We start from the raw sequence: 57671 nt of genomic DNA, 5'->3' as shown, positions 1-57671 counted from the left end.
GCTGAAAACCAGGTTGTCATAACCAGCATAATGGCAAGCGCCATTAAACCCAGTACTTTCCAGCGACGGCTATCAGGCTGCATATTAGGGAATTAATCCTTTAAGCTCTGCGGTGTAAGTTGTGGCTTTACCTTCAAGGCAGACCTCGCCTTTTTGATTGCTAATCACGGTTTTCAAAACGCAAATGGGTTTATCGGGCCGAACTTCCAGTATTTCTACGGTAGCGGTGATTGTGTCATCTAAATACACTGGTTTGGAAAAATTCCAGTCCACGTTTAAAAACACACTGCCCGGCCCGGGTAATTGCTCAGCCACAACGGCGTTAAGCAAACCACTGGTTACGCCACCCTGTACGATCACGCCACCAAAGCGAGAGGCTTTAGCTAGCTCAGGGTTCGTGTGCAAAGGCTGACGATCTCCGGTTAGGGCGCTAAACAGTTCAATATCCGACTGTTGCATCGTCTTGACCGCTTCAGCTTTCTGCCCTACCTCAGGCATGCCATGTAAGGTGGCTGTCCACCCATTAACTGCATCGCTCATGAACCTCTCCTTTCTAGTAATACGGCAAACCCTTGTCCACCGCCCCCGCACATCGCGGCTATCCCAAATCGTTTTTTGTTGCGCTCCAAAGCACGAGCCAATGTCAACAGCAAGCGAAAACCGCTGCCTCCCAAGGGATGCCCAATGGCAATCGCCCCACCGTTGACGTTCACCTTATCCAGCGGAAGACTCAGTTTGCGTGCACTGGCCAGGGCCACCGACGCAAAGGCTTCGTTGATTTCAAACAAATCAATGTCGTCGACGCTAAGCCCGGTCTTCTTTAATACAGCAGAAATAGCATCGGCAGGACGAAGGTGCAGACTGGTGTCCGGGCCAGCCGTCTGTGCCGTCTCGACGACATAGGCAAGCGGAGTTCGCTCATGGCGTCGGGCATACTCAGCCGACGCCACCACCCCAATGGCGGCACCGTCACTCATTTGTGATGAATTCCCGGCGGTCAAGCTGCCGTCAGTGGAGAAAGCGGGTTTCAAGCGCTGCAGCCCTTCGAGACTGCTATTTCTCCTGACACCCTCATCGCTTTCCAGCTCGTAAACCTCGGGATTCAGGTAAATTTCGTCACCGAAAAACCCGCTGTCTTGCGCAGCCGCTGCACGCTGATGCGATTGCAGCGCAAAGGCGTCCTGATCATCGCGGCTGATATTCAGTTTGGCATTCAGCTCGTCAGACAAGGGGCCCATGCCCGCGTCTTGAATGCCGCACCACAGGCCGTCGCTTTGCGTGGTATCAATCAGGTTAACGGGTTTTAGCCCGGCAACACCCTCACGCAAAACGGCGGCATGACGTCCGCGACTCATCGAATCGCCACCGCCCACGACATAAAGCTCGCCCTCGCCGCACTGAATACGCCGCTTGGCATCAGCCACCGATGCCAATCCCGCCAGGCATACGTTGTTAAGCGTGATTGCTGGCACGCTAAGACTGACGCCGCCCTCCGCGGCTGCCAGACGAGCGGGATTCTGTCCCAGTCCGCCCTGTAACACCTGGCCCAGAATTACACCATCGCAGTGCTCTACGTCAGGATTGCGGCCGATCAAGGCCTTAATCAATGCGGCATTCAGTGTGCGGCTTTCAATGGGTGCCAAGGCCCCTTTGAAGCGGCCAAAGGGGGTCCGTAAACCGTCTAGCAAGACGACATCATTGTTCATGCTGCGCCTCCGTTCTGTTAGTGTCACGTAAATTAAAAACCGGCAGCAAAAAATCATTCTGCTGCTTCCAGGCCAACTCCACGAGCGCCCCGACCGGGACCCGGTGGCCTTCAGGGCCATACACATTGCTTAATAAGCGAACGCCTTCCTCAAGATCGATCAGCGCTACGTAATAAGGCGTTTCTGCCTGAAATGAAGGATGCCCGGCACGATGGACTTCCACAATAGACGCTACCTTGCCGCGCCCCGCGCTTTCAAAGGTCGTCAGATCTTCGTTCCAGCAATGAGGACAATGGCGTCGAGGATAAAAAATCGTCGCCTGACACGCCGTGCACCGCTGCAACTCAAGCACCTGCTCAGCGGCCCTGGCCCAGAAAGACGCGGTCACCGGGGTAACGGTAGGATTAGGTTTGGCTAGGATTTTCGTCATGGCTCAAGCCTCCCGATGTAGAACCAGCGCCGTGGCTTCGCTAAGGGTGGCGCCGTTTCCGGTCACCAGCCCCCACGCCGCGTTTGGTACTTGACGGCCTTCAGCCTGCTGCCGAAGTTGCCGCACTGTTTCAACAATATGCGACATACCTCCCGCGAGATCGGCCTGGCCAAAGGAGAGCTGCCCCCGTGTGTATTAATAGGCAAATCGCCATTCCATCGGGTGTCGTGCTCGGCCAGCCAGGGCCCGCCCTGCCCCGGAGCACAAAAGCCCGCATCTTCGAGCGTGATGGGCAACATAATGCTGTAGCAATCGTAAAGTGACAACGTGTCCATTTTTGTACGGTCCACTCCAGCCTGCTTGAAGGCTCCGGAAATCGCCGCCTTTAATGGCCCGCTGGTGAGTGATGGAGCCTGAGACATGGCCCGGTGCGTGATTTTCTCACCGGCGCCGGCAATGCGAATGATGGCGTCAGACCTTTCCCGTGCCTGTTTCGCGCTGGTCACAATAAAGGCTGCGCCGCCCGCACATGGCATCACGATGTCGAAAAGCCTGAAAGGACTGACTACCATCGGAGACGCCAGCACTTCCTCGACGGTGATCCGGCGATCACGGAAAAAGCATCCGGATGCTGTTGCGCATTATCGCGCTGCATGACCACGGCCCTGGCCAGTTGCTCGGAAGTGGTTCCGTATTCGTGCATATGCCGTGCAGCCAGCAAGGCATAGCTGATGTTGGCACCCGAGGCTCCGAAAGGCACGTCGAACTCGCGAATGGGGTTACGATTCGGCGATCGGGGCTGGGTTTCTTCACGTGTATTAGCGAGTACACACAACGCCGTCGTACACATGCCTGCAGAAATTGCGGCAGCAGCGCGCCATGCCATACCAATGGCGGTGGCCCCTCCGAGGTCAACCAGACTTGCCACTGCAGGCTGAATACCCAGATATTCGGCAACCGTCGCCGGCACATGCTGAGGGGTTTCCCCACCTGCACGCCCACGAACAAGCCATCGATAGCACCGGGTTCCATCTGAGCGTCGCGCAACGCCGCAATCGACACTTTCGCAATTAAGCCCAGTGTGGTTTCGTCCACCGATTGGCGACGTGGCGCCAATTCGGCTACTCCAACAATGGCGGCGTCGATACTCATGTCCTGGCCTCGTTGCTTAACTGCTCTTCCACACTGCTTTTAATGGAGTCCAGCGCATTGGGATTCGACAGCGAACCCACATTGGTGACCGCTTTGCCCATCAATTTCTGCAACACGGCTTTTTCGACTTTCTTCCCGCTTAGCGTGTAGGGAATGTCTTCAACGGCAACAATACGACGGGGCACATGGCGCGGCGATCCCTTGTGACGCAGCTCATGCACAATGCGCTTGCGCAGATTCTCGTCAAGGGTGGCAGAGCCCGCACACACCACAAAAAGCCAGATCTCCATATCGCCCTGCACGGGGTAGCCCACCACCAGCGAATCCTGAATTTCTTCCATTCCTTCAAGAATACGGTAGATCTCGCCTGTGCCGATACGAACGCCACCCGGCTTCAAGGTGGTGTCGGTACGCCCCGAAATCACCACACCGCCACTGGGGCGAATCTCGGCCAGGTCGCCGTGGACCCAAATTCCCGGAATCTCGGCAAAATACTCGTCGTAGAAACGCGCGTCACCGTTTTCACCCCAAAAGGTCAAAGGCATCGAAGGGAAAGGCTCGGTACACACGAGGTCCCCTTTTTTACCGACCACGCTGACCTTGCGATCATCCAGCACTTGTACAGCCATACCCAAGGCAGGCCCCTGGATCTCGCCGGCGCGCACAGGGCGTGAGGGGTTGCCCATCACAAAACACCCCAGAATTTCGGTACCGCCAGAAATCGAGGCCACGCATAAGTCATCATTAACGTGGTTGTAGATCCAGGCAAAGTTCTCCGGGGTTAAGGGCGCGCCTGCCGACATCACCATGCGCAGCGAGTCAAAGCCATGCGTTTTGGACGGCGAACGACCGGCCTCTTCAAGCAACGCCAGGTATTTGGGACTGGTGCCAAAATGGCTCACGTTCAGGGTAGAAGTCTGCTCCCAAAGAATGTCGTAATTCAAGCCGGACGCGGTTTTAGGAATAGCCGCACCGTCATACAAGACGATGGATGCGCCCGACGCCATGGAAAGCACCAGCCAGTGATACATCATCCATGCAGTATTGGTGTAGTACAGCATGCGATCGCCTGCCCGCACATCGCAATGCAGGGCATGTTCTTTTTTAAGATTAATTAAAATCCCACCGCTACGGTGCACAATGCATTTAGGCAGGCCCGTGGTGCCTGAGGTGTACACAATAAAAGCAGGATGGTCGAATGGGAAGCGCTCGAACGAAGGTTCAAGCGCCTCATTTTCCAGCATCTGAGCATAGTTGTGCACTGGCAGGCCACTCAGGCTTTCAGGAGCATTCCCCACAATAATCAAGGACTCGACGCTAGGTGTAATCGCCAGCACATCGGCGATTTTTGCCAACGTATCGTGCTGCACGCCGTTATACAAATAGTCAGAGCAGGCAATAAACAGTTTGGGCGTGACCTGCCCAAAACGATCGGTAATACCGGTTACCCCGAACTCAGGCGAGCATGACGACCAGATAGCGCCCAGCGACGTCACCGCCAGCATGGACACCAGGGCTTCGACCTTGTTTGGCAGCAATCCCACCACGCGATCTTGAGGGCTAATGCCTAAATTTTTGAGGCTGGCCTGCAACTGCGCCACTTGCCGGCGAATTTGCGAGCGCGTGTACGAAGCCTGCACCCCGTACTCATTGGTTTCTATGACCAATACCTCATCAGCCTCTCCGGCCAGCATATTTTCGGCCAGATTTAGCTTCATGCCGTTAAAGAAACGTGCCTCGGCCATGGACGAACCTGCCTCCACGGCCTGCTTCCAGCTACCTTCGTAGATCAGCCCCGAGAACTCAATGAAGTTCTCCCAGAAGGCCGGCATTTCCGCAATAGAGTATCGGTGCAGGTCGCTATAACTTTGCGAGGGCACATTAACCCGTTCGGCAAACTTGTGAATCTGCGTGCCTGTGATTTGATCGGCCGTGGGTGTCCACAGAATCGGTGCTTGATTATCGTTATGCATAATTGCTCCTCCTAAAACAGGTAGGGAAAGAGGCCAAGGCCCAGATTGAAGATGATGAAGGCAACGATCATCATGACTGCGGTGTAGCCCAGGATGTCACGAGCCTTAAGCGCAGCAATACCCAATAGCGGTAGCATCCACATTGGCTGAATGCCATTAGTGAGCTGATCCCCGTAGGAATACGCCATGACGATCAGGCTTATATCCACATCTAGTTTCTGGGCGGCATCGACCAGAATTGGCCCCTGTACTGCCCATTGTCCGCCAGCTGAAGGAATTGCCAGATTAATTAATGCTGCACTGTAAAAGGACGTAAGGGGCAGCGTGTACTGGTTCGAAACTGAAATCAGCAAATTAGCAAAGGTTTCAACGAGGCCCGATTTAGCCATCATGCCCATGATGCCGGCATAGAACGGAAACTGAAGCACAATCTGCCCGCAGGCGGTAATGCCTTCGTCAATTGCCTTTACGTAGGCAATTGGCGTTTTATAGGTAGCCATTCCGATGATCATCAAGCTGAAGTTGATGAGGTTCAGGTTAAGGTCGAAACCGCGTGTCATGAAGTGATAAACGATGTAAATCAAACCACCTAGCACAATGATGTAAGACAGCAACCTTGATTCCTCAAGCTTTTCTGCGAGAGTTTTGGGCTCGTTGCCATGAGCAGGCGCTTCGGCCTCGATAACAGGGGTTCTATCCGGAATTTCCTCAACGTCCGCGCTGTCAGGGTGCATCGCTCGATAAACAAGCGGAATACACACCGTAAAGAGAGCAAGGGTAATCAGGCTGGGTATGGCAAAAATGGTCTCGGTTACCGGAATTAAACCGATAGCGTCATACAGAAAATGCCCTTCGGTGTTAACCAGCAACGGAGCCGAGGCCGAAAAACCGTTATTGAACATAATCAGGGCAGTAAAACCCGCCGCAGCAGCAAGCGGATAATGCACTTTGATTTGCCGGCGCTTCGCCTGGTAGCAAACCTCTTTGGCCGCAATCGCCCCCACAATCAGCCCCAGTCCCCAGCTAAGGTAACCAAAACCAATCGCCAGCAAGGTGATCAGCATAATGGCCTGGCCCGGCGAGTTGGGCAGGGTTGCAGCCTTAACAATAATGCGGCGTACGGGTGGCGACGAGGCGAGCACATAGCCAAACAACAGAATGGCAACCATCTGCATTGAAAAGTTAAGCAGATCCCAGAAACCTAGGTACCAATAAGACACCATATCCATGGCAGACGATGGTGTTGCGGTTATCCCTACTACGAAAATAAAAAGGGTGATCAGTATGGCGAACACAAAAGGGTTCGGCACATACTTTCTGGAAAACCTGGCGCAAAATGCGCCTGCTGCTTTCAACATAGTTGTCTCCTATTATTGGCACATCGGTTTTGATTGTTATTGCCTTAAGGCTTCGAATGTCGAGCTTCGATAAAAGTATAAGTATCTTGTACCGACCGGTCAATAGGTGTTTATCAATGTCGATCGATCGGTACAATAGAGGCTTAATATAATAATTAAGCACTTGTGCTCGACTTGAGAAGCAGACATCCATGCCAAATACATCCAGCTCCTTAGCTAAAAACAAACAGCATACGACTCTAGACACCGGTGGCAGCGATGCTCAGGCAACCAAAGAGCGAATCTACAAAATCGCCGCTGAGCTGTTTGCCCAAAAAGGCTTCCATGCCACGGGGATGAGCGACCTGGAACAGGCTATAGGACTGGGAAGGGGCGCACTGTACTATCACATCGGCAGCAAAGAAGAGCTGCTCTTCAATGTCACCTCGCGCTATTTAATTGAGCTGAATAAAGTCGCCGATGGCATCATCCACAATGGCAAAAGCGCTGAAGAAAAGCTGCGTGACTTCTCTAAGGTCGTCATGCGTACCATTAGTGACGACCTCGCAGAGCTTACTGTCTGCTTCAGGGAAACGCATTCCATTGTGGGCAACAGACGAGCTGAATTGCTAGAGCTGCATAAAAATTACGAGCAGCACTGGCGGACGCTCTTACAGGGGCTGCATGATGAAAAAGGCTTAACCACCATGAACCCACTGATGGTCAAGGCGGTGCTCGGAATGCATCACTACAGTTACCTATGGCTGCGGCCTGGAGCCCCCGACTCAATAGATAAAATTGCCGACTATTTCTCGGACTTTGTAATGAACCAGGTGAATTCAGAGGTAGAAGCGCAGAAGGCAGCTGGCGGTTAAAGCCCTCTCTGAGCGTCAACTGGCTTCGCCTTTTGTAGTAAGTATGCAATATTGATGCGCTACGATATCAGGTTATTCTGAAACCGGACGTTTTAAGTAATGGCACGTACTAAGCAAACGAAATAACGTTTTATAACGTTAATTGTTTCAGTTAAATTCCAAGTGCTACACTTAGTACCGTTTTTAAAAACCCGAGTTACAAAAGGCTTGTACATTGACTCAGCATCCAGATGAAATTGACGTAGTCCAGTTGCTTAAGCAGTTGTGGAATTCAAAAATTACCATTGTTGCAATAACCGCTTTATTTATGGTCGCTGCTGCCGTTTATCTGGCTGTAGTAAAGCCCACCTATCAAAGCCAGGCAGTGCTGGTACCGGCGACACCTGCAGCCATACAAAGCTATCGCCTGGTAGTGCGTATGGCAGATCCCAACATCCTGATTTCTGAAGAAAACGCAAAACAAAAAGAAATCCTGGTTAAATCATTGCTTTCTGATATTAATGTAGACGGCGCTTATAGCGCATTTCAGCGTACGCTTACGTCACAAAGCTTAAAACAAGACTTTTTTGTAAATAATTATCTTTCTCATTATCGGGCTAATGCCACTGCATTAGAACAAGAAAGACTATTTGCGCGTTTCACCGAACAATTAAATATTAATTTACCGCGCAAGCCAGAAGAGTTCGAAACCATCATCACCCTTAAGCTTGAAGACCCCGCTCTATCAGCCAGATGGCTAAATAAATATATAGAGCAGGCACTGGTCCTGTCGCAAGCCGAATTGCTAAATAACCTGAAAGTACAGCGCGATGAACAAATTCGTGCCATCGAATCGCGTATCGCGGTGTTGCGAACTCAGGCGAAAATAGAAAATGACAACCAGATCAGCCGCGTCCGAGATGCGCTAAGCATCGCCGATAGCATCCAGTTAGAACAATCGCCCAGCTCCGGAAACCTGATCACCTCGTACACCGGCGAAACCATGTACTTGCGGGGCTCAAATGCCCTGAAGGCCGAACTGAACATACTGGAAGGACGTCAAAACTTCGATCCCTATATTGACGATTTGCCTTTGTTGCAGCGTCAGCTAGACAACATACTGCTAACCGTCATTCCCGGTCCGGAGTTTAAAACGGCGGTGGTGGATCAGGCAGCCATGGTTCCCTTCGCGCCTACCGCTCCCAAAAAGCATTGGTACTGGCCGTGGCGCTGGTGCTGGGCTTCATGGCCTCCTGTATGCTGGTGCTTTTAAGGGCCGCATTGCGTTCGCAGTAAGCGGGGACACCGTCGCCGCCTTGTCCTCCTCGGTGCGAGCTTAGCGTTGAGCGGTGCTGCGCACTGCCCTTGAACAGTGAGCACAGCAGGCGTTCGCGAACTTGCGCTACGCGCTTCGGACAACGCTCTCTTTTTCCCTGCTGCGCTCACTGTTCGCGGCGCTCCCCGATGCGCTCGCACCGAGGAGGACAAGGCGACGGTAGGGCAAGCTCGAATCTGTGAACTCGGCCAGCTGCGCCAACCGGCGCTCAAGACGGGAAACACTCACTTCAAGCGGCCTGATAAAAACTGGGTTAAGCGCTGGCTTTGGGGGTTGCTAAGCACCTCGGTTGGGTCGCCCTCTTCCTCGACGAGACCTTGATGCAAAAACACCAGATGATTAGAAACGTTGCGAGCGAACTCCATTTCGTGGGTAACTACGATCATGGTGCGTCCTTCTTCGGCCAAGGCTTGCATAACCCGCAATACCTCCCCCACCAGCTCGGGGTCTAAAGCTGACGTCGGCTCGTCGAAAAGCAAGACCTCGGGCTCAAGCGCCAAGGCACGGGCAATCGCTACCCGTTGCTGCTGGCCACCTGATAGCTGAGATGGAAACTTGCTTTCTACCTGCTCATCCAGTCCGACTTTTTTAAGTAAACACGTGCTCGTTCCTGGGCTTCGCTTTTGGAAAGCTTCAGCACATGAATTAACGGCGAGCAAATGTTCTCAAGTGCCGTCATGTGTGACCACAGATTAAAATGCTGAAAAACCATTCCCAGACGCGACCTGAAGCGCTGCAATTGTTTTCTGCAGGTAGCAGTCAACTCGTTGCGGTTGCGTTTACACGGACTGAGACTTAGGTTTTCGTCGCCTAGGCTAATAGAGCCCGAACTGGGTTGTTCGAGTAAATTAATACAACGCAGAAATGTGCTTTTACCTGAACCGCTTGACCCAATAACGCTAATAACGTCACCCTTATTGGCAGTGAGCGACACCCCACGCAGCACATCGTTGTTGCCATAGCTTTTATGAATATTCGTAACGCTTAAATTATGCATGTTTATTCCTTAGCGCGTCGCAGGGCGCAAGAACACCAAAGAACGGCGCTCGATTCGACGGAAACTGACCACCAGAATAGTGGCAATAATGGCGTAAATGGCACCTGCAATCCCGAATGAAGTAAAGGGAGCAAAGGTCTCACTGTTTACGTCTCGGGCTATTTTCAATAGCTCGGGCACAGTAGCTGTAAAGGCAATAGAGGTGCTATGCAGCAGCAAAATAACTTCGTTGCTGTAATAAGGCAGCGCTCGCTTCAGCGCAGAAGGCAAAATAACCTGCGTGTACAGCTTATAGGGCGAGTAACCATAAGCACGTGCCGCCTCGATTTCTTCGGCGGGAATGGACCGTATCGATCCTGCCAGCACTTCAGTCAGATAGGCGCAGCAGTTCACGCTAAAGGCAAGAATTACACAGTTCAGACCACTGCGAAAGAAGTCAGACAAGAAATCGGAAGAACGTACAAAACCCAAACTGAAGAAGCCGGTATATACCAGCAACAACTGCACATACAAAGGCGTTCCTCTAAACACAAAGGTATAGGCCTTAACCATGCCGCTAAGCACCCGGTTAGAGGACACGCGCAAAATGGCCAAAGGGATCGACAGCAGCATACCGATGGTCATGGAGAGCACCAATATCCATAAGGTCATCATCAGGCCGCTAAGATGAAAACCATCGGCGTAGCCCAGGTACTCGGGGCCATACTGCTTAATAATATCCATCATAGCCGTACCCCTTTGGTGCCCCGATTGACGCGCTTGTTAATCATGGATAAGGCAGCCAGCGCCACACAGGTAAAGGCTAAATACACTCCAGCCGCAACCAGATTAAAAAAGAAGAGCTGCTGAGTCGAACGCCCGGCCTGCTGCGTAATACTAATAATATCGACCAGACCAATAATCGATACCAGTGCGGTCGACTTGATAACCACCTGAATATTATTGCTATAGCCCGGAATCGCGTAACGAAGCATTTGAGGAAATGTGATTCTCCAGAATACCGACCACGGACTCATGCCTGTGGATAAACCGGCTTCCGCCTGGCCTGAAGGAATCGCGCCGAGTGCACCCCTGAAGGTTTCGGTCATGTAGGCGCCGTGAATAAAGGCCAGAGTGATAACCCCTGCCGTAAAGGCGTCTATTTCAACGCGCTGAATATTCAATAGGCTACAAAGATAATTGACCAGCATTTGCAGGTTGTAAAACACCAGCAGCATAATGACCAAATCAGGAACGCCGCGGTTTAAGGTGGTGTAGAGGTCTGCCGCGGCACGAACCAGGCGTAGATGAGAGCCTTTTAATAACGCTCCCACAATGCCTACAAAGGTCGATAGCAAAATGGCGCATAGTGCCAAAGCCGCGGTGATGGACACCCCTTTTAGTATCAGAGGGAGATAGCCGTGCAACATAAGGCTGTCCTGTTAGTCTGTAATAGGAGCAAGTAAACCGTACTTACTGTAGCGCCCTAAAATCTCGTCATATAACCCACTGGCCCGGATGGATGCCACTGCCTGATTGATTTTCTCCAGGCGTTCGGTATCGTCTTTACGTATTCCTATGCCTGCGCCCACACCAAACACTTCAACGTCCACGATGGGCTCGCCCGTTAAATGGAAGTCTGCCCCATCCGGTGTCTCAAAAAGACTTCTGCCGAGGCCGCGTTTTGCAGCGTGCCGTCGATACGTCCGAGCGCTAGATCTTGCTTGGCCAGATCATCGTTTTGATAGCTGACCAGATTAATGCCCTTGTTGCGCCAGTGCTTGTTGGCATAAGCTGCCTGCGATGTCCCCTGCACGATACCGATATGTTTTCCCTTCAGTGCTTCTGCATTGGTCTCGAAATCATTCTTTTTCTGCGTCATGATGCGAGAGGCTGTTGAATAAAGCGGAGTGGAAAAACTCACCTGCTTAGATCGTTGTTCGGTAATCGTAAAACCCGACAAAATACCGTCAATTTTTTTAGCGTTCAGAGCTGGAATTGCACCGTCGAAATTAATAATCTGCCAGTCACAGGTGGTTTTTAGTTCAGCGCAAATCGCCTCCCCCATTTCAATATCAAAGCCGGCCAACTGCCCGCTGGGATCTCGCGATTCAAATGGCGGAAACGTAGGATCGACGCCAAAACGAATAGGGGGTTCGGCTGCAAAAGCGGTGCTGCCCAATACCGAAAGCACGGCTGCTACAACTGCATTCTTAAGCTTCACTTTGTCTCCTTGTTTCTATTTATGTATTGGTTTACAGTGTAAATTGCTAGTATGTATAGACAATTGGGGTAAGCCCTAAACCCCCTCTAAAACCAGAAAACGGAGACAAAATGGATACTTTTTTAATGCAGGAAGCCCCCTCTTATACTGCCTATCGAGAGCGCTTTCTGGACACCGTCAAACAGCGCGGAGGAGTCCTCAGTCACTATGAACATCCTTTAAAAGGCCGGGACGGCGAAACCTTATACACAGATGTAGCGCAATTCGGCAATCCTGAAGCAAAAAAGTGGCTGATTATTATTTCGGGGACACATGGCGTAGAGGGCTATTACGGCTCGATGTGCCAGAACTTATACTTGCAACAGTTGAACCCAAACGACCTGGAAAATGACACCGCGTTGCTGTTCATTCATCTGATCAATCCTTGGGGTACATCGTGGCAGCGGCGGGTTAACGAAGATAACGTAGACCTGAACCGCAACTTTGTGAATTTCGAAAACGAACTCCCCGAAAATTCAGTCTACAAGCGAGTCAGCTCACTGTTTGGCCGTTCTGCCTTGAATTCAGAAAAGCGGGCCGAGGCCAGAACTATCTGGGACAGGGCCGAAGAAGAACTAGGCCGTGCTTCATTGCAAAGCCAGGTACAGGCCGGACAGCACCACGACCCCGATGGCATTTTTTTTGCGGGACAGCACTCCACGTGGTCGAATGTCACACTACACAGAATTTTCGAGTCGCTGCCTGAGTCGTGTACAGACGCTATCTGCATGGACTTGCACACCGGCGCAGGCGAATTCGGCCACCCGATGCTGATGGCCATCTCAGACCGCCACTACCCCGGCATCGACGACGCCAAAGAGCTCTTTGGCCCATGGTTATATGTGGTCTACACCGCCATGGGCAACACGAGTGCAACAGGGGTTTCAGCTTCGACCGATGGCTACACTTCCAAGGCTTTGGTCAATATGATGGAAGACAAACGCTTCATGCAGCTAGTGATTGAATGCGGCACCTACACCCATCATCTGGTAGAGCACCCGGTCATGGCTGATCATTATTTGCATCTAAGGGGGGACGATCCCCAGGGGCTGAGCGAAGCAGGAAAAGAAGCTAAGCAGCAACTGCTAGAACACTTTTTCCACATGATCAAGACTGGCGCGAAACCGCCTGGGTACGTACCAAGCAGATATTCGATCGGGCGCTCACCAGCCTAAGCAGCAGAAAAGTCCGCGAGAAAGCTGACAGTAACGCAATTTAAGAACTGTGCATTGCTCGAACTGATCTGATACTACTGTTTAATCTACGTAGGAACAGGCCCATGTGGCCTGTTTTTTTCATATTGAGACGGAAAGCGCCTCAATAGGGGCGTCTTCTTGTCCTTCTCCGCACTCGCTTAGCGTTGAGCGGTGCTGCGCACTGCCCTTGAACAGTGAGTAAAGCAGGCGTTCGCGAACTTGCGCTGCGCGCTTCGGACAGCGCTCACTTTTTTCCTGCTTTACTCACTGTTCGCGGCGCTCCCCGATGCGCTCGCACGGAGAAGGACAAGAAGACGCGGTCTCAGCGTACTGCGGCACACTGCGAAAGCATTCAAGGATTTTCAATTAAAAGTTCTTTCAACAAATGCTGACAGGCCCATTTCCTCTGAAAATCAGGCACCCACCTCAAAATAATGAGGCAACGTCAACGGGCAATTTGCACGCATGACTCTTGCTTCAGCCATCAACCATCAAAACTTTGCCCACAAAGGCTCTCAACAAATCACCTCCCTAAACCATTGGCTCATAAGGATTTTTAAAAACAAAATCTTTTTGGGCTAAAGTTTGCTTGGCGCCTCAAATAAAGGGAAAACCCTAGTAACGAAAGGCTAAAAAACAAAACTACAATGCAATCCACACTACGAACTAATTGACCATACTGTGGACAGCCTAATGACAGATACTACAACCGAGCACAATCCGCTTACTCCTTACCAATATCCCAACCCCAAAGAGGCGTCGCCTGAAATCGTGATTCCCAATGCGATTCCGGAAGATGAGCGCGTTTGGGTGCCTCAGGCCGAGAACGTCTGGTTCCGCCCCTCTGTCTGAACGCCAGCCAAGGCTACTGGACGAATTTACTGCGCGTCAGAAAAACCGGCGTGCTGAGCCGTCACCGTCACCCGCAAGCCGTACACGGCTTTGTACTGAAAGGCCGCTGGCGCTACCTGGAACACGACTGGGAAGCAACTGAAGGCAGCTACGTCTACGAGCCTCCAGGCGAAACACACACGCTATACGTGCCTGAAGATGTAGAGGAAATGATCACCTACTTCACCGTAAACGGCTTGATGTACTACACCGACCCTTGGGGCAAAGGTACTGGCTTTGAGGACGTGTTCACCAAAATCGACATGTGCCGTGCGCATTACACCGCCGTCGGTTTGGGCGAAGACTACGTTGATCAGTTCATCCGATAATGAGCAGCGCCTTTCCTGTGCAATACGATTTTTCTGATCAGGTCGCCGTCGTTACGGGCGCCAGTGCAGGCATCGGCTTCGCCATTGCAGAACGCCTGAGAGCCTGTGGCGCTATCGTGTCCAATTGGGATTTAGCTCCGGATGGCAACGACCCACTGGCCTGTCAGGTAGATGTGACGGATGCAGCAGCGCTGGAAGCGGCTGCTGCAGACCTGCACCAGAAAACCGGTCGCATCGATATGCTGATCAATAATGCCGGTTTTGCAGGCCCTACGACTGAACTGTGGCGCTATTGCCCGGACACCTGGCAGAAAATCATTGATGTGAACCTCGTCGGCGTTTTCAACGTATGCCGGGCAATCACACCTTATATGCACGAGGCCAAGCAAGGCAGAATCGTCAACATTTCCTCACTCGCCGGAAAAGAAGGCACACCCAATGCCTCGGCTTACAGCGCTGCCAAAGCGGGTGTGCTGGCCTTGACCAAGTCACTGGGCAAAGAGCTGGCCAGCAGCAATGTGCTGGTAAATGCGATTGCGCCGGCTGCAGTCGAGACGGAATTGCTGAAACAAATGTCGCCAAGCCATGTGCAAACCATGATCGACAAAAGCCCCATGAAACGATTGGGCTCGGTTGCTGAAGTCGCTGAAATGACAGCGTGGCTCTGCTCCGCAGCCTGCTCGTTTAATACGGGTGCCGTTTTTGACCTTTCAGGCGGAAGAGCCACTTACTAGTGCTCGTCATTCCCCCCGATGACCGCTATTTCCAGCCGTTCATCGGGGTTACGACCTCCAGGAGACATATCTCATGAAAAAAGTCTGTTTTAATTGCTGCTGCCGTCGCACTTAGCAGTACCGCTGTTTCTACCACTGCCTTGGCCGCGTACCCCGAACGCCCTATTCAGCTTATCGTGCCCTGGTCTGCAGGCGGCGGTACTGATGCCGTCGCCCGTTTCGTGGCCTCTGGCCTGGAAAAAGAGCTGGGCAAACCCGTCAACGTGATCAACCGCGCGGGTGCAGGCGGGGTTATTGGCCACACTGCCATTAGCCGTGCCAAAGCCGATGGCTACACCATTGGTCTGGCCACCGCCGAACTGGCTTCTTACCACTGGATGAAAACGTCGCCGGTTTCGTACAAAGACATGACACCCATTGCGCAAGTCAACTTCGACGCAGCGGCGATCACCATTAGTGCAAAAAGCGAGTGGGACTCTGTACCTGCTATGTTCGATGACATCCGCAACAACCCTGTAGGCACCTACAAGCTGTCGGGTATCCCTGCGGGTGCTGCCTATCACCTGGCCTTGGCTCAGGCATTGAACATTAACGACGTAGATCCTAAAAACGTCGTTGTCGTGCCAAGCCAGGGTGCAGCTCCCGGTTTCCAGGAGCTGGTTGCAGGTGGTGTGCAGATCGTAGCCTCGTCGGTTCCCGAAGGCAAAACCATGCGTGATGCCGGCCTGGTTAAAACCATTGCCGTCATGACCGAAGAGCGCTCCAGCGCATACCCGGATATTCCGACTATAGGCGAAGCCACAGGCCGCCCTCTGGATGCAGGTACCTGGCGTGGTCTGGTCGGCCCTAAAGGCATGCCTGACGAAGCAGTACAGGCTATTTCCGCAGCGGCTAAAAAAGTCACAGAATCCGACGAGTTTCTGGAATTCATGGCACGTACCGGCTTTGGCGTGAAATGGAGCAGCCCTGAAGACTTTGGCGCCATGATGGCCAAATCTGATGAGCTGAGCGGTGAACTCATCGAGAAGCTTGGCTTGGCCAACTAAACGATATTAAGGAATACCCATGCGTATCAATGACATGTTTACAGGGGCGATACTGGCTGTCTTAAGTATCTCGCTATACCTCTACGCACAATCACTACCCCATATAGGCGGCCTGTCATATGGCCCGGGAACCTTCCCATCATTGATCGCATGTGGTCTGTTTCTAGGGTCTTTAGGATTGTTGTTTTCGGGTTTCAAAGATTTCAAGAACCGACAGGAGCAAGACAAACCCAGCCCTGATGGCGTGAAAAAAAGCACGCAGTTTCTGTATGCGCTGTCAGTGCCTGTCGCCATCACCGCTTATATGGTGCTGTCTCCGTGGTTGGGATTCAGCATCGTATGTTTCGCCATCGTTGGTGTCATGGTGTCCTGGTTAAGCAAACGATGGAAGCTGGGCCTTATTGTTGCCGCAGCCACCACCACAGTGATGTGGTTTGCTTTTGCCAAGGCCCTGCAAGTTCCACTGCCCACTTTCTCTTTCTAGAAGACCACGATAATGCTCGATTTTATCAATGCCTTAGACCAGGTATTTAGCATACCCGTACTGGCAACCATTCTAGGCGCGTCCTTGTTCGGCCTGTTCATGGGAGCAATCCCGGGCCTGACCTCGACGATGGCAACCGCGTTGCTGGTGCCTCTGACCTTTTTCATGGGTCCTGTACAGGCCATCTCGGCCATTGTTGCCGCGACGGTCATGACTATATTCGCGGGCGATATCCCGTCGGCGCTGCTGCGCATTCCGGGCACTCCTGCCTCGGCGGCCTATACCGATGATGCTTACCTGATCGCCCAAAAAGGCCGCGCAGGCCAGATACTGGGCTTGAACCTGCTTTGCTCGGTGATTGGTGGAATTATCGCCGTACTGGTGATTTCGCAGTTTGCACCCGCATTGGCGCGGGTGTCATTGAGCTTCACCAGTGACGAATACTTCTGGCTAGCCCTGCTGGGCCTGTCAAGCGCGGTACTGGTTGCCCGCGGAAAGCCGTTAAAAGGCTGTATTTCGCTGGGCCTGGGGCTGCTGTTTGCCATGGTCGGTATTGATAGCGTGATGGGGATGCCACGGCTTACCTTCGGCAACATGGACCTGGCCGCAGGAATCGCGATCCTGCCCACCATGGTTGGTATTTTTGCGGTGGCCGAGCTGCTGCGTAAAATCCCCACGCTTAGTGGACCACAAGCCGTCACCACCCCGTTAAAGCCGGGTGCTGTCTTTAAAGGCACCGGAAAACTCATCAAGGAACACAAAGGCTCCATCGCCGGTGGTACCACGGTGGGCACCATTGTCGGTATTTTACCGGGTGCCGGTGCGGATATCGCCGCATGGGTGGCCTACGCCATCTCGAAGCGTTTCTCCAAGACACCCGAAAAATACGGCACCGGCCACACTGAAGGAATTATTGCCGCCAGCGCCTCGAACAATGCCTCGCTAACCGGTACCTATGTACCTGCCCTGGTGTTCGGCATTCCAGGCGATACGGTCACGGCGATCGTCATCGGTGTGCTGCTGATGAAAGGCATTACCCCCGGTCCCATGGTCTTTACGACTGAAGGGCCGCTGGTCTACTCCATCTACATCGTTTTTGTACTTGCCAACCTGCTGATGATCCCCCTTGGGTGGGTGGCCATACGCTGTGCAGGAAAAGTGCTGTCAGTACCCAGCAGCGTGCTCTATCCCCTGATTTTGATCTTCTGTATTGTCGGCGCCTATTCAGCCAACAACTCGCTGTTTGACGTGGGCATCATGATGGGCATGGGCGTACTCGCCTACTTTCTTGAAAAAAATGAGTTTCCGACGGCACCCCTGATTCTCGCACTGATACTGGGACCCATTATTGAAGAAAACTTCATGAAGTCGCTGATTAAAGCGAATGGCGACCTGTGGATGTTCTTTGATCGGCCCACGGCCATGTGGCTTGGCTTTGCCACCCTGCTGATCTGGGCTTTGCTGATATTCGGTGGCTCGCTTCGCAAGCTCATCCGCAAAAAAGTCGTTTTAGCCAGCGCCTGATTATTTAATTACCCTGCATTTAACCAAGACATCCTTATGACATTTGAAGCAAACGTTTTTCAAGGCAAACATGTACTCGTAACCGGTGCGACTCAAGGCATCGGCGCTGGTATTGCCAACTATCTACAACAGCTTGGCGCAAAGGTCACGGCGGTAGGTATTGATAATGGCGATGGCTCGCTGTTACCAGATGTTAAGATCAAGCATGCCGACGTCAGCAAGGCTGAAGACGTAGAGCGTCTGTTCGACGGCGTAGACACTCTTAATTTTGTGATCAACTGCGCGGGGATTATTCGCCGCGGCGATGAACATCAGCTTGATGTATTTGAGCAGGTCGTCGACGTCAACCTGACCGGCACTATGCGTATTTGCAGCGCCGCTCGTCCGCTGCTCAAGCAAAGCAATGGCGTAGTCGTCAATATGGCATCGATGCTGAGCTTCTTTGGTGGTTCGCTGGTGCCAGCCTATGCAGCCAGCAAGGGTGGCGTCGCGCAATTGACCAAGTCACTGGCCCTGGCCTATGCACAAGACGGCATCCGCGTAAACGCTGTCGCCCCTGGCTGGATTGCCACTCCGCTGACCGTAGCACTGCAAAATGATCCGGCACGTTCTGAGCCTATTTTGAATCGCACACCGCTAGGCCGCTGGGGCACACCCGACGACGTGGCCAAAGCCGTTGCCTTCCTATGCTCAGACGCAGCGGCCTTTATGACAGGCGTTATACTTCCTGTAGACGGCGGCTATCTTATCGCTTGAACGACATTAAGCTTATTCCATCCGTGGCTGAATACAGCCCGGATGGTCTTTATAGAGAGGCCTTTTTTAAGTTCATGAATACACCTACCCCTGCTGCTGCCAAAGTTACAGGCACTGCTGCATTCTCGAAGTTTGTGCATTTACTGCAGATCGTCTCGGACAACCCCGAAGCCCTGTCTGTACCCGAACTAGCCAGCCTTAGCGGCTATCCCCGGCCTACGGTGTACAGAACTGTGGCCGGTCTGGTGGCCGAAGGGCTGCTGGTTGAGTCACTACGCGGGGGCACCTACCAGCTAGGGCCTCGGCTTATACAGCTTGCCAGCCGCAGCTGGGGCCGTTCAGAACTACGTCTTGCCTCGGTTCAAGCCCTGAAAGACCTGCGCGACATCACCAGCGAAACCGTGCATCTGGCCGTGCCTAACGACAAGCACATGGTGTATATAGAAAAACTGGAAAGCCCCAGCGCTGTACGCATGGACTCATATATAGGCTCAAATGTATCCATGCACTCAAGCTCAGTGGGCAAAGCCTACCTGGCCGCACTGACTGCAGCCGAGCGAGATGCCGTAATCCGGGGCCTGGATTTTCCACAGTACACGGCCAATACTGTCAGCAGCGCTGAACACCTGTATCAGCAGGTTGAGCAAATCGCGCAACAGGGCTGGTCGGTAGACGACGAAGAGAATGAAACAGGCATCTACTGCTTCGGAGCGGTCATACGTGGCGCTAACGATCGTCCCGTAGCCGCGATCAGTGTCAGTACCTTGCGCTTCAGGCAAAAAAGCGACCCCATTGAGGCCTACGTCGAGCCTTTGCTGGCTGCCTGCCAAACGATTTCACGGCGCATTGCGCAAAGTCCTGATTCGTCAGGCAGCGATAAAATCTGGTAGAAAAACTGAGTTTCGCTTGCGCTAAAGAGATGCTTCACCATCTTGCCACACAAGATAACGGTACTTTTACCGGCTTTCTGACAAAGCTTGGCGTCACAGACTGCCAAGCTTTGTCATTTCTAGTCATCATATTGCGCCTTTAGCCTTTATACTCACCCGATATACTCAAGACTGAGCTAAACCCTGTTAAAAAGAGGCCCGAGTGTCTGAAGACCGAGCGCAATACCATGTGAACAATAACTCCGACGAAATCGATTTGCGCGATCTCGCCTGTACATTATGGAAGCAAAAAGTGCTAATTGTGGTTTGCACGGTCATTGTTACCGCTGTGGCTGCTGCTTATGCTTTTTTAAGTTCGCCCGTTTACGAGGCCGAAGTACTCACCCTGCCCCCTACACCGGCTGACCTGGCCAGCTACAATATTGTCACGCAAATTGATAAAGACTTTAAAGAGCTTACGCCCGAACAGGCTTATCAAATATTTTTGCGTCACCTGAATTCGGCAAGCCTAAAGCTAGACTTTTTTAACAATGAATACCTACCGGTGATTGAGCCCGAGCCTTCCCCAGCCGAGCGCGAGCGATTGTGGAAAGGTTTTAATAAGATTCTTACGGTCACCCTGCCCAAAGCCAATACGTCTGATCTGGCCACCGTGGCAATACAAGGTGAAGCTCCGGTTACCATAAGCGACTGGACCAATAAGTATTTAGACCAGGCCATTGCCCGTAGCCGCGAAGAAGTCATTAACACGCTGGACAGTGCCGTTAATGTACGCGTAGAGAGTACGGAGACTCAGGTCTCGACTTTGCGTGCCAGTGCAGAACGGGAACGCTCGCATCAGATTGCCCGTATTCAAGAGGCCTTGCAGCTGGCACAGGCCATACGTCTGGAGACTCCTCCTGATAGCGGTAATTTAATTACTTCCTATACTGGCGAGACGACTTATCTGCGGGGTACGAATGCCCTGGAGTCAGAGCTGAAGCTTTTGCAGACGCGTCAGAATAATGATCCCTACATTGACAAGTTGCCTGAGTTGCTGCGTAAGCTGGACATACTTAAAACCGTCAATTTGCAGCCCGAGCGGCTGACTGTAGCTACCATTGATAGCGCGGCTGTGCCGCCTGAAGATCCGATCAAGCCCAAAAAGGCACTGATCTTGTTGCTGGGTATTGTGTTGGGTGGCATGTTGGGTGTGTTTCTTGCCTTGATGCGGGGGTGGCTGGCTAGCCCTAAGTCTTGATAGGATAACAGCAGCGCTTCAGACTTGTTGTTGCGTGCTGAGATCTCAGTGCTGTCGTCCGTTCGCGCCGTTCCGCCCTCGCTTAGCGTTGAGCGGTGCTGCGCACTGCCCTTGACCCGTGCAAGAAGCAGGCGTTCGCGAACTTGCGCTGCGCGCTTCGAACAGCGCTCTCTTTTTCCTGCTTCTTGCACGGGTCGCGGCGCTCCCCGAAAGCGCTCGCGCGGAACGGCGCGAACGGACTTAAGATGCTTGGAGATCGATAGGGGGAAAACAAGTTCCTTAAAGCTTTATCTGATTTCGCAACACCAATGAGCGACTGATTACGTCGGTTGCCATCCAATTAGATCCAGTTGAAAGCTGGTGTCCGGAATCGGTAAAGGCCCTAAGGTTTTAAAAGCAGTGGTAGGGGCGGTTATGGAAAACTCACGCTCCCATGCGTTTTGAAATGCACCGTAATCCTCTAGCCTTGTACTCATAAACTTACATCGTAGTGGTGTGAAATCCCCAACATGCTTCTTTAGGGTTTGCTTGATATAAGCCAGTTCTTTGTAGACTGCGTTCTCGTGAAACGGAAAGGCGGAGCTTAGCTTTGCTTCGGGTGCTAGCCCATGCTCGTAGTCGGTTGCGGACAAACCTGAAAAGAACAAATAAGGTCCGGCTTTAATTGCAAAAGGCTCGCAAAACGGCGACTTTCCGTGCTGAATAAGCGGATAGGTTGTTTTGCTCCATGGCCCATTCGGATCAATAGCAATGAACTCTATCTCGATAGTGCTGTAGGGAGTGGGAAAAGTCGATGGAATAAATATTCTGGCAGGCGGCTCATCAGCGAAGACATCTTTCCAAACTCGCTCTATAGCGGCGATCTGGCTCATATCATTAAGATGGATTTCCGCCTTAACCACATGGGAGAAGCTGGCCCCATACGATTGCAGCACGTCTAATAAGTAATCCAGCATAAGGCGACAGGAGGATTCAGCGTGATCGTATTGGTACGGCAAATCGGGATGGCCTTTAAGCACATGGTCTGAGGCGCCTCCGATAACGTTATTAGTACGTCCGGATGTGAAAATGAACCCTCCCCCTTTAGTGGCCTTTGAATAGATAGTGTCGCCCCATATTTTCTGATGAGGGGGCATAGGCGCATTATCGGTAGACTGAGTCAATGCTTGCCGCGGCTGAGCACTATTAGTCAATAAGGCAATGCTATCCACAGCTACCTTAGCGCTACGGACCGTCAGCTCCGGAGCCAACACCAGCGTACTCGGAGGCGGTGTTTTCCCAAAGAAAACAGGACGGAGACGCAAAGCCTCGTAGACATCTTTCTCATCAGTATGGCAACTGTTGATTTTTAAAAGCTGGTGCAGGCTCGAGCCTGCGTCCTCGTGTACGCGAGCCATCACATCGTAGATGTAATAGAGTTCGCGGTTCACCTGAGACCAATGGTTGGGATATCCGTCGAACGCTTTTATCCCCTCCGGCACCCCTTTCAGGGGATGTGCTGCCACTCCTCCCCCGTAAAACACCAGGTCGCCTGCCACAGCAGCAAGGGGAATACGGGAGTCGGGTGCTTCTGGATGAAAAATGAAGCGGGGCGCGGGGCTGGAATTACTCATAGGTCTATACCACCTTTAGTTGAGACTCTAAGGGAATCCCGGTAATTTCCTCCGGGCCGTCGGCAGTAATAACGATGGTTCGACCCAACATGAGACCCGTTTTTTCACTCCACTCAGGGTTAAACACATCAGATGCCGTGGCGAACACCATGTTTTCCTGAAAGTTAATGCTAGGTATGCGTGCATAAGCATGTTCTTCCCAGGCCCCGCCTTTACCGCCATACATGGTGCTCGGAAACTCTGGTGATGCCAAGCCGTGTCCATGCAGCCCGCACTCTACAGAGCTAAAACCTGCATCAATGATGGGTTTTCTAAAAGCAAGCACAGCATCAGCAAAGGGGCGTCCAGGTTTCATTGCTGCAATGCCCGAAAGCTGTGAAGCAACGCAGATCTCATGAATCTCTTCATATTCCTTTTTGGGCTTACCCAAGGAAATAGATATTTCCGCACCTGCGAGATAGCCTTTATAGCGAGCGTGATATTCGGATACGATAATATCGCCCGCCTCAAGGCGGCGTGCTGAAGAAGGAGGGCGTTTCCCGTGTGGCGGCGGCACAGCACCTGATGACATCCAGTTCATTTCTTCCTCGCCGCCCCGACTCAGCGACGCATGCAGCATAGCGGCATACACTTGATACTCGTGAGCCCCCACCACGGCGGAGTCATACATAGCATGAGCCATTTCACGGGCCAAAGCCCCAGCACGCCGGAGCACCGCTATTTCTTCTGCGCTTTTAATCAGCCTGGCTTGCTCCAGCAACCAGGCACTATCAATAAACTGAACCTGTGCAAGAGCGGTTTTGATTTCGGAAAACTGTTGATACGGCACAGTTTCAGAAATAACACGTGGGCGCGTCGTACCAAAACCAACCACGCCGATTGCTGCTGAATTATAGTTACGGTCTTTTAGGGTCTTGATAATGTCGCGAGTCGTCTGCTGTCCGGCTCGGGTATCCTGAATCCAGCCGCCGGCCAATGCGCCGTAAGGGGTGACATCATGGGGAAAGCCTGACCAGATCACTGGCTCGCCTTCTAGCGGAAACAAAATACAACCCGGCGCAACTCGTCCTGATAAGTAGCGATTATTTGCTAAACCGGCTTGCCACTTGGTTTCGTTGCCCCAGACTAAAAGGGCATCCAGACCCGCATGATCCATTCGCCAGCGTACTTCACGCCAGCGTCGCTCGCGCTCCGTATCACTAAAATCAATATCTACCGAAAAATCATCATAATTAGTCGTCACTGTATGCTCCAAAATAAAATCTCATCAACAGTTTGAAAGCCACCTATTGCAGGCTATCTAGTCTTCCGCAACCGGAAGGTATTCTTTAACTATTTGCGGTGTGTGATTTTTGGTGAACCATGTCAAGGCCGCCGAGCGAAAGACACTTTCAAGGTCCGGCCCAGTCCCCCGACGCATCAGTTGCTTTAAATTTTCCATGTCGGAATCGCTTAAGGAAAAGGCGATATCCCGGGTCTGGATTGGGAAGTTCACATACTCAGGTACGTACTCCTCATTCCTTACACATTCTCTATTGGCGACCTGGTGCTTAGCCTTGAACTGATCTGGCGTGCGCTGATTGAAAAAACCAGTATGCTGTTTGAGAAGTTTTTCGGTGAGTCCACGAGTCTCTGCTGACGGATCACGTACTTCTACCTGAACAGGGTTAAACCAGAAGTTAGACGTATTTGAAAGATCTCCTGAGCCACATACATTAGGCACAGCCAATACATCCATCATGGCCATCAGAACAACGGTATCCCCCTTTTTCCCGCTGTTTAGCCTGACATTAGGAATGAAGTTTCCCTGATCATCCCATCCTGTATTCATCCAGAAGTTAAGCGAATCGTGTACATCGTCCGGCGTTAGCCCATACTCGGCAATCGCTTCAGCCAGGGTGTCCTGGCAATTGGTATGCGTTCCAGGGTAATGACGTTCTCGCTCAAACTGCGTTGCGTGGCAACGCGCGGCAAGCAGATCCGTTAAGCAATTGTCCGGTTTATCAACCAAGACCATCATGGGATTAAATCGCGGCGGTGCACTCCAGATAATCGAGCCGATTTCTGCTCTGAAGCCGCTGCGTCGCATGTGTCCTACGGACATTCTTTCCCGGTAATCATGCAGCCCAAAACAGTTGAAATCAACACACTGCGGGCCTTCAATCAACGTGATATGCAGTGTTTGCCCCGCTTTCATCGGAATGGCACGGCCCGTGACCGGCTGCATAACATCCTGATAAGTGACTTCCCCAAAATTTTTAATTGTCATTTGTATTCCCTCCCCAGACGCTGCTCTGCATATAAACGAAACATTGCGATTAATTTTTCTTTGAACTCATCGGAGGATGGGTCGCACTTCAACTTGTCCGCGATGAGTATCAACTGCTGTTGAGTAAATGGAACCGTTAAGGAATTCATTTTTGTCTCCGGGTAGTTAGAGTTATTAGCCTAAGGCGGCATTGGGCAAGAGCGTGGCAATGGCAGGAACAAACATAATCAGCGCAATAACGGCTACGTTAATCAGCACGTAGGGCAACGCGGCCCGCCAGATCATGGACATGCTAGTCTGATCATCAGTGACGCTTCCCATCACAAATAAAAGCATCCCAAAAGGAGGCGTCATCAATGCAATCTCAAGGTTTATCAGCATCAATACCGAGAACCACAGAGGATCGATTGATAGCGCAGCAACAATGGGCATCAAAATGGGCAAGGTGATCATCATGATGGCGATCTGCTCCAAAAACATGCCCAGCACTAAAATCATCAACATAGTCATTGCGATGAAGATCAAAGCGGTTTGATCCCCGCTGAGCACGTACTCCAGCAAGCCCCGGCTTGCTCCCGTAAAGGCAAGCAACTGACTGAACGCTATCGCCGACGCCAGTATGGTCAGCATCATCACGGTAATTCGTAATGTATCCATCAACGCTTTGCTCACCTTAAGCACGCTCAGCCCGCCGTAGGCAGCCGCCAGGATCAAGGAAGCCAAAGCGCCGACTGCAGCTGCCTCAGTCGGCGTTGCCACGCCTTGAAAAATGACGCCTACTACCGTGATAATCACAAACAGCAAAGGCACAACGTCAATCAGCAAAGCCTTGGCGGTAACGCTAAACGGCACCTTCTCTATGTCATACGCCGGGGCTAGCTTGGGGTATCGAAGAGCAACGCCGACAACGAAAACAGCATAAAGAACGGCAAGCAGCAAGCCAGGCACAATCAGGGCCAAAAGCAGCTTCCCTATAGAAACTTTTGCGACCGATGCAAAAATAACGGCCAAAGCGCTAGGCGGTATAAGCATGGCTAAGGCTCCCGATGCCATAATGGGGCCCATCGACATCACCCCGCTATAGCCACGAGCCTTTAACTCGGGCACGAGCAGCCTTCCCAACAGCGCGGTATTTGCCATTGTCGAGCCGCTTAAGGTGGAGAACAAAGTGCCGCTCGCGATGGCAAGCAGACTAAGGCGGCCGGGCAGCCGGCCTAGCAGCATGTCCAAAGCTTTTAGTGCGCGACCTGCTATTTGCGAATGCCACAGTATCTCGCCCATGAGCACAAACAAGGGCACTGGCAGTAAGGTAAAAACGCTCAAGGACGACTTCACACTTGCCACATATTGCATAAAGGGGTTGCCCCATCCCTGGGTAAACAGGATTCCGAGCAGCGTCACCGCAGCCAAGGCAAAACCAACAGGCATACCTACGCCCAGTAGCGCAAGCGTGCCCCCAATGATCAGCCCTAAGATCTCATACCACATCATGCTGATGGCTCCTGATCCGAGAGCTTCGACTCAACGACATAAGGCTTACCCTTTAGTTGTCGAAAGAATTCGAATGCCGTCATGCTGAATCCCACCGGGATTACCCAATACACCCACGACTCAGGCACTTCAATAGCTTGTACAAAAACCGATCCGCTGCTGATCTTTTCAAACAGCACTATCCAGGCCCAATAGGCAATCACCGAGCATGTAATCGCACTGGCCAGCGTGGTCAATAACCGAATCGCAGCGACTTTAGACGGCGAAGCCATCTCAACAAAAGTCGTAATAGCAATATGCCCCTGCTCGCGCGCCAGCCACGCCATCCCCAAGCATGGAATATATAAAAGGACGTATTGAGAAACGTCGAACATCCAGATAATTGGCCTGCCAGTGATATAACGAGTAAAGACATCAACAGAGATGCCGAGCGTAACGAGCAGAATAAGCAACGCTGCTATACCCGCCATCAGATCCAAGCTTCTGTGATAGATTCTAAAAAACATAGTTTTATCCTCTAGAGCATGGGCTGAAACTAGTTAGCTGTTTGCTGCAGCTTTTCGGCGAGGGCCGGGTCTTTTTCAAAGGTCTTGGCATTCATGCGCAAGAACTCGTCCCACCCCGCTTTCAATGCGGTTTCTTGAAAATAGTTTGCATCGGCCTCTGAGAATGTGATGAATTTCATCCCCAGCTTCTCCAGCCTCTGATCTTCGTTGCTTAGAATTTCTCCCATCGATTTTTCGACGCGCTTTTCAAGCTCGACCCCGACCTCGTTTAGCCCCGCCTGCACATCTTGAGGCAGCGAATCCCAGACCTTTTGGTTAATCAGAATGGCCCCATCCAGAGAATAAAAAGGATGATTGACGACGTATTTAGAGACTTCATTCCAGCCAAAGGTGTCAATACCGCTATAGGTCCAGCCATAGCCGTCGATAACATGGCGCTCAAGCGCGGTATAGACATCGCCCGGTGAGATAGAAATGGGAGTACCGCCTAAGGCCCTGATCATGGGTAACTGCACAGGTGAACCACGGAGTCGCAAGCCCGAGAAATCAGGCTTGGATATTTCTTTGTTTAGATAGAGACGAAATTTGTTGCCACCGGACGTATTGGCCAAATAATAGACGCCGCCCTCTTTATGAATTTGCTGCATCAGGTCGAAATAGCCGCTGGTGCGTAATTCAGAAGGCAGGAGGCTGGTGAACTGCACCGCCGCCGACAATGGCACATCGCTTCGGTAATAAGCAGCCGCACCCAGCAATACGTCAACCACACCATTTTTCAATGCGGAGAACTGGTCATTGGGGTCAGAGACTTCCGGACCGCCCAAATAACGGATCTCGACCTTGTCACCCAGTTTTTCCTCTACCAACTCCTCAAACATAAAAAATGCCTTGCTGAGATCGTAATCAGCAGACCAGGGCGTAATCCCTTTCAGGACGATCTTCTGAGCTTGAGCTGGCGTAGCAGCTAGCCCAAGAGCTATGACGGTAGCTACGCACAAAATACGCAGTCCAGGTGACGGTTGTGCAATCATGTCTCACTCCATTTATATTTGTAGATTAAATATACATAGCTAGTATTTTCGAGTCAATATAAAATTATCGATAATTACACAAATCGTATAATTGGTTAGTTTCTGTATAATAGTGACTTGAAACGTAAAAACGAGCTTAAGGAACAAAAGTGAATCGTCAGCAGCAGCTTCATCAGTCTATGGGTGGCATTAGTGCGCAGACACCAACCGTGACGTTGGCCGAACAGGGCTATTCTGAAATCAAGCGCCAAATACTATCGGCAACGCTGGAGCCCGGTAGCCCTCTACGTCTGGAACGGCTAAAAACAGCGCTTGGCATTGGATACACCCCTTGCGTGAAGCGCTAATGCGCCTAAGCAGCGAAGGCTTCGTAGACATGGAAGGGCAGCGCGGATTCAGGGTCAGCCCCATTACCCTTAGCACTTTCAGAGAAATTACCGACGCCCGGGTAGCCTTAGAAGCTCTGGCCCTTACCCGTGCGCTAGAGGTAGGAACGGATGACTGGGAAGCCAGCATCGTGGCGAACTTTCATCGACTTTCTCGGAGAACGGCCATTGACCCGGTCACCGGGCTGATCTCGGCTGACTGGGATATTGCACATCGCGAGTTTCACTACAGCCTGATCAGCGGCTGCGACAACCAATGGCTTAAAAGTTTTTGGGAAATACTCTTTGACCAAGCTTATCGATACCGGCAAATTGCTGTCACAAGAGGCTTTCTTTATCGCGACGATCTGGTCGAGCACAGAGCCCTGATGGAACAAGTCCTTGAGCGGAACCTGCCCGGCTCGCTGGCTGCCAGCCAGGCTCACATAACGAGTACCTATGAAGTCGTTTTAAAAGTATTAGCGGAAGATACGGCATAACTTTTCAGGACACTGCTATGAATTTACCCCTTGTACGCGTGATCGTTCTAGGCGGCACAATCACTATGGCGCCATCGCAAGGCGGTATTACCCCGACCTTGTCTGGCGACGACTTAATCGAACTTATTCCCGATGTCGAGAAAGTGGCAACATTAGTGGTGGAAACGCCTTTTTTAAAACCAGGAGCCTCTTTAGAACTTGCTGAAATCCTGGAACTTTCAACACAAATCCAGACAAATGGCTCTAATGACTATGCCGGCACAGTTATCGTACAAGGCACAGACACCATTGATGAAACCAGTTATTTGCTGGATATTCTGACCAACACCCCTGCCCCTACAGTCGTGACTGGCGCCATGCGCGGCGCTACGGCCTTAAGTGCCGACGGCCCTGCAAATCTAATGGCTGCCATCCGTGTTGCTGCAAGCCCTTTGGCAAGAAACCTTGGTGTTCTAGTGGTGTTAAATGACGAAATCCATGCTGCCCGATCTGTAGAGAAGTCTCACAAAGCCCTGCTCTCATCCTTTATTTCATTACAAGGTGGCGCACTAGGGTATGTGTTTGAGGAGCAAATTCGGATTGTTCGAAGGCCAAACCAGCGTGATGCCTATTTGCAGCCTAAACGCTTCGGAAAAGTAGCCGTTGTGAAAGCGGGCTTGGGGAGCGACAGCGACCTTTTGGATGCTTTGCCATCACTTAACTACGAAGGCGTAGTGGTAGAGGGAATGGGCGTTGGCCACGTACCAGCCAACCTAGTCGTTCCATTGCAGAAATTGACCAGACAGATGCCTGTGATCCTGACATCACGCGTCAGTAAAGGTCCCGTCTTCACCTCAACCTACGGCTTCCCTGGTTCTGAGACCGATCTATTCGAGCGCGGTCTGCTAAGTGCTCACTGGCTAACTGCCCATAAAGCCCGCCTTTTATTAGCCACGTTGATTGGAGCCGACGTTGCCCGACATGAATTGCCACTGCAGCTAGAACGTTATGGACAAGGCTAACAGCGTCTCTAGGGCTCTACCGAGTTTTCTACTGGTAGGGCCTTTGTTTTAAAGCCGGGTTTATCGGCTGTTTGCTCTTTAGGCCTACGGCGTTTCGTGGGGGTAAAGCTAAATAGCTTTTGAACGAGCTGGTCGCGTTCACGTTCAAAGCCCTGGTTGTAGGTTTGCCTGTGTTCACTCAGCAATTGGCGGATTTCTTCTTTGTGCTGCAGCACCAGATCCAGTCGTTGCGAGATGGCGGTGGGGTTGTCTACCTGGGGCTCGACCAATAGTTCGGCCAGGCGCGGGCTGCAGGCCGAGTAGATGTCGCCGGCGGGACCCACGATGCAGGGGATGTTAAAGGCCCACGATTCCAGAGCGGTCATGGGTGAGCACTCTGTATTGGTTACGTACAAGACCACGTCTTGCTGGGCCAGCACACTTAAGAATTTGCGCCGGGGCATGTGGTCGTAAAAGTGGATTTTGCCTATTTTCATGCGCATGGATTCGACCGAGCTTCGGTCTAAGGTGGTATGCAGCGCTATGTCGCGCCGTCCGGCCAGGGCCAGGAGCTGCACGTCCGGGTTTTTGTACCACGAGTTCATGGCTGAAAATAAGCCCACCTGCACGCGTTTTCCACGGGTAGCGCGACTGGCCACAAACGTTGGGACAGGCGGTATGGGGTTATAGAAATTAAAGGCACGTATGCCCATGCGCCCCAGGGTGCGGTGCAGCTCGGGCTTTACGCTGATAAAGCCGTCAATAATTCCACGGTCATAGGCTTTGCGCCACAAGGTGAAGTGGGCATATTGTGATGACTCCACAAACTGTGCGGGCGAGCCATGCCACATAAACAATTGTTTGGCGCTCTTGTTTTTTTCGCGCACGGCTTTGGCCACCGAAAGATGGAGTAACGAGCCACCACTGTAAATAATAGGTTTGGTTGCGGCATGCTCTGTCAGCAACTCAACCAACTGGGAGAGATATTCATGGTTGGCCACTTCAGGAAATTCGCTGTCAAAATAGGGGAAGCGAATTAAATTGCCGGTGAACAATGACTCGGTTGAGGCCGCTACCCCTTTCCACATAGGGGCATACATGACCACCGGCTGCGTTGGGTCCAGTTGCTGCACCAAACGCTGGTAAACCTTGGCCATTTTTTGATAACTGAGCTTTTTATGCCGGCCCGCGCCATGAATAATACGGCCGTAAGCCTGCGCAAACAGGGGCGACAAGCCGTTTAAGGTATCGACCACGCCCCAGCGTTTTGCCAGCAAGGCGCTGCGCCGGGCCGATGACACCAGCCAGCGGCGTAATGCGCCCGAAGTGTCGTAAATGGCAGCACGCTTGCGCTCGTAGCCGCTTTGCAAGCTGTTCTCATAAGCACCATTAAAAAATTGCAGCCATGCCTCGCGCAACGGGCTTTGCTCGCCAAAATGAGCGTGATAAGCCTGCAGGTTGTCAGCCTGGATATGGGCCAAAGCGTCACGATTGGTGATTAAGCCCTGCAAGGCTTCGGCAAAATCATCTTCAGTACGAGGGCAAATCAGGGCCTGGCTGCTTTCAGGTAAAACCTCAGAGACAATGCCCACATCAGTGCTGATCACCGCACAACCCCTGGACATGGCTTCGATCAAGGTCAGCGGCGTGCCCTCTTCTTCGGACGCAATCAACAGCACATCGGTCTGTTCAAGCTGACGCAAAATCTCTTTATGTTCTACTCGCTTGGTGGATGAATCCATGCATAAAAAGCGCAGCGTAAAACCCCGCTCTTTAAGCTGAGCCAGTGCAGGCTCAATTACCCCCTTTAATCCTTTATAGTCACCGTAACCGGCGTACTCACCCCATTTGGAATTGCCCGACCACATCACCGTAAGTGGTTCATCGACTGCAGTCTTGTTAATAGCCTCAGGCTCGGGCAAGTGCGGCCAATCATAAATAATAGAAGCGGGGGCAGGCAATAAGGGATCATCGCGGTACAGCTGGTGCAGGTCTTGATTTGTCGTGAAATAAGCATCCACAAACTCAAACAGCGGCAAGCGCTCAGCCAGCTCTACATGACTACTGTAAAGGTAGTCAGGAACATGGGAGGTAACAACCGCCTTCATCAAGAACTGAAAATGCCGGGAATCCACATTAACTGTGCTGAGCAACAAGGCCAGATGCTCGCGGAAAAAAAATGCACCACGCCAAACTGCCCCTGTGCCAAATCCTTAACTAGCTTAGAAGGATCTGCATAGTCGTCCCAATAAAATATCGTCACGGGGAGATCGCCCGCCAAGCGCTGCTGCACTGATCTGGCAATCGTGTCAAAAGCCCAGCCCCGTATATCCACCACAAAGGCTGCTTTTTTAATGTGTGGGTGCAAGCTCACCATAAGAATGTCCTGTGGATAACCGCTTAGTGCGTTAACGAATCAGAGTAGGCTTTGAGGCCCTGGGCTACGTCGCCCATAAAACGCAGTTGGCCGCCCTCAAGCCACATGACCTTGTTGCACATATCGGAAATCACCTCGCCTGAGTGAGAGGCAATGAACACAATACTGGCCCGTTCCTGAAAATCACGCAGGCGTGCATTGGCCTTTTCCAGAAACGCCGCATCGCCCACCCCAATGACTTCATCCAGCAACAGCAGCTCAGCCTCGACCGCCGTGGAAATCGCAAAGGCCAGACGAATACGCATACCCGATGAATACGCACGAATAGGTAAATGCAGGTAATCGCCCAGACTGGTGAACTCGGCAATTTCGGCGGTTTTTTCGGCGACTTCGTCGGGGCTCATACCCAGCAACATGCCGCGCAGCTTGATATTCTGATAGCCAGTTAACGAATCATCCATACCCAGCCCCATCTCCAGCAAGGCCACGGCCTTGCCATCAACCTGCACCTGGCCAACAGAAGGTTCGTAAATACCCGCCAACACCCGCAGCAAGGTAGACTTACCAGAACCGTTAGAACCAATCAGCCCTACTCTGTCACCGTCTTCGCACTCAAAATTAATGTCTTGCAGCGCTTTGACTACGGTAACCCCACCCTGATTGGAGGAAATACGGCTACCCGCCAGGCTACCCAGCAAGCGCAGCTTCATCGAACGGCTGCTGAGTTCGTAAACGGGCATCTCAACGGTTAGCCCTTTAACTTTTACATGTGGCATCTGGCCCCCTTATACCCAATACGGAATGCGTGCACGGTAGCGACCATGCATAAACAGTGCCAGTAGCGAACCCAACACTGCCATCACCAAACACACCCACCAGCTTTCAGCAGGCACCTGCTGGCCCAGCAAGGGCGAGCGCACTACTTCAATCAGGTGAGCAAAGGGGTTAAGGTCAATCAGCAAGGGGTATTTATCCAGCATGTCTCGCTTAAACAAAATGGGCGTAATGTAAAAAATAACCTGGATGAAACTGGCCACAATTTGTGGCAGGTCTCGGAAACGCGCGCACACCAGCGACAGGAAGGTAACCAACCAGAGCAGGTTCCAGACCACCAGCAGAAAGCCCAGAACAAATAAAGGCAGATGGCGCCAGAAATCGATTTTAAAAATCAGCAGCACCAGCACCACGATGACAAAGTTATGCGCCAGAATAATCAGGTTGCGCCATACTGTTTGAAAAACAAATATGCCACGCGGCGTAGGCACCTGCTTAATATAGGCATTGGCAGCAATATAGGCATTACAGCCATCGTTGATGCTGGTAGAAATAAAGGCCCAAAACACAAAACCAATGGCCAGCATGGGCAAATAGTCTTTAAGATCGGCCTTGAACAACGTGCCATACACCAGGCCCAGGGCGGTAACCAATACCGCCATGCTGATCGTCAGCCAGAAAGGCCCGATTTTAGAGCGCGCATAGCGCTGTCGAATTTCTACCCACCCAAGCAACAACCACAGGTTCGAAGCGTTGACACTATTCCAAATGTCACGCCAGCCCTGCTGCAAATAACTACGCATAAATATAAGCCTTAAACACGCCCTGAATGCCGTCTATCGGCGTAATGCGGCACTATAAAAAAGCCCGACCAGGCTGGGCGGCAACAGACGCAACGGCAAACGCAGCCCCAGGTTGAGCCATAGTTGAGCCACGGTCAAAAAGCCCCACTTCCTAAATTGCTGCATTGCTTGATATTCCAGACACACATAGCGCCAGCCGCAGCGCCGGCCCAGCATATCGCCACCCGCGCGCGCATACACGCAAGGAATACTCATGTTGTTCAACCTGGAGCCATTCAGCAGAATGCGCACCCACAAGCCGTAATCCTCAAAAAGGGGCAAGCTTTTATAGCCACCTACAGCCTGTACAGCGGGCCTGTAAAAGACCACCGACATATGATTAAAAGGATTGCGGCGGATAGCGTATTCACGCAACTGCTGTTCGCCCACCGGCACGCTGCGCAAGCGCAAATTGCGAAGCGACAGGTGACTGGAGAACTCAAGCACTGGCGAGCTAAAAGCATGAATGCCAGGGTTCTCACGAATGAAGCGTAACTGTGCTTCAAAGCGATGAGGTAAACAGAGATCATCGGCATCAAAGCGCGCCACCCAATCGTGTTTGCAATGCTCCAAGCCATAGGACAAGGCTTCGCCCAGGCCGCCATTTTTTGCCAAAGGAAATAAGCGTAAATGCAAAGCGGCTGACCATTGCAGTAAAACCGAATGCAAAGCCGAACTAATCGGCCCATCAATGACGATAACAATATCGTCCGGCACAACAGAATTAAGCGCCACGCTGCGTAAAGCGGCGGAAAGCTGCTCTGGTGTATCGCCCTGATACACCGACATAAGAAGGCTAAGTTTTGGTGGGTTCATGAAGCAGGCGGATCAAGGTTAAACCGCGTTAGTTTCCTGTTAAACAGTCACCCACTCACCGTAACGCAGAGCAGCGCAAAAAATGCATCAAAACGCTACGAAATGGCGCTAAATCAACATGTTAGCCAAATGTTAAGTCACTGCCGCCAGCACTTAAAAAAGCCCTTTCACAAGCAAAACCACCATACAGGCCGTTACACTGTAACGGCTCAAACTAAGGTTTAAAACAGACATAAGCTCTACAGTAAATAGCCAACTATTTACGCCACCTTATGACTCCACTCAGCACCCGCCGCTACACCAAGCTTTACGAGCAAGTTCTGCTTGCCCGCTGGTTTTCCTTTGTATGCGGATGGCTTATTACCGTATTGCTACCCACCATCAGCTACTGGGGTCTGGAGTTCTGGCGCTCGACAGATCTGGGCCTGTGGCGGGGAATGCTCACGGCCACCTCATGCCTGCTGATCGCCTATTTTTTGGTATCGAAAACCATCAACCACTACCCCGGCGGCCAGAACATGGGGGTCGTGCTGGGCCAGGTATTTGTTATTTACGTTATTGGCGCCTTGGTCAGTCTGCTTTTACGAATTGAACTTTCACGCTTCCTGTTAGTAACAAGCGGCTTGTTAGCATTGGTCTGGTTTTGTGTGGACTATCAAATAGGAAAGCGCTTCAGGCGGCCCAAAATGGCGCTGATCATGCAAGGCAACTGCGCCGAGCTGCTGAAGTATGGCGAAGTAGAAGCTCGACCCTTATATGAACCTGACTTGCAGGGAGTACGCTACGACGGGGTAGTAGCCGACCTGGCTCATTTAAGCGAGCCCTGGCAGCGCTTCGTGACGCACTGCGTATTAGACAAAATTGCTGTGTATGACTCAAGCGTGGTCTTTGAAGCCATTACAGGCCGTTCCCGAATTATGCGCATGGCCGAAAACAACCTGGGTGCGCTGTTACCCAGCACCTCGTACCTGGTCGTTAAAGGCCTGCTGGAATGGCTGGTTGTCTTTCTTAGCCTGCCCATTACGTTACCCATCATGGCTATTACCGCCATCGCAATCAAACTAGACAGCCCAGGCCCGGTACTCTATAAGCAAACACGCGTAGGACAAGGCAATAAGGAGTTTTTGATTTATAAGTTTCGCAGCATGTACTGCGAAGACAATGCCCCTGCACGATTTGCAGAAAGCGAAGACCCGCGTGTGACACGAATAGGGGCGATCATCAGGCGCTATCGCATCGATGAACTACCGCAGTTCCTAAACATTCTAAAAGGCGAAATGTCGCTGGTAGGCCCTCGGCCAGAACAGCCCACCTTTGCGAAACACTTTGACGACGCCCTGGCCTTTTATTCGTATCGCCATGTGGTCAAACCAGGGATCACAGGCTGGGCACAGGTAAGACAAGGCTATGCCGCCGATACTGACGACACCCAGTTTAAAATTGAGCACGATTTTTACTACATAAAGCACGCTTCGGTTTATCTGGATATCTATATATTGCTGCTGACGGCGAAAACTGTGCTGACGGGGTTTGGGGCGAGGTAAGCGCCACCGGTCGACTGCGGCAACATTCGTCACGCCCTGTGTCATTCGAGGGGATCTCTGTGCTGTCGTCCCCTCGACCCTTTGTGTGCTGGCTTAGCGTTGAGCGGTGCTGCCCGCGCCTCGATACCATTCTGAAGTTTAACCGTGGTACCGAAGATCGTTAGCAAGGTCGCAACGCTTTAGTTAAGAAACACGTCATCCAGGGTCTTGGCGTCTAGCAAGTTTAATGACCAAGCTTCCAGTTGCGTCGACGTCGCTTGGCTCAAGCGTTCCTGGGCTTCTGGTGAAAGGGGGCCGAACTTGTGGATCAGTTGACGTTTCAACACGGAGGTTTCGCCTTCTTGCTTACCTTCTTGCTTACCTTCTTGCTTGCCTATTCTTCGGCCATAGCGCTCTACGGTGTTGACGTAAGTCATTTTATGCTCCTGTTCTATCGCCGTGATGGCTTGCGTGAATTCAGCCTCTAGTTCTGGTGGGGTCATTAGTATCCAGTCGATCAGGCGAAACAGCTGTTTGGTGTCGTTGACGCTGTAGCTATAGGCGTATAACGACCGCATGATTTCGGTTTTGGATAGCAGCTTTTGCCGTTCATCTTTGCCAGCCTTTTGGGACTGTAACTGGGCCATGATCAGCACCGCGAAGGGGTTGGTGGCGGCCAACTGTTTAAGCTCGTCCCAGCGGTCTAGCCAGTTCGCTAAGTATACGACAGGGAAACGAAATTGCGTACTGCAGAGGCCCAGGATGTCGCGCTGGTAGACGAGTTCGGTGGCGGGCCCTTTGCCGGCAGTTAATACCCCCAGGCTGATCAGACCCACGGCTTGCGGGCGTTGCCCTGTAGGAAATAGCACTTCGCCATGATGGTCGTGTATACGGTAGTTGTACTGGTACATACGTTTGCTAAATTGCGTCAACCTGCGAGGGGTGACACGCCCGCCCTGGATTTCGACGTGTACGAGGATCCAGAAGTAGGCGTTGTCTTTACCACGGACTTCAACCAGTTTGTCGGCGTAACGTTTACCGTTAACAGAGCCGTGATTGATGGCCTGGAATTCGCTGTCCAGAAAGGTGATGGGCTCTTACCAGTCGATTTGCTCGTGCAGACCGGGCACCAGCAGGTGCATGAAATGGGGGAAGTACTGCTCCAGGGCGTCTTTCCACGGGCTGTCGTAGTTAGATTGGGACTCAGCCATGTGCCTGGTTTCCTGTCAGTGAAGTGGAGTTACTCACTGTAGGAAGTTTTATAGTGGCTGCCTATTCGCAGAACTCACCTTGGCTAGGAATGTCCCTGCTGGGTCATTGGTGGCCGATGAGGTGATCTCTGTGCTGTCGTCCCCTCGACCCTCTGTGTGCTGGCTTAGCGGCTCTACCCTTAGCTGCCAGTCAGCAATTTGCTGCATAAACTCAGTTCATTTGCCATCTACCAAGATGATTTATTTAAATAACTTGTTATACATAGCACGACGGATTGTTATATAAGACCTATATAGCTCAGGCATAACTTTGCTCCAAGCGCTCATACCATTCTTAAGTTTTCGCTTGCCTATAGTGGAATTCACTGGCCCCCTCTGAACAAGGTAGGGTATGAGGCTATAAACTGTCTGTTTAGTGCGCCACTCATGCTCCATAAAGTTATCTACCGGCTCAAAAAAACCAGGGACAATATTCAAATAAATTTGAGCAACCCTCGGGCTAATCGCATAAGCTTGAGTACCTAAACCACTCTTTTTCAAATTGGAGACTACTTTGTATTTGCCCTCTACCTCTTCGAAGACCTTGTAATTGCTTTTGAATAAATTATAAATCTTCAATATGCCGTATTTATCACTTAACTCATGAACTTTATCCAAATATTCAGGAAGTTCGCTAACGACTTCAATGTTGTCTTCTAAGATTAATATGGACTCGCCTAACTCAACGCACTTACGCCAAAGCGAAATATGACTAGCAAAGCAACCCAACTCGGGCACTGTCAGTTCATAGCCTTTGTACTTTTTGGTTTTTTCCGGACTATACAAAGAAAATATAAAATGTTCAGAATTATCGCTAAGATTATCAGCATCAAAAAACTCAAAGCTAACATTCGCTAGAGCTTGCTCTACCTTAAGACGCCTGTCAGTAGAGTTTTTCATACTAATAACAAAGACTTTCACACCTTCCCCTAACTTTCTTTTTCTTCAAGGGAAAAATAGCTTAATAATGCCATGCTGAGTGTATACAAATAAATAGTATTTAAATGCTCAAAGGGCACATCGCTTAATGAAAATATTGCATAAGAAAAAGCTATAGATTTAAACAGATAGGCTTTATTAGTTATAAAACCACTACTTAGCCATGGGTACAGCAAAAGCAGCAGTAAGGCGATTGTTCCTGGAATTCCACGTATTAATTGGCTTTGAAGATATTGATTATGAGTATGATGCAGGGCAGAGTTCAAAGCCAAAGGATTTACTTCACCCTTTTCTACTTGCGCCTTTTTATTTAAGTAGAAATTTTCTTTACCCACGCCAATTAAATAATTATTTTTTATATCCTTTACTGCACTATCCCAAGCGATAATTCTTAGCCCCCAAGATGAGCTGAAGTGCCCATCCTTTGCTTTCTCTATATCTGAAATACCGGAGGCTACTTTGTCCCTGACAAAACCACTGTTATCATAAGTGGAAAATGCAATAAAAACCAAAACCAAGGCAATCAATGAATACTTGAGTGGTTTTTTATAAGCTTTTATAAATAAATAAGTGCATACAAGTAACAAAATGGCCAGCCAAACACCACGAGTTTGAGACAAGTATAAGCCCACGAACAAAAAACAGATACTTATTAAAGAAAAGAACTTTGTTTTATCATTTTTACTAAGAAAAAAATAAATGTTAAAAATTAATAAGATAAAAAGATGCTGTGAAAATAAAATGGCATTTGTAAAACCATCTACCCTTATAAGTCCCGTATTAAATTGATAAAGCGATAGTGTGCCCAAAATCACACCACCAATAGCTACGCTATAAAAGACAATTTGCTTAATATTAGGAATTTTCGGGTTTAAGAGCACAAAAGCGGCCATATACAAGAAGGCTCTACCATATCGATCCCAATCCCCATGAATGGAATGATTGATAAGAATTACCAAACCAGAAACCAATAAAGTACATGTCAATAATTTCGACATGTTCGTCAAGGTTTGTTTATTGATAAAATAATTCAAAGCGCCCGCTAGAAGCGACAAAATCACCAATACCTCAATCACTTCATGCCCCTTAGGCAGAGTGAATAAGCCTACAAAAACAAAAGAGAAGGTAATAGCATATAAGTAAAAATGGAGCTTTTCTAAAAGATAGCTTTTCTTCATATTTTCTTGTACCTCTATCAATCAAAACTCCTAAAACTAAATATACTCTTGAGGATTTTTCTGCTGCTAACTTCAACTACGCAGCATCATATCCGGTTGATTATACTCAGGTTTTCAACTATGAACCCCATTGTGTTACACCGCTGTGGCATGAAACACCTGGCGCTGGCCCATGTGGTAAAGGACTTCGGCGTAGCACACCAATCCATGCCTATCTGTTTGCCAACAAACAGGCCAACCGCCAGAGGATGCGGTTCAGAAGTCGCCTAGGGTTCAAGATTTTATATACGCGATTAACGGCAGCTATTCAGTAGCGCGAAATCTTTCAGAGCCATTTCAATATCTACTGTTAATATAAATTACATTTGATTTTCAATTAAGCGCAGTCCGAATAACCTACTGATACTGAGGCGTATATTCTGGCACCCAATGCTTCAGCACCCGACGCACTTCGTCATCGCTTAGTGGCTCTACTCTTAACTGCCAGTCAGCAATTTGCTGCATAAAATCATCTGCTGTACAACGTGCTTTAACAATGCGCAACTTAGCATGCTGTGTAGCAACAGTTTCTTCTGCATCGGCCAATAGCTCTTCAAAAAGCTTTTCACCCGGTCGTAAGCCGGTATAGACCACTTTTATCTCGTCTTCGTTATAACCCGCCAAACGAATCATATTTTGCGCCAAATCGACAATTTTTACGGGTGAACCCATGTCCAGCACAAAGACCTCGCCACCGTTCCCCATGGCAGCGGCCTGCAGCACCAACTGCGCCGCTTCAGGAATAGACATGAAATAACGGGTGATGTCGGGGTGAGTGACTGTAATGGGCCCACCCTTGGCAATCTGCGACTGAAAGCGAGGAATCACACTGCCCGTGCTGCCCAACACATTCCCGAAACGTACAGTTTGAAGTTTGGTGACTGGACTTTGACGCTGCAAGGTCTCGCAAACCATTTCAGCCAAACGTTTGGTCGTACCCATGACATTCGTCGGGTTCACCGCCTTATCGGTAGAAATGAGTACAAAGCGTTCAGCCCCAACACGAATAGCCTCGGTTGCCACCCGGTGAGTACCCAGCACATTGTTACGCACCGCCTCCCAGGCATTACCCACTTCCATTAGCGGCACATGCTTATAGGCAGCCGCATGAAACACCACCTGCGGCGTCCATTGATCAAAAATCTGGCGCATGCGTACTTCGTCTTTTACATCGCCCGTTAAAGGAATAACGTTGATTTCAGGACGATGCTCTTTAAACCAGGAGTCGATCATATACAGCGCAAACTCGCTGCTTTCCACAAGCACAATCGTTGCAGGGCTAAAGCGGCTTAGCTGACGACACAACTCACTACCAATAGACCCACCCGCCCCGGTAACCAGCAATCGCTTCCCGGAAAGCATAGCTTGTACGTTATCGGTATCGATTTGCACAGACTTACGCCCGAGCAAATCTTCAATCTTGACCGGGCGCATAACATTAATCGCCACGCGGCCACTCATCAATTCGCCCAAGCCCGGCACGGTAAACAGATGTGAGCCCGTACGAGTGGCTTCACTGGTAATGCGCTGCAAGGTCTCGGGACTGGCAGAGGGCATAGCCAAGATAACGTGCTTAACCTGGTGTTTCCTCATCACCTCGGGTAAGTCACTTACACGGCCCTCAACACGACAGCCCTGTAGCTCTAGCCCGAGTTTCTTAGGATCATCATCGATCAAGGCGACTACATGCCAATCGTCGGTACGGGCTAGTTCTCGCACCAGCATCATGCCGGCCGTGCCGGCACCCACCACCACCACCGGTGTACCTTTTACTCGTTGAGAGTTAGGATGCAACAAGCCTTCACGGCTCATACGCCACAATATGCGGCCTCCTGCCATTACCCCGAGCAATAAAATCGGGTATAGAACCAGGATGGAACGCGGTATAGACACCGCAGGCCAAGCAAACACCGTTAGCAAGATAATAGCCAGCGCAGAGATCACAACCGCTTTCATTACCCGACGTAAATCTGGCAGGCTCGCAAAAGACCACATGCCCAAATACAAGCCAGCAAAGCGACAGGTAATTAGCTGAACAGCTAGTAGCACTAATAGCGCTTCATCTGCTTTCTCGTGAGCAGCTAACACTGGGGCCCATTCAAAATTAAAGCGTAGAAAGTAGGCACCAAACCAAGCTACTACTACCGCAACCAGATCAAACACTACCACTAGCGTTGACCGTAAACGAAGCGAAACCTTCATAAAGCGAATTGTCCTTTACGCATGTACAGCAGCTTGTTGCATGACATTCTGCAGCACAGTGCAGGTTTTTTCTAGTTCCGCTTCAGTTAAAGTAGGATGCACCAAAAACATCAAACTGGTTTCACCTAAGTCTTTTGCTACGGGTAACGGTTGTTGTGGGCGAAACGTTGTGCCATCAAAGGCCTTTTCTAAATAGACCTCGGAACATGAACCCGAATAGCAAGGCACACCTGCTTTATTAATAGCGTCGATAATGCGATCACGAGTCCAGCCCGGCTGCAGCTTACTTGGATCAACAAAAACGTAGCACTTATACGCCGCGTGCTTTATATCATCAGGCACTATTGGTACACGTAAGCCGGGTAGTTGGCTGGCACACTGCCATATTTTCTGAGCATTCTCCAAGCGCGATGCTTGCCAGTTCCCCATACGTTTTAACTGAATACGGCCAATAGCGGCTTGCATTTCCAGCATGCGCCAATTAGTACCAAATCGTTCGTGTAACCAGCGAAAGCCTGGGGCGTGCTGCTGAGTATAGACAGCGTCCCAATCTTTACCGTGATCTTTAAGCGACCACATCAATTTCCACAAAGCTTCATCGTTGGTGGTGACCATACCGCCCTCACCACCTGTGGTCATGATCTTATCCTGACAGAACGACCATGCGCCGACGTGCCCAATTGATCCTACAGCACGCCCCTTGTAGGTAGCGCCGTGCGCTTGCGCGCAATCCTCAATGACATACAGATTATGTTCGCGCGCCAACTCCATTATCGGGTCCATATCACAGGGCCAACCGGCCAAATGGACACAAATAATGGCTTTAGTAGCGGGGCTTAATACCGATTGAATAGTTTGAGCCGAGCTGTTTTGTGAATCTGGATCCACATCTGCAAAGACTGGTTTGGCACCGACATTCACAATACTGGACGCAGATGCCAGAAACGTGCGCGAAGTGACGATCACTTCGTCCCCAACTCCCACCCCTAAAGCCCATAACGCCAAATCCAATGCAACCGTACCATTCGTTACGGCCACTGCATGTTTAGCGTCTGACCATGCGGCGAACTCTTTCTCAAACTCACGACACTCTGTACCAGTCCAATAATTAACCCGGTTCGATAGCAACACACGCTGCACCGCGTCAGCTTCTTCCTGAGTAAAGGAAGGCCAAGGGGAAAAAGGAGTATTCAACATATTTCTGTTTTAACCTTTGATCAATGGCTTTGCCGGGTTACCCACAACAACCACTCCAGGAGGTACATCCTTCGTGACAACGGCCCCCATGCCTACGATAGCACCCTTGCCAATAGTTAGTGGCTTGTCTGGTGTGCCTTGTTTTAAAATTGCGCCTGTACCAATATAAGCATGATCATGTATGTGTACATTTCCATTGCATTTAACACCAGGAGCAAAGGTTACATAATCACCAATTACACAGTCGTGTGCTACATAACTATAGATATTGGCGTGAAAGTACTGGCCAATCCTTACATTCGACGTAATGCAGGTAAAAGGACATAACAGTGGTCCTTCCCCCAAAACAACGGCATCTAGAATCACGGCGTTCTGTGCCTTAAGCTCCCAAGGCAGCACACCATCACTCTCACATTGCAGAGCAAGCTTTTCACGCACCTGACTATTCGCAATCGCAATAACGACAAACCGCTCTTTGTCCGTTTGTGCAATAAAATCTGTGTAGGACATTACTGGGACATTATTAATAAACTCTTCAGTTGCCCCATCATCTACAAATACCAATTCTGCCGCAATACCGTCAACGTTAGTATGGATCTGCTGTCTAAGAATCGGTAATACTTCGCGCCCGAAGCCACTTGCACCATACACGGCGATTATTTTTCTTTTCATCTTCAAATTCCAAAAATGTCAGGATTCTTTTTTACCTGTAAAACGAGGCATAGTTGCCTCACCCTCTGCACTAATTCCGTCGCGCACTAGCACTTTCTTCACAGTTAAAAATAAAATCTTAAGATCAAGCCAGAATGTACGATTCTCAACGTACCAAGTATCAAGCGCAAACTTTTCTTCCCAACAGATAGCATTACGTCCATTTATTTGAGCCCAGCCAGTGATCCCCGGGCGAACATCGTGACGTCTAGCCTGCTCAGCCGTATATAAAGGAAGATACTCCATAAGCAACGGACGAGGCCCTACTAGGCTCATATCCCCTTTTAATACGTTCCATAACTCGGGCAACTCATCCATACTAGTTGCTCGTAACCACTGACCAAAAGGAGTTAGACGCTCAGAGTCTGGCAATGAAATACCCTGAGTATCAACAGCGTCATTCATCGTGCGGAACTTCAGCATTTCAAATGGAATCCCATTTAGCCCCGGCCGTTTTTGGCGAAACAGAGCTGGTGACGCCATTTTACTCCTGACCTTCCAAGCTATTATGACGAAAATCGGAGAAAGAACTAGTAAACCGAAAATAGAAACAATAATATCAAAAATACGCTTCATCATTAAACCAACTAAAATAAACTCAAATGCTAATCAGCAAATACAATTTCGTTTAATCGTTTTACGAAATATCCGATTTCTAATTTTCCGCACAATTCATCTTTAGCGTAATAGTTAGCACTATCTATTTTTTCTAGGGCAAAAAAACGTTCAATCAATGCCTCATGCTCAGGCTCACAAACCAATCCGACTTCATGCTGTATAACCCATCGAGCTACACTCGTTTGCTTCCCACAAACAGCCAAGATACCGCATCCGGAAAGCACATAAGATGATGATTTACTAGGAAAAGCATAACGAGTGACCTCGTCATCAATCGGCAATAATGCCCAGCGGTGTGTACTTACCACTTCTGAAGCTTCTGCTGCTGGCATAAAACCTAAATACTCCACTCGATCATCAGTCTTTGCTAATTTTTTTATCTCCGGAACGTACACTCCTCCGCCCACAAATGTAAACTTTAACTGACCGCCTCGTTGAAGGTATTCTCGAATCGCAGCTATTAGCAGCGGGATCCGCTGTAACCTACCAGCATTGCCACAGTAGACGATATCTCCTATACGCTCGATTCCTGTAATCGCTTCCATATAAAAAGATGGGTTATCCAATAAATGGATTGGTTGACTAGTCTGTGATCGACTTATCAGAAAATCACGCATATCATCGGAAAGAGTAATTAGCCCCGCCGCATGACGAAGCGTGAAGTTATCCATCCACATGAGAGGCGCCAATATCCATTTGTGTAAAGAAACTACAATATTAGTTGCCTCAGGATGAATATCCTGTAAATGGTAGTAGTAATGAGCACCATACAGTCGGCAATATATTGCCACAATAAAAGGTACTATCACCGGTGGGTTAGTGGAAACATATACTTTGTTAGGCCTTGACCGAATCAAACTAATGAAAGTCCACAACATAAATAGAATCGCCTCGGACGCTCGTTTGAGCAGACCGCTAGACGAATCTGTATAGGCTTTGCAGATTCGCAACTGAACACCTATTCCTCTACCCACTTTGTCCATTTCGTGACGTAAATTTCTCTCTGCTTGAGTAATTACGCACACCGAATGCTCTTTTGCAGCCTCCTCTGCAAAAAGTAGCAAAGCGTCTCCGAGCACCTGACTTTGAGGCCAAAAGCTGCGATTCACTATTGCAAGATCCACCCTCTTCTTTCCCATACAACTTTAACCCCTCAGTACTTTTTCCAGACTGTTCTCATCACATAATCTCGATAGCTGTGAATAATTCGCACTACTTTATCCGAAACATTAGGCATGCTGTAATCAGCAACCAAACGCAGATTACGTTCTTCACCTCTACACTGACTTTCAAGAATCTGCAGCCCCTGCAGCACTCGCTCGGTCTCCAGGCCCACCATCATGGCAGCTGCCTCTTCCATACCCTCTGGGCGCTCATGAGCCTCACGGATATTAAGTGCCGGAAAGTTTAGAATTGATGACTCCTCATTTATTGTTCCGCTATCAGACAATACAGCCTTCGCACTTAGCTGCAATTTGTTATAGTCCTTGAAACCCAACGGCTTAAGTAATTGCACATTTTCGTGAAACTCAGAACCCAGAACATCCACCCGTTTTTGAGTGCGAGGATGGGTGGATACAATCACCGGACAGTCATATTGAGCAGCGACGGTATTCAATACATCAACCAACTTGAAAAAATTCTTATCTGAATCGATGTTCTCTTCACGATGAGCACTGACCACAAAAAACCTACCAAACTCAAGCCCTAGCCGATCCAAGACATCTGATCCCTCAATGCCCTTACGGTAATAATTAAGCACTTCAAACATTGGGCTGCCCGTCTTGATCACCATATCCGGTGCCAAGCCTTCACGCAGCAGATAGTCACGAGCAATGGTGCTATAAGTTAGATTGATGTCTGCGGTGTGGTCAACGATACGACGGTTAATTTCTTCAGGCACCCGCATGTCAAAGCAACGATTGCCCGCCTCCATATGAAAGGTAGGAATCTTACGGCGCTTGGCTGGAATCACCGCCATACAACTGTTAGTATCGCCCAGCACAAGCAGAGCTTCCGGCTGCACCTCTGCCAGCACTCGATCAACTGCAATGATCACATTGCCAATCGTTTCCGCTCCACTAGCTCCTGCAGCATTCAGGAAGTGATCCGGCTTGCGGATGCCCAAGTCTTGGAAAAAATCTCATTCAGTTCATAATCGTAATTCTGTCCGGTATGCACTAGCACATGATCACAGTACTCATCCAGTTTGGCCATAACGCGGGATAAACGAATAATTTCGGGACGTGTACCCACGACCGTTACTACTTTCAGCTTTTTCATCTCAGGTCCGTGTTCATAGTCAGGCTCCAGTGCCAACTAGTCTTGCATAAGTATCTGGCCGTTCACGATTAAATATTTCATTCGCCCAGAGCATCACTACCATCTCGTCATCACCAACGTTGGTAATATCATGAGTCCAGCCTGGAACAGTTTCGACAATTACTGGTTCATCACCTGAAGTGAATAACTCGTAAAACTCATCGGTGACAATGTGGCGGAAACGGAAGCAGGCACTGCCTTTGACCACTAAGAACTTCTCTGTTTTGGAATGATGATAGTGGCCGCCACGAGTGACTCCCGGGTGCGCTGTGAAGAAAGAGAACTGACCCGAGTCTTTGGTTTTCAGCATTTCCACAAATACTCCGCGCTCATCATCATGCTTAGGAACTGCATACGTGAAGCTCTCGGGCGGTAGGTAGCTTAAATAAGTAGAATAAAGCGCCCTCGTTAATCCAAGTCCAACGGCATCAATCACCAAGCTCTGGCGGCTGCCACGGAAGCTTTCAAGCTGCGCTGCTAGCTCTCCAACAGTAATGCTGTATTGGGGCTTGATACTTATGGAGGGCTTCCCCTCAAGCTTGCCATCCAAGATCGATACAAAATGGTCAATTACGTCATCGATGTAAACCAGGTTGATAGGAGCTTCCGGGTCATTAATGTTAATGGGTAAGCCACGGGCGATATTGTGACAGAAAGTCGCCACCGCCGAATTGTAATCAGGTCGTGCCCACTTTCCGAATACATTGGGCAATCGAAACACATGCACCGCCGACCCATTGGATAAGGCGAACTCCATTAAGGCATTTTCCGCTTCTTTTTTACTGACACCGTAGGGATTATCATGGTCGGCTTGAATGGAAGAAGTGTAAAGTACTGGAATTTGACGGCCAGTGGCGGTAATTGCTTCGCAAAGTGACTTAGTAAGAGTAGTGTTACCGCTGACAAACTCAGTTGGACTCTGAGGGCGATTCACTCCAGCAAGGTGAAAAACAAAATCCACTCCTGATAGTAGCCCTTTAAGGCTCTCTATAGAATCATTCCGAATGAATTTCTGTATTTCGACGTCCTTACGCTCGGCAAGATGAGCAACAAGATTCTTCCCAAGAAAACCATTTGCTCCAGTAATAAGTACTTTCACGGATTACTCCTCTGGAACAACATGTTCACCGCGCTGAATAGCCTGCATGAACTGAAGTTTAAGTAACAACCTTTGCATGCCAACAATATCCAACCGTTCAGTATTGTGAGAGTTGTAGTCCTCACTATGCGAAATCTTTTCTTCACCCTGTTCTACATATTTCGAATAGTTAAGATCTCGCAAGTCCGGAGGAACACGGTAGTACTGTCCCATATCCTCTGCGGCCACCATCTCCTCACGACTAAGCAAGGCCTCATAGAGTTTTTCCCCATGCCGCGTACCAATCACCTCTATAGGGTGCTCAGGTTTACCAAGCAAGTCCGTCAAGGCTCGTGCCAAAGTATCAACCGTAGCCGCTGGAGCTTTTTGCACGAAAACATCCCCATTATTACCGTGCTTAAAGGCATATAACACCAAATCAACCGCGTCCGCTAGAGTCATCATGAACCGTGTCATATTAGGATCGGTCAGAGTCAATGCTTTCCCTGCTCTAATTTGCTCAATAAATAGCGGAATAACCGACCCACGAGAAGCCATCACATTGCCATAGCGAGTACCGCAAATCACGGTTTTCTCATCATCAGCATGTCGTGACTTTGCAACCATGACCTTCTCCATCATCGCCTTGGAAATACCCATCGCGTTGATTGGATAGACGGCCTTATCTGTACTAAGACACACTACACGCTTTACCTGGTTTTGAATCGCAGCTTCTAAGACATTCTCTGTACCGATTATATTTGTCTTGACCGCCTCCATGGGGTGAAACTCACAGGAAGGAACCTGCTTCAGTGCAGCCGCGTGGAAAACAAAGTCCACTCCACGAGCAGCATTTAGAATGCTTTGGTAATCCCGCACATCGCCTATATAGAACTTGAGCTTAGGACTCGCATAGCGCTTACGCATGTCATCCTGCTTCTTTTCATCCCGGCTGAAAATTCGGATTTCTTCGATCTCTGTGTCTAGGAAACGCTTTAACACGGCGTTCCCGAAGGAGCCGGTGCCGCCAGAGATTAATAGTGTCATCTTTTTAAAGGGCATGTGGGATCCTTACTTGTTCTCATATGCGTAACGAAACATAGCGATATTCGCCTCAATAGCATCTTGCTGCAAAAATTTATGCCTAGCCCAAGTCAATACATTTTCGCGCATTCCTAAGTGTTCCTCGGCGGACATAGCGGCCATATTCTCAAGGGCTGCGCCGAACGCCGCGGGATCATCTAACGACAAATCCCAACCAAGCCTTTTTTCTTGGAGACCACGCCAAGGAGTTGTATCAGCAATCAATAAAGGCAGTCCGGCACACAGCGCTTCGGCAATAACATGCCCGTAATTTTCGCCCTTCGTAGGCATAAAAAAACATCATAGTCGGCGATGGTTTCTATAACGTCTAGTGGCGAAAGAACGCCTTTATAAGCGACCTGAATATATGAAGGAAGAGTTTTGATGCTTTCTTGGCAGCGTGCCCAATAGTGCTGGTCCTCTATAGGCCCATAGATATCGTAAATAATAGGCGATTGAACCATCGCAAGTATTTTAATCGCACCTAGCAGATTTTTCATGGGAGAGATTCTAGAGACAAATACCAATCTCAAGGTCTTTTCATCTTTTGGCTCCATTGCATCGACAAAATCCATAGAGCCAATATCTTCTGCCACTTTGATAACCGCATTCTCTAAAACGCGACGAATATCTTCTGCTTCAAATTTTGAAGATGCTTGAAACACAATTCCTTTTTCGAGCCTTAACAGTTTAAATAATCTTATGAAAATCTTTTTTACGTACTTTCAAACTCAATGCACCAGCAGAAAGTTCTCCCCTTGGTCCCAACACAACTCGTTGCGCTAGCAGCTTCGAAATCAACAGCGGAAACAAGGAAAATCGTATAGAGAAAAAACTATTAAGATAAACTAAATCGTGTTCTCTAGAAAACATTATTTTTGATATTTGACACAACCCCTTAAAGCCCGGTTGCGAGTAAAACACTGAAGTAGCTTTAACTTCGTTCCATGCTCCTGGTTGGACATTGGAATAAACCGAGTTGTCGCCAAGATCCCTATCTTTTGTGATCAAGCGATAATCAATATTATTACTTGTTTGAGAAAACAGGTTAGCAAGAGTCTTTATTGGTCCGCCACCTTTATAGCCGGGAGAGTAATAGCCTGAAAATGCCAAGACATTTATTTTATTTCCGATCAAATCCACCGCCCCTAAATTTGTGTCATGTACATTAAAATAAACGTTCTAACAATAAAAAAAAGAACAAGAACAAGAATTATATATCAATCAGTTAGTTCAAAAACACATATAAATGAGAAGTAGCGTACTTAGAGCCAAAGGAGTAATTCTAGAAACCGTATACATAAGCAGAAAATATATTTTTAAAAACATCAAAAAATCATTAATCGCTATTTTTATTCGAATCAATTTCCATCAAAAATTTCTCAAACGAAATTGACTGAGTAGGTAAACTAAACTGCTCAGCTCCATCAAGAGCTTTCAAAAGACAGCGCTCATACTCCTCAGGCATTTGCATAAGCTTTTCGATGCGTTCTCTCCAATGATCAGCACTATTAGAATAAATCACCAACTCACTGACATTGCTAACGGTCTCCGGCAAACCTCCTCGTCCCGAAACCAGCACGAACTTGCGGCGGTAAAGCGCTTCTACAGAAATACGACCAAATGGCTCCTCCCAAGACGACGGTACAACTACTAAATCTACACTATCTATGAAAGGGATCGGATCCGGCAGCCATCCGTGGATATATACCCCTTTATAAGTTCTGACCTCTCCAGGGAGCAAAGATGGCGCTCCTAAGGCATGAAACTCTAATTCCGGGAAATCACTAGCTAGCTTCAAAAACACGTCGAAACCTTTTTCTCTTGAAACTCCGACCATCATTACCTTTTTAATTTTTGTTGGAAAATCACGGTTCGCATGATGAATCGACAAAGCGGGATATACAACTAAACTGTTTTTCTCGGGAAATTCGTGGAGATACTTTCGTCTCAAAAAGTCGCTATTAGCAATAAAAAAGTCGACGGCTTTTATCTCATGTATCCCTGGCCATCCTATCGTTACTTTATGAGCAAGGTATTTAGCCAAACTTTTCGGAGATAACACAGACCACTCCCAACCGTAACCCGGCAAATTCTCCATTGCCCTCACTATTGCACCTACAGGTAATCCAGCGTTTCTTGACACTTCGGATGCAACTCTAATAGTAGAGGTCGTGGCTAGAATTACATTTGGCAAAACTCTGTCAAGAAGATTTGATAGGGCATATTTGAAAAATAGCATTGACAAAAATCCACCGATACCCTTGCCTCCCATTTGAGAAAACGGCTCAATAACGATTAAACCCCCATCTCGATATACCCGTTTTCTTACGAGAGACATCATGGAAATAACGACTACCGTATGGTCTAGACGGGCGACACCCTCCAACAGAATTTGGTTTGATATTTCCCCCCCTTTTCCACCATTGTAGAAAGACGGCCGATATACCGGTGCGACAAACATAATCCTCATAGAAATTTATTCTTCCTAAAATTTCTTGTTCAAATGGTCAATATGCATTTACAGTAATACAAGCCCAACTTATCCAATCTTAGTTCAGAGTTACTTTAGATAGGGTTTATCCCAGTAAAACTCATATGGTATATATAATGAATTCAAGGCATTAAGTACTCTAAGATCACCTGCTTGTAATCGAGTTTGAAATTGTTCTTCCAGCGATATAATTCCATAGTTACTTAAATATCCATACCATAAGAACAAAATAAGAAAAACTGGAAAAAGTATGGATCGCGAACTTCTTATAGCAACTTCATTCTGAAGGAAATACATATATACAAACGCTGTCAACGTTATTAATCTGTAAAATATAGGATATAAGTTAATAGCCATATAACATGTGACTGCAATCAAACCAGAAATCACATACCCTACAGAAAGTCTACGAACTACAAAAAATGTACCTAGCACCATCAAGGAATACAATACCGAAACCGTTGACAATCTAGAGACAGAACTCTCTGTATAGTTAACTGCTTTTAAAAACACATAATCCATATTAAAAAAAGTTACTAAGACCACTATAAAAATAGGAATTATAGAATATAAAACTGCTCTTTTTCCAGCCTTAACAGCAATAATAGGTAAAAATATTAGCACGCTAATATGAAACCCTAATGCAAAGAAAAACAACACCCAAGACTTCCCATTTTCTTTTGATTGAATAGCAAGCATTATCAACAGAGCAGCCAGACCCGCACGAAGAGTATTGAAATGAAATTCAATATAAAACAATATCAAATATACAAAAATAAATAGAAACCTGTTTTTGGCTCTAGTGTAGCAAAAATATAGGAAAGTACCTTGGATAAAGCTAATAAAGAAAAGATAGCCTAAATCACTGCCAATCAATTTTGCATGGGTAAGGGTCAAAAAATAAAAAACAGGTTCAATCGTACCGAATCTTATCGTAAATGATGGATTTTCTGCAATTTCGTTATATATTAATAAATAATTAGGAGTATCAGGCCCAACCATTCCCCTCAAGCCTGGAAATAAAATTAATAATAGAAAACCAATAAATACAGCGCAACGAGCCACCCGATAAGATGTTCTTTCCGCGAGCCAGAAACAAAACAAGGCACAAAAAATCAAAACGAAATAAACTAACATTTTTTCTCTTAATTTCTATCATGATGAAGAATGTGTAAAACTGAAGTCAAAAACTGAATTTAAAGTAAAGCTTATTCTTACCTATCCTAATCCGTCTTCATATCTAATCAACACTTTATTCAGTAAAAAGCGTTATTTTTATTATTTCTCATACTGTGCTAACACAAAACTTAAACCATTTCGATTAATTTCACACACTTTGCTATACCCGACTAGAAATAAACTCTCGTACCTTTCTGATCTCAGTCTTAAATGTAATAAACCAACTAGCAAGCACCAGCAGCCAGAATCCCACCATCCAGTTTCCAAGCTTACTGCCCCACAATGTAAACACCATAGCAGCTACTACCGAAACTGCTGTGTAGCTATAAAGCAGCACCCTAGGTATAGGCTTCCACACGTATATAGAGAATTCGGTCCTCAGGAGAAAAAAGACCCAGAAAGAAAAACAAGTACTGGCGGCTGCCCCAGCCGCCCCGTAGGTTGGTATTAATAACCAGTTACCAGCTAAATTAACCATAAACGCTAGAACGGCAGCAAGCATCGAGAATGAACTACGCCTAGAAATACCTATACCTATAACCGTAGTTTCCGACAAAGTATACAGTAACGGTGCGCCCATACACGACACAACAATCCATCGTACAGCTGCATAATCAGGCGGTAAAAAAGGTGTGATACACCATGAAAACAGTCCCGCCAAAACAAACGCTAGTACAACAAGTGCCAGTATGTAACGACTTACCTGCTGAACCTGCTCAAGCCCGTGTCCGTTGTTCGCCCACTTATAGACCATAGGTGCCCAAACAGTGGAAAATACACTTTGCAGAATTGCAGCAGCAGCAGCAAAACTGGCCGAAACCGAATATATACCTAACTCTTCAAAACTCACCATGCTTCGTAGGAATATTTTATCCATGGTGGTCAGCCCCCAGAAGGCAACTCCGCCCATGATAAGTGGTAAGCCAAACCTGAGCATACTTTTGAGCTGAACAACATCCAATTCGCTGTGAATAGCCGCAAGCCACTCTTCACGGGTGTTCCAACCATATACCACACAAACAAAAGAGATGGCCGCCGCATTTGCTAAGACAAGATTAACCAGATCCTTTTCTGCTCCTACGATAACGTAGCTCCCGATAATGGCCAGCAATAACAACTTGGGAAGTAACTGACTCATAGAAAATGCTAGGCCACGCTCATTCATCCGGAGCACAAGGGACAGGAAGCGAGAGATGAAATTTACGACAAGTACAACGGCTACCAAGCCATTCAAATACCACTGCTCCATACCGAACAACCAATCAGCTAAGGCTCCTTTAAAGGAAAGTAGTACACCAAGTGAAATTAGTAATAGTGTCAAACCAGGCAATGTAGCCCTTTTCAGAAGAGCGGGCTTATTTTTTCCTCATGAAACTCCCTAACGTAAGACTGATCCAAGCCTAGGCTAAACAACAAAACGCTGAAACTAATTGCAACTTGGAACATAGCTATACGTCCTACATCCTCCTGAGTGAAAAACCATGTAATGACTGGCAAAGTGATCAGACTAAGAAGTGCCCCACCTATAGGGCCTATGGCGAAAGCCGCTATTTTCTTTGGGGTCACTTGCAAAGCTCAGTGTTAGCTTCTAAATAACTCTGTTGGATGCCATACATTACAGTCACCCCCTCCCTACTCTTGCTAATTATGCAACCCTCACGGAATCGTCTAAAAAAGTATCCTAACGTCGTCGTATGGAATGGACAATAATGGCATATCCTTCGCATGTAATAATCCTTCGGATATATAAGTAAGTCGGTCCTATTTTCCGGATCAAAAGCATACATTTTCAACTTGTATGCCTTATGAATATCACTGATTCGGACACCTAGAAAAAATCAAGACCTTTCATCAGAAACCAACACTGTCGTTTGAACTTAACGGAGCCAACATTATTAGTGGTACGTTTAGCACTCTGTGCATCTTTAATGATAAAGCGGCAGCGATCTTCATACTTGGTATGACTCTTGGATTTGTGACAACCGACAATACCTAAAACGCACCTTTTGCACATAAGCACTTCTTCGTTCGTCTTGATATTGACTGATCTCACCTGAATTTTCATTTCATTACTAACTCATCGATAAGATTGATGATTCCAGAGGAGTACTTTTTTACTACTTTTTCTAAATAATTTTCATTTTCACTTAGAAAGTCCATTTCTTTAAAGACTTCATTTGGTTGACATAGTTGAATTGAATTTCGGTCCACCACGTTGTAATAAGCCTTTCTTCCTATTTCTTTCTCTATAGTCTTAACCAATTCTTCTGGATTAAAAGCATAGTTTGGACATAAATTTAAAATCTTATTACGAAAATTCATATTGAATACCCAATCAAATCCTTTCACAACATCATCCACATCAATAATCGTTCTTACTGCACCTTTATAAACCGTAAAACTATTACCTGTATAGATATTTTTCACAAAACAGGGTAAAAGCGTTTCATTTAATACATGACCCGCAACCTGTGGCAGCCTCAATATCAAATAATTAGACGAATTATCTAATATCAATCGTTCCATTTTAGCCTTATGCATATAATAGTCATTTTTGCTATGATCAGCTAGAACGCTGCTAAAATAAACAAAACAAAAACTCTCATTATCGTGCAGATTTTTCATAAGCAGTTTTTCTTCTCTTTCAAATTCTGAACTCTTAGATTCATTAGAATTTGAAACACCCGAGCAAAAAAACAAACATTTATTCGAACCACTAGACATAAAAGCCTTAGCTAACATGCCATTTCCGATAATTTTATTACCCATGAAAAACCTCTTCCCAATTTGAACGTAACCTTTCATCATTAAAATAATCGCGCATTAAATTAATGTTTCTTTCTCTAATTTCTTTTGGTAATTTTTTTAATAATTCATCGTCAGATAACTCATAAATATTTAAACCAATATCTGAAAAGAATTTATATGGGGTAATGGTTGATTTCAAGACGACCTTCTTCCCGAGGCTCAATAAACCAATAATATTACCCATAGCCTGCTGTCTATCATGATTAAATATAGCTACATCTATACAAGCCATATAAGAGTTATACTCGTCAAAACTCATATAATCTACAATTGGTATAAATTTATTTCCAATCATTTTTTTCCAAAAGAAATCACAGCCTCTCTATGCTCTACAGACCCATATGATAAAGGACATAAAACTTTAATATTCCTATCTTTAAATTTGGATATTTTTTCTATGATTTCAAAATGATTATTGCTTGGATCAGCAGAGTTACCAATTTGAATAAATACATTCTGTCCTTTATCAAGCTTGCATTCAATTTGATTAGAATCTCTATATAAGTGACTTTGGTACATCAAATTATGAATAAACTTTGAATTTGTAGAATACCATTTCTTAACGAGTTCATAATCTCCGGGTACAGTTGTAGAGAAATAAGCCATTCGTCTAATCACAGGCCTACGAAATAACTCCCTAAATCTCCATTTCCAGTTACGCTCACCTAGTTGATAGACATATAGATCTCCTCCCCACATTATCCAGTAACTTTTTTTTAAAAGCCAAGGCATGAAGAATAAAATAATCACAAACTTCTGATCAAATAGGCCATGCAGAATAATTTTTTTGCTTGATGAGATTTTATAATGACCTTTGCGTAAAATATCAATTTTCCTAAGATACTTATTTTGCTAAGATAGATATTCTTATCTCTCTTAAGCTCTCTTTCTGCCATTCCATTGGTGAGCAAAAACTCATGCTCGAAGGAGTTAAAGTTTTCCTTAACAAACTCAATAAATGGAGGAATAAATTTATCACAACTGGCAATATGGAGTGTTTTTTTAGTCATATAAACCTACTTCACCAAATCCACCAAGTATTGGCCGTAACCATTTTTCGAAAGCATTCTTGCTGCTTCCAAAACTTGCTCGCTACTGAGCCAGCCTTGGTTGTAAGCGATCTCCTCCAAACAAGCGATCTTATATCCTTGGCGCTTTTCAATAGTTTCAACGAACAACCCAGCTTCCAGAAGACTTTCGTGCGTACCTGTATCCAGCCAAGCGAATCCCCGTCCCATTAGCTCGACGTTCAGGTAGCCACGCTCCAGATACACCTGGTTAATACTCGTAACTTCCAGCTCACCTCTGGCAGAGGGTGTAACTGCTTTAGCTATCTCCACGACATCATTATCATAAAAATACAACCCGGTTACCGCAAAATGGGATTTAGGCTTAAGAGGCTTTTCCTCAATAGAAACAGCTCGCTTTTGTTTATCAAACTCCACTACACCAAAACGCTCAGGGTCTTTTACCTGATAGCCAAACACTGTTGCGCCTTTTTCACGTTGGGCCGCGCTTTTAAGCATGGGAGTGAAGCCCTGTCCATAGAAAATATTGTCTCCTAGCACCAGACAGACCGGATCATTGGCGATGAATTCCTCACCAATGATGAAAGCTTGAGCAAGACCATCCGGGCTCGGCTGGATAGCGTACGTCAAATTGATACCAAAACTCGCACCATCACCCAAGAGTCGTTGGTAACTACTAATGTCGTCGGGGGTACTAATCAATAAAACATCCCGAATCCCCGCCAACATCAGCACTGATAAAGGGTAATAAATCATCGGTTTGTCATAAATGGGCAGCAATTGTTTTGATACCCCCTTCGTAATTGGATACAAGCGTGTGCCGGAACCACCGGCCAGAACTATGCCTTTCATATTCAATCCTTATGTTCTTACGCCGAGTCGTTCTCGCTGGTAGCTACCATCTTGCACTCGCTCACACCACCTAGTATTGTTCAAATACCATTCAACGGTCTTACGAATTCCGGACTCGAAAGTTTCCTCCGGTGTCCAACCTAATTCACGTTGAATCTTACTAGCATCAATGGCGTAGCGTAGGTCGTGGCCAGGACGATCTGTTACGTGGGTAATCAGCTCTCTATAGGAAAGACTCGGTAGGCCATTACTCCGCATTGCGGCGCGGATACTCTCCGAAGTTGCAGAGAGCGGCCGTAGTTCATCGAGCAAATCGCAAAGAGTGTGTACAACTTCAATATTCTGCTTTTCGTTATGACCACCGATATTATAGGTTTCGCCTATTCGCCCCTCATTTAACACGAGATAAAGCGCGCGAGCGTGATCTTCAACATAAAGCCAGTCACGAACCTGATCTCCTTTCCCATATACTGGTAAAGGCTTGCCTTC

The 57671-nt window shown here is 48.6% G+C and carries 60 protein-coding genes and 4 pseudogenes (2 of these 64 cut by a window edge); 15 read left to right on the top strand and 49 right to left on the bottom strand.

Features of this window, described 5'->3' with window-relative positions:
* The 8 genes and pseudogenes from L1889_RS17625 to L1889_RS17590 form a co-directional block, all read right to left on the bottom strand.
* Positions 1-83, bottom strand: the start of a protein-coding gene (locus tag L1889_RS17625) for an MFS transporter (RefSeq protein ID WP_238666314.1). The gene continues 1114 nt to the left of window position 1, outside the view; the window shows 83 of its 1197 coding nt (coding positions 1-83); it begins with the start codon at positions 81-83; its stop codon lies beyond the left edge, outside the window.
* 1 nt (position 84) lies between these two features.
* The gene (locus tag L1889_RS17620) at positions 85-540 is read right to left on the bottom strand and encodes a MaoC family dehydratase (RefSeq protein ID WP_238666313.1); all 456 of its coding nucleotides are present in this window, start codon (positions 538-540) and stop codon (positions 85-87) included.
* Complete coding sequence (locus L1889_RS17615) at positions 537-1706, bottom strand: thiolase family protein (protein WP_238666312.1); 1170 nt, start codon at positions 1704-1706, stop codon at positions 537-539. The genes L1889_RS17620 and L1889_RS17615 overlap by 4 nt, the downstream gene beginning before the upstream one ends.
* Positions 1696-2136, bottom strand: a complete 441-nt coding sequence (locus L1889_RS17610) for a Zn-ribbon domain-containing OB-fold protein (RefSeq protein ID WP_238666311.1) — start codon at positions 2134-2136, stop codon at positions 1696-1698. The genes L1889_RS17615 and L1889_RS17610 overlap by 11 nt, the downstream gene beginning before the upstream one ends.
* A gap of 3 nt (positions 2137-2139) precedes the next feature.
* Positions 2140-2558 (bottom strand): annotated as a pseudogene (locus L1889_RS17605) (thiolase C-terminal domain-containing protein).
* Positions 2559-2701: 143 nt separating this feature from the next.
* Positions 2702-3106, bottom strand: coding sequence for a beta-ketoacyl-[acyl-carrier-protein] synthase family protein (locus tag L1889_RS17600; RefSeq protein WP_238666309.1), 405 nt, complete (start codon positions 3104-3106; stop codon positions 2702-2704).
* 178 nt (positions 3107-3284) lie between these two features.
* Entirely contained in the window at positions 3285-5261 is a 1977-nt protein-coding gene (locus L1889_RS17595) for an acetoacetate--CoA ligase (RefSeq protein ID WP_238666308.1), read from the bottom strand.
* 11 nt (positions 5262-5272) lie between these two features.
* Positions 5273-6619, bottom strand: coding sequence for a short-chain fatty acid transporter (locus L1889_RS17590; RefSeq protein WP_238666307.1), 1347 nt, complete (start codon positions 6617-6619; stop codon positions 5273-5275).
* Positions 6620-6810: 191 nt separating this feature from the next.
* Here L1889_RS17590 and L1889_RS17585 point away from each other — a divergent pair, with 191 nt between their 5' ends.
* On the top strand, positions 6811-7473 hold the full coding sequence (locus L1889_RS17585; RefSeq protein ID WP_238666306.1) for a TetR/AcrR family transcriptional regulator: 663 nt from the start codon (positions 6811-6813) through the stop codon (positions 7471-7473).
* A gap of 214 nt (positions 7474-7687) precedes the next feature.
* Positions 7688-8725, top strand: coding sequence for a Wzz/FepE/Etk N-terminal domain-containing protein (locus tag L1889_RS17580; RefSeq protein WP_238666305.1), 1038 nt, complete (start codon positions 7688-7690; stop codon positions 8723-8725).
* 287 nt (positions 8726-9012) lie between these two features.
* Here L1889_RS17580 and L1889_RS17575 read toward each other — a convergent pair.
* From L1889_RS17575 to L1889_RS17560, 5 genes and pseudogenes are all read right to left on the bottom strand, one after another.
* Positions 9013-9785: pseudogene (locus tag L1889_RS17575) on the bottom strand (ABC transporter ATP-binding protein).
* A gap of 9 nt (positions 9786-9794) precedes the next feature.
* Positions 9795-10511: a histidine ABC transporter permease HisM gene (gene hisM / locus L1889_RS17570; RefSeq protein ID WP_238666304.1), complete on the bottom strand. Its 717-nt coding sequence runs from the start codon at positions 10509-10511 to the stop codon at positions 9795-9797.
* Entirely contained in the window at positions 10508-11194 is a 687-nt protein-coding gene (locus L1889_RS17565) for an ABC transporter permease (protein ID WP_238666303.1), read from the bottom strand. The genes hisM and L1889_RS17565 overlap by 4 nt, the downstream gene beginning before the upstream one ends.
* A 12-nt stretch (positions 11195-11206) precedes the next feature.
* Positions 11207-11377 (bottom strand): transporter substrate-binding domain-containing protein, encoded by a 171-nt coding sequence (locus L1889_RS18625; protein WP_308217701.1) that lies wholly within the window; start codon positions 11375-11377, stop codon positions 11207-11209.
* 14 nt (positions 11378-11391) lie between these two features.
* Positions 11392-11946: a transporter substrate-binding domain-containing protein gene (locus tag L1889_RS17560; RefSeq protein WP_257794038.1), complete on the bottom strand. Its 555-nt coding sequence runs from the start codon at positions 11944-11946 to the stop codon at positions 11392-11394.
* Positions 11947-12098: 152 nt separating this feature from the next.
* Here L1889_RS17560 and L1889_RS17555 point away from each other — a divergent pair, with 152 nt between their 5' ends.
* The 9 genes and pseudogenes from L1889_RS17555 to L1889_RS17515 all read left to right on the top strand — a co-directional run bounded on the left by L1889_RS17555 (position 12099) and on the right by L1889_RS17515 (position 21117).
* Entirely contained in the window at positions 12099-13202 is a 1104-nt protein-coding gene (locus L1889_RS17555; RefSeq protein ID WP_238666302.1) for a DUF2817 domain-containing protein, read from the top strand.
* 714 nt (positions 13203-13916) lie between these two features.
* Positions 13917-14443 (top strand): annotated as a pseudogene (locus tag L1889_RS17550) (2,4'-dihydroxyacetophenone dioxygenase family protein).
* Positions 14443-15177, top strand: coding sequence for an SDR family NAD(P)-dependent oxidoreductase (locus L1889_RS17545; RefSeq protein WP_238666301.1), 735 nt, complete (start codon positions 14443-14445; stop codon positions 15175-15177). Before L1889_RS17550 ends, L1889_RS17545 begins: the two are co-directional and overlap by 1 nt.
* 176 nt (positions 15178-15353) lie before the next feature.
* Positions 15354-16223 carry a tripartite tricarboxylate transporter substrate binding protein gene (locus L1889_RS17540; RefSeq protein WP_238666300.1) on the top strand — a complete coding sequence of 290 codons (870 nt, stop codon included), beginning with the start codon at positions 15354-15356 and terminating at the stop codon, positions 16221-16223.
* Positions 16224-16242: 19 nt separating this feature from the next.
* A complete protein-coding gene (locus L1889_RS17535; RefSeq protein WP_238666299.1) occupies positions 16243-16707 on the top strand; it encodes a tripartite tricarboxylate transporter TctB family protein in 465 nt (154 codons plus the stop codon).
* A 12-nt stretch (positions 16708-16719) separates the two neighbouring features.
* Positions 16720-18231, top strand: coding sequence for a tripartite tricarboxylate transporter permease (locus L1889_RS17530; protein ID WP_238666298.1), 1512 nt, complete (start codon positions 16720-16722; stop codon positions 18229-18231).
* Positions 18232-18267: 36 nt separating this feature from the next.
* On the top strand, positions 18268-18987 hold the full coding sequence (locus tag L1889_RS17525) for an SDR family NAD(P)-dependent oxidoreductase (RefSeq protein ID WP_238666297.1): 720 nt from the start codon (positions 18268-18270) through the stop codon (positions 18985-18987).
* The gene (locus tag L1889_RS17520; RefSeq protein WP_308217700.1) at positions 18984-19877 is read left to right on the top strand and encodes an IclR family transcriptional regulator; all 894 of its coding nucleotides are present in this window, start codon (positions 18984-18986) and stop codon (positions 19875-19877) included. Before L1889_RS17525 ends, L1889_RS17520 begins: the two co-directional genes overlap by 4 nt.
* A gap of 202 nt (positions 19878-20079) precedes the next feature.
* Positions 20080-21117, top strand: a complete 1038-nt coding sequence (locus tag L1889_RS17515) for an LPS O-antigen chain length determinant protein WzzB (RefSeq protein ID WP_238666296.1) — start codon at positions 20080-20082, stop codon at positions 21115-21117.
* Between the two features lie 320 nt (positions 21118-21437).
* On the opposite strand, the gene L1889_RS17510 is transcribed toward L1889_RS17515, so the two are convergent.
* From L1889_RS17510 to dctP, 7 genes are read right to left on the bottom strand one after another with little or no spacing between them, the layout of a single operon-like run.
* Complete coding sequence (locus L1889_RS17510; RefSeq protein ID WP_238666295.1) at positions 21438-22730, bottom strand: RidA family protein; 1293 nt, start codon at positions 22728-22730, stop codon at positions 21438-21440.
* A gap of 4 nt (positions 22731-22734) precedes the next feature.
* Positions 22735-23973 (bottom strand): M24 family metallopeptidase, encoded by a 1239-nt coding sequence (locus L1889_RS17505; protein ID WP_238666294.1) that lies wholly within the window; start codon positions 23971-23973, stop codon positions 22735-22737.
* A 57-nt stretch (positions 23974-24030) separates the two neighbouring features.
* Positions 24031-24999, bottom strand: coding sequence for a DUF1989 domain-containing protein (locus L1889_RS17500; RefSeq protein WP_238666293.1), 969 nt, complete (start codon positions 24997-24999; stop codon positions 24031-24033).
* Positions 24996-25148 (bottom strand): hypothetical protein, encoded by a 153-nt coding sequence (locus L1889_RS17495; protein ID WP_238666292.1) that lies wholly within the window; start codon positions 25146-25148, stop codon positions 24996-24998. Before L1889_RS17495 ends, L1889_RS17500 begins: the two co-directional genes overlap by 4 nt.
* Before the next feature lie 25 nt (positions 25149-25173).
* On the bottom strand, positions 25174-26490 hold the full coding sequence (locus L1889_RS17490) for a TRAP transporter large permease (RefSeq protein ID WP_238666291.1): 1317 nt from the start codon (positions 26488-26490) through the stop codon (positions 25174-25176).
* A complete protein-coding gene (locus tag L1889_RS17485) occupies positions 26487-26996 on the bottom strand; it encodes a TRAP transporter small permease (protein WP_238666290.1) in 510 nt (169 codons plus the stop codon). Before L1889_RS17485 ends, L1889_RS17490 begins: the two co-directional genes overlap by 4 nt.
* A 29-nt stretch (positions 26997-27025) precedes the next feature.
* Positions 27026-28027 (bottom strand): TRAP transporter substrate-binding protein DctP, encoded by a 1002-nt coding sequence (dctP, locus tag L1889_RS17480; protein WP_238666289.1) that lies wholly within the window; start codon positions 28025-28027, stop codon positions 27026-27028.
* Positions 28028-28176: 149 nt separating this feature from the next.
* Here dctP and L1889_RS17475 point away from each other — a divergent pair, with 149 nt between their 5' ends.
* The 3 genes from L1889_RS17475 to L1889_RS17465 are packed head-to-tail and all read left to right on the top strand — an operon-like array spanning position 28177 to position 29893.
* Positions 28177-28374 (top strand): GntR family transcriptional regulator, encoded by a 198-nt coding sequence (locus L1889_RS17475; RefSeq protein ID WP_238666288.1) that lies wholly within the window; start codon positions 28177-28179, stop codon positions 28372-28374.
* On the top strand, positions 28359-28892 hold the full coding sequence (locus L1889_RS17470; protein ID WP_238666287.1) for a GntR family transcriptional regulator: 534 nt from the start codon (positions 28359-28361) through the stop codon (positions 28890-28892). The genes L1889_RS17475 and L1889_RS17470 overlap by 16 nt, the downstream gene beginning before the upstream one ends.
* A 17-nt stretch (positions 28893-28909) precedes the next feature.
* The gene (locus tag L1889_RS17465; RefSeq protein ID WP_238666286.1) at positions 28910-29893 is read left to right on the top strand and encodes an asparaginase; all 984 of its coding nucleotides are present in this window, start codon (positions 28910-28912) and stop codon (positions 29891-29893) included.
* Between the two features lie 8 nt (positions 29894-29901).
* On the opposite strand, the gene L1889_RS17460 is transcribed toward L1889_RS17465, so the two are convergent.
* Genes L1889_RS17460 through L1889_RS17440 form a run of 5 tightly spaced genes read right to left on the bottom strand, consistent with a single transcriptional unit; the run spans position 29902 to position 34681 of the window.
* A complete protein-coding gene (locus L1889_RS17460; protein WP_238666285.1) occupies positions 29902-31980 on the bottom strand; it encodes a glycosyltransferase in 2079 nt (692 codons plus the stop codon).
* The gene (locus L1889_RS17455; protein ID WP_238666284.1) at positions 31980-32249 is read right to left on the bottom strand and encodes a hypothetical protein; all 270 of its coding nucleotides are present in this window, start codon (positions 32247-32249) and stop codon (positions 31980-31982) included. Before L1889_RS17455 ends, L1889_RS17460 begins: the two co-directional genes overlap by 1 nt.
* Before the next feature lie 23 nt (positions 32250-32272).
* Positions 32273-33025: an ABC transporter ATP-binding protein gene (locus tag L1889_RS17450; RefSeq protein ID WP_238666283.1), complete on the bottom strand. Its 753-nt coding sequence runs from the start codon at positions 33023-33025 to the stop codon at positions 32273-32275.
* 9 nt (positions 33026-33034) lie between these two features.
* Complete coding sequence (locus tag L1889_RS17445; RefSeq protein ID WP_308217699.1) at positions 33035-33826, bottom strand: ABC transporter permease; 792 nt, start codon at positions 33824-33826, stop codon at positions 33035-33037.
* 33 nt (positions 33827-33859) lie between these two features.
* A complete protein-coding gene (locus tag L1889_RS17440) occupies positions 33860-34681 on the bottom strand; it encodes a glycosyltransferase (RefSeq protein ID WP_238666282.1) in 822 nt (273 codons plus the stop codon).
* 272 nt (positions 34682-34953) lie between these two features.
* On the opposite strand from L1889_RS17440, the gene L1889_RS17435 reads away from it, so the two are divergent.
* Positions 34954-36225, top strand: a complete 1272-nt coding sequence (locus L1889_RS17435) for a sugar transferase (protein ID WP_238666281.1) — start codon at positions 34954-34956, stop codon at positions 36223-36225.
* A 179-nt stretch (positions 36226-36404) separates the two neighbouring features.
* Here the strand turns inward: L1889_RS17435 and L1889_RS17430 are convergent, their stop codons facing one another.
* The 24 genes and pseudogenes from L1889_RS17430 to rfbB form a co-directional block, all read right to left on the bottom strand.
* A complete protein-coding gene (locus tag L1889_RS17430; protein WP_238666280.1) occupies positions 36405-37115 on the bottom strand; it encodes a DUF4351 domain-containing protein in 711 nt (236 codons plus the stop codon).
* A 540-nt stretch (positions 37116-37655) separates the two neighbouring features.
* Positions 37656-38375, bottom strand: a complete 720-nt coding sequence (locus L1889_RS17425) for a glycosyltransferase family 25 protein (protein ID WP_238666279.1) — start codon at positions 38373-38375, stop codon at positions 37656-37658.
* Between the two features lie 8 nt (positions 38376-38383).
* Positions 38384-39592 (bottom strand): O-antigen ligase family protein, encoded by a 1209-nt coding sequence (locus L1889_RS17420; RefSeq protein ID WP_238666278.1) that lies wholly within the window; start codon positions 39590-39592, stop codon positions 38384-38386.
* A 375-nt stretch (positions 39593-39967) separates the two neighbouring features.
* The gene (locus L1889_RS17415) at positions 39968-41812 is read right to left on the bottom strand and encodes a polysaccharide biosynthesis protein (protein WP_238666277.1); all 1845 of its coding nucleotides are present in this window, start codon (positions 41810-41812) and stop codon (positions 39968-39970) included.
* A gap of 15 nt (positions 41813-41827) precedes the next feature.
* Positions 41828-43009, bottom strand: a complete 1182-nt coding sequence (locus tag L1889_RS17410) for a DegT/DnrJ/EryC1/StrS family aminotransferase (RefSeq protein ID WP_238666276.1) — start codon at positions 43007-43009, stop codon at positions 41828-41830.
* Between the two features lie 9 nt (positions 43010-43018).
* The gene (locus tag L1889_RS17405) at positions 43019-43681 is read right to left on the bottom strand and encodes a NeuD/PglB/VioB family sugar acetyltransferase (protein WP_238666275.1); all 663 of its coding nucleotides are present in this window, start codon (positions 43679-43681) and stop codon (positions 43019-43021) included.
* 18 nt (positions 43682-43699) lie between these two features.
* The gene (locus tag L1889_RS17400; protein WP_238666274.1) at positions 43700-44299 is read right to left on the bottom strand and encodes a sugar transferase; all 600 of its coding nucleotides are present in this window, start codon (positions 44297-44299) and stop codon (positions 43700-43702) included.
* Between the two features lie 26 nt (positions 44300-44325).
* Complete coding sequence (locus L1889_RS17395; RefSeq protein WP_238666273.1) at positions 44326-45477, bottom strand: glycosyltransferase; 1152 nt, start codon at positions 45475-45477, stop codon at positions 44326-44328.
* Between the two features lie 14 nt (positions 45478-45491).
* Positions 45492-46621: pseudogene (wecB, locus tag L1889_RS17390) on the bottom strand (non-hydrolyzing UDP-N-acetylglucosamine 2-epimerase).
* Between the two features lie 19 nt (positions 46622-46640).
* Positions 46641-47759 carry a UDP-2-acetamido-2,6-beta-L-arabino-hexul-4-ose reductase gene (gene wbjC, locus L1889_RS17385; RefSeq protein WP_238666272.1) on the bottom strand — a complete coding sequence of 373 codons (1119 nt, stop codon included), beginning with the start codon at positions 47757-47759 and terminating at the stop codon, positions 46641-46643.
* Between the two features lie 3 nt (positions 47760-47762).
* Entirely contained in the window at positions 47763-48800 is a 1038-nt protein-coding gene (locus tag L1889_RS17380; protein WP_238666271.1) for a polysaccharide biosynthesis protein, read from the bottom strand.
* A 9-nt stretch (positions 48801-48809) separates the two neighbouring features.
* On the bottom strand, positions 48810-49046 hold the full coding sequence (locus L1889_RS17375; protein ID WP_238666270.1) for a hypothetical protein: 237 nt from the start codon (positions 49044-49046) through the stop codon (positions 48810-48812).
* A complete protein-coding gene (locus tag L1889_RS17370; protein ID WP_238666269.1) occupies positions 49043-49486 on the bottom strand; it encodes a hypothetical protein in 444 nt (147 codons plus the stop codon). The genes L1889_RS17375 and L1889_RS17370 overlap by 4 nt, the downstream gene beginning before the upstream one ends.
* Positions 49487-49511: 25 nt before the next feature.
* Positions 49512-49958 (bottom strand): hypothetical protein, encoded by a 447-nt coding sequence (locus L1889_RS17365; RefSeq protein WP_238666268.1) that lies wholly within the window; start codon positions 49956-49958, stop codon positions 49512-49514.
* Positions 49959-50160: 202 nt separating this feature from the next.
* Positions 50161-51285, bottom strand: coding sequence for a glycosyltransferase (locus L1889_RS17360; protein WP_238666267.1), 1125 nt, complete (start codon positions 51283-51285; stop codon positions 50161-50163).
* A gap of 99 nt (positions 51286-51384) precedes the next feature.
* Positions 51385-52452 carry an EpsG family protein gene (locus L1889_RS17355; protein WP_238666266.1) on the bottom strand — a complete coding sequence of 356 codons (1068 nt, stop codon included), beginning with the start codon at positions 52450-52452 and terminating at the stop codon, positions 51385-51387.
* Between the two features lie 202 nt (positions 52453-52654).
* Complete coding sequence (locus L1889_RS17350; protein ID WP_238666265.1) at positions 52655-53824, bottom strand: oligosaccharide flippase family protein; 1170 nt, start codon at positions 53822-53824, stop codon at positions 52655-52657.
* Positions 53825-53835: 11 nt separating this feature from the next.
* Positions 53836-54060, bottom strand: coding sequence for an oligosaccharide flippase family protein (locus tag L1889_RS19340; RefSeq protein ID WP_372871868.1), 225 nt, complete (start codon positions 54058-54060; stop codon positions 53836-53838).
* A 495-nt stretch (positions 54061-54555) separates the two neighbouring features.
* Positions 54556-55263, bottom strand: a complete 708-nt coding sequence (locus L1889_RS17345; protein ID WP_238666264.1) for an NAD-dependent epimerase/dehydratase family protein — start codon at positions 55261-55263, stop codon at positions 54556-54558.
* Entirely contained in the window at positions 55256-55597 is a 342-nt protein-coding gene (locus L1889_RS17340) for a hypothetical protein (RefSeq protein ID WP_238666263.1), read from the bottom strand. The genes L1889_RS17345 and L1889_RS17340 overlap by 8 nt, the downstream gene beginning before the upstream one ends.
* A complete protein-coding gene (locus L1889_RS17335) occupies positions 55594-56052 on the bottom strand; it encodes a TDP-N-acetylfucosamine:lipid II N-acetylfucosaminyltransferase family protein (RefSeq protein WP_238666262.1) in 459 nt (152 codons plus the stop codon). Before L1889_RS17335 ends, L1889_RS17340 begins: the two co-directional genes overlap by 4 nt.
* Positions 56049-56312, bottom strand: coding sequence for a hypothetical protein (locus tag L1889_RS17330; protein WP_238666261.1), 264 nt, complete (start codon positions 56310-56312; stop codon positions 56049-56051). Before L1889_RS17330 ends, L1889_RS17335 begins: the two co-directional genes overlap by 4 nt.
* Before the next feature lie 6 nt (positions 56313-56318).
* Positions 56319-57182, bottom strand: coding sequence for a glucose-1-phosphate thymidylyltransferase RfbA (gene rfbA, locus L1889_RS17325; RefSeq protein WP_238666260.1), 864 nt, complete (start codon positions 57180-57182; stop codon positions 56319-56321).
* Positions 57183-57191: 9 nt separating this feature from the next.
* On the bottom strand, positions 57192-57671 hold the 3' end of the coding sequence (rfbB, locus tag L1889_RS17320; RefSeq protein WP_238666259.1) for a dTDP-glucose 4,6-dehydratase. The gene runs 624 nt beyond the window's last position; 480 of the gene's 1104 nt are visible here — the last part of the coding sequence; the start codon falls outside the window, past its right edge — the gene reads right to left on this strand; the stop codon is at positions 57192-57194.

The sequence above is a fragment of the Paenalcaligenes niemegkensis genome, from assembly GCF_022230885.1.
GTDB classification, from domain to species: domain Bacteria; phylum Pseudomonadota; class Gammaproteobacteria; order Burkholderiales; family Burkholderiaceae_B; genus Paenalcaligenes; species Paenalcaligenes niemegkensis.
Note: the sequence above shows the minus strand (reverse complement) of the source record. Positions and strands in the feature narration are given on the sequence as shown.

Coding starts and splice junctions, on each gene's coding strand:
- L1889_RS17620 (WP_238666313.1), bottom strand. CDS start 540: ATGAGCGATGCAGTTAATGGGTGGACAGCCACCTTACATGGCATGCCT.
- L1889_RS17615 (WP_238666312.1), bottom strand. CDS start 1,706: ATGAACAATGATGTCGTCTTGCTAGACGGTTTACGGACCCCCTTTGGC.
- L1889_RS17610 (WP_238666311.1), bottom strand. CDS start 2,136: ATGACGAAAATCCTAGCCAAACCTAATCCTACCGTTACCCCGGTGACC.
- L1889_RS17595 (WP_238666308.1), bottom strand. CDS start 5,261: ATGCATAACGATAATCAAGCACCGATTCTGTGGACACCCACGGCCGAT.
- L1889_RS17590 (WP_238666307.1), bottom strand. CDS start 6,619: ATGTTGAAAGCAGCAGGCGCATTTTGCGCCAGGTTTTCCAGAAAGTAT.
- L1889_RS17585 (WP_238666306.1), top strand. CDS start 6,811: ATGCCAAATACATCCAGCTCCTTAGCTAAAAACAAACAGCATACGACT.
- hisM (WP_238666304.1), bottom strand. CDS start 10,511: ATGATGGATATTATTAAGCAGTATGGCCCCGAGTACCTGGGCTACGCC.
- L1889_RS17565 (WP_238666303.1), bottom strand. CDS start 11,194: ATGTTGCACGGCTATCTCCCTCTGATACTAAAAGGGGTGTCCATCACC.
- L1889_RS17555 (WP_238666302.1), top strand. CDS start 12,099: ATGGATACTTTTTTAATGCAGGAAGCCCCCTCTTATACTGCCTATCGA.
- L1889_RS17545 (WP_238666301.1), top strand. CDS start 14,443: ATGAGCAGCGCCTTTCCTGTGCAATACGATTTTTCTGATCAGGTCGCC.
- L1889_RS17535 (WP_238666299.1), top strand. CDS start 16,243: ATGCGTATCAATGACATGTTTACAGGGGCGATACTGGCTGTCTTAAGT.
- L1889_RS17530 (WP_238666298.1), top strand. CDS start 16,720: ATGCTCGATTTTATCAATGCCTTAGACCAGGTATTTAGCATACCCGTA.
- L1889_RS17525 (WP_238666297.1), top strand. CDS start 18,268: ATGACATTTGAAGCAAACGTTTTTCAAGGCAAACATGTACTCGTAACC.
- L1889_RS17510 (WP_238666295.1), bottom strand. CDS start 22,730: ATGAGTAATTCCAGCCCCGCGCCCCGCTTCATTTTTCATCCAGAAGCA.
- L1889_RS17500 (WP_238666293.1), bottom strand. CDS start 24,999: ATGACAATTAAAAATTTTGGGGAAGTCACTTATCAGGATGTTATGCAG.
- L1889_RS17495 (WP_238666292.1), bottom strand. CDS start 25,148: ATGAATTCCTTAACGGTTCCATTTACTCAACAGCAGTTGATACTCATC.
- L1889_RS17490 (WP_238666291.1), bottom strand. CDS start 26,490: ATGATGTGGTATGAGATCTTAGGGCTGATCATTGGGGGCACGCTTGCG.
- L1889_RS17485 (WP_238666290.1), bottom strand. CDS start 26,996: ATGTTTTTTAGAATCTATCACAGAAGCTTGGATCTGATGGCGGGTATA.
- dctP (WP_238666289.1), bottom strand. CDS start 28,027: ATGATTGCACAACCGTCACCTGGACTGCGTATTTTGTGCGTAGCTACC.
- L1889_RS17465 (WP_238666286.1), top strand. CDS start 28,910: ATGAATTTACCCCTTGTACGCGTGATCGTTCTAGGCGGCACAATCACT.
- L1889_RS17460 (WP_238666285.1), bottom strand. CDS start 31,980: ATGAAGGCGGTTGTTACCTCCCATGTTCCTGACTACCTTTACAGTAGT.
- L1889_RS17455 (WP_238666284.1), bottom strand. CDS start 32,249: ATGGTGAGCTTGCACCCACACATTAAAAAAGCAGCCTTTGTGGTGGAT.
- L1889_RS17450 (WP_238666283.1), bottom strand. CDS start 33,025: ATGCCACATGTAAAAGTTAAAGGGCTAACCGTTGAGATGCCCGTTTAC.
- L1889_RS17445 (WP_308217699.1), bottom strand. CDS start 33,826: ATGCGTAGTTATTTGCAGCAGGGCTGGCGTGACATTTGGAATAGTGTC.
- L1889_RS17440 (WP_238666282.1), bottom strand. CDS start 34,681: ATGAACCCACCAAAACTTAGCCTTCTTATGTCGGTGTATCAGGGCGAT.
- L1889_RS17435 (WP_238666281.1), top strand. CDS start 34,954: ATGACTCCACTCAGCACCCGCCGCTACACCAAGCTTTACGAGCAAGTT.
- L1889_RS17430 (WP_238666280.1), bottom strand. CDS start 37,115: ATGTACCAGTACAACTACCGTATACACGACCATCATGGCGAAGTGCTA.
- L1889_RS17415 (WP_238666277.1), bottom strand. CDS start 41,812: ATGAAGGTTTCGCTTCGTTTACGGTCAACGCTAGTGGTAGTGTTTGAT.
- L1889_RS17410 (WP_238666276.1), bottom strand. CDS start 43,009: ATGTTGAATACTCCTTTTTCCCCTTGGCCTTCCTTTACTCAGGAAGAA.
- L1889_RS17405 (WP_238666275.1), bottom strand. CDS start 43,681: ATGAAAAGAAAAATAATCGCCGTGTATGGTGCAAGTGGCTTCGGGCGC.
- L1889_RS17400 (WP_238666274.1), bottom strand. CDS start 44,299: ATGATGAAGCGTATTTTTGATATTATTGTTTCTATTTTCGGTTTACTA.
- L1889_RS17395 (WP_238666273.1), bottom strand. CDS start 45,477: ATGGGAAAGAAGAGGGTGGATCTTGCAATAGTGAATCGCAGCTTTTGG.
- L1889_RS17380 (WP_238666271.1), bottom strand. CDS start 48,800: ATGCCCTTTAAAAAGATGACACTATTAATCTCTGGCGGCACCGGCTCC.
- L1889_RS17360 (WP_238666267.1), bottom strand. CDS start 51,285: ATGTTTGTCGCACCGGTATATCGGCCGTCTTTCTACAATGGTGGAAAA.
- L1889_RS17355 (WP_238666266.1), bottom strand. CDS start 52,452: ATGTTAGTTTATTTCGTTTTGATTTTTTGTGCCTTGTTTTGTTTCTGG.
- L1889_RS17345 (WP_238666264.1), bottom strand. CDS start 55,263: ATGGGTAATAAAATTATCGGAAATGGCATGTTAGCTAAGGCTTTTATG.
- L1889_RS17340 (WP_238666263.1), bottom strand. CDS start 55,597: ATGATTGGAAATAAATTTATACCAATTGTAGATTATATGAGTTTTGAC.
- L1889_RS17330 (WP_238666261.1), bottom strand. CDS start 56,312: ATGACTAAAAAAACACTCCATATTGCCAGTTGTGATAAATTTATTCCT.
- rfbA (WP_238666260.1), bottom strand. CDS start 57,182: ATGAAAGGCATAGTTCTGGCCGGTGGTTCCGGCACACGCTTGTATCCA.